Origin of the sequence: Micromonospora sp. NBC_00898, from assembly GCF_045207895.1 — a bacterium.
GTDB lineage: Bacteria > Actinomycetota > Actinomycetes > Mycobacteriales > Micromonosporaceae > Micromonospora.
In genome coordinates this window covers 3,239,681-3,297,351 of the sequence record NZ_CP108775.1, presented here as the reverse complement: position 1 = coordinate 3,297,351, position 57,671 = coordinate 3,239,681, and the positions used below count along the sequence as shown (strand labels likewise).

The 57,671-nt window shown below is 70.7% G+C and carries 47 protein-coding genes and 2 pseudogenes (2 of these 49 running past the window's edge); 20 read left to right on the top strand and 29 right to left on the bottom strand.

Features of this window, described 5'->3' with window-relative positions; all coding sequences use genetic code 11:
- Window positions 1–991, bottom strand: partial view of a VOC family protein gene (locus OG799_RS16085; RefSeq protein WP_406045839.1) — the 5' portion only. 143 nt of this gene lie to the left of the window's left edge; the window shows 991 of its 1,134 coding nt (coding positions 1–991); it begins with the start codon at window positions 989–991; its stop codon lies off the left edge, out of view.
- A gap of 142 nt (window positions 992–1,133) precedes the next feature.
- On the opposite strand from OG799_RS16085, the gene OG799_RS16080 reads away from it, so the two are divergent.
- Window positions 1,134–1,781: a TetR/AcrR family transcriptional regulator gene (locus OG799_RS16080; RefSeq protein ID WP_406045838.1), complete on the top strand. Its 648-nt coding sequence runs from the start codon at window positions 1,134–1,136 to the stop codon at window positions 1,779–1,781.
- Window positions 1,782–1,812: 31 nt separating this feature from the next.
- Here OG799_RS16080 and OG799_RS16075 read toward each other — a convergent pair whose 3' ends face one another.
- From OG799_RS16075 to OG799_RS16065, 3 genes are all read right to left on the bottom strand, one after another.
- Window positions 1,813–2,976, bottom strand: a complete 1,164-nt coding sequence (locus OG799_RS16075) for an FUSC family protein (protein WP_406045837.1) — start codon at window positions 2,974–2,976, stop codon at window positions 1,813–1,815.
- Between the two features lie 227 nt (window positions 2,977–3,203).
- Window positions 3,204–4,373 (bottom strand): low temperature requirement protein A, encoded by a 1,170-nt coding sequence (locus OG799_RS16070; RefSeq protein ID WP_406045836.1) that lies wholly within the window; start codon window positions 4,371–4,373, stop codon window positions 3,204–3,206.
- A gap of 552 nt (window positions 4,374–4,925) precedes the next feature.
- Window positions 4,926–6,134 (bottom strand): low temperature requirement protein A, encoded by a 1,209-nt coding sequence (locus OG799_RS16065; RefSeq protein ID WP_406046301.1) that lies wholly within the window; start codon window positions 6,132–6,134, stop codon window positions 4,926–4,928.
- A 129-nt stretch (window positions 6,135–6,263) separates the two neighbouring features.
- Here OG799_RS16065 and OG799_RS16060 point away from each other — a divergent pair, with 129 nt between their 5' ends.
- Window positions 6,264–6,437 carry a hypothetical protein gene (locus OG799_RS16060; RefSeq protein WP_406045835.1) on the top strand — a complete coding sequence of 58 codons (174 nt, stop codon included), beginning with the start codon at window positions 6,264–6,266 and terminating at the stop codon, window positions 6,435–6,437.
- A gap of 138 nt (window positions 6,438–6,575) precedes the next feature.
- Here OG799_RS16060 and OG799_RS16055 read toward each other — a convergent pair whose 3' ends face one another.
- The 3 genes from OG799_RS16055 to OG799_RS16045 all read right to left on the bottom strand — a co-directional run bounded on the left by OG799_RS16055 (window position 6,576) and on the right by OG799_RS16045 (window position 10,197).
- Entirely contained in the window at window positions 6,576–7,700 is a 1,125-nt protein-coding gene (locus OG799_RS16055) for an FUSC family protein (RefSeq protein WP_406045834.1), read from the bottom strand.
- 184 nt (window positions 7,701–7,884) lie between these two features.
- The gene (locus tag OG799_RS16050) at window positions 7,885–9,066 is read right to left on the bottom strand and encodes an AI-2E family transporter (RefSeq protein ID WP_406045833.1); all 1,182 of its coding nucleotides are present in this window, start codon (window positions 9,064–9,066) and stop codon (window positions 7,885–7,887) included.
- Between the two features lie 66 nt (window positions 9,067–9,132).
- Complete coding sequence (locus OG799_RS16045; RefSeq protein ID WP_406045832.1) at window positions 9,133–10,197, bottom strand: patatin-like phospholipase family protein; 1,065 nt, start codon at window positions 10,195–10,197, stop codon at window positions 9,133–9,135.
- A gap of 231 nt (window positions 10,198–10,428) precedes the next feature.
- On the opposite strand from OG799_RS16045, the gene OG799_RS16040 reads away from it, so the two are divergent.
- Window positions 10,429–11,070, top strand: coding sequence for a hypothetical protein (locus OG799_RS16040; RefSeq protein ID WP_406045831.1), 642 nt, complete (start codon window positions 10,429–10,431; stop codon window positions 11,068–11,070).
- Here the strand turns inward: OG799_RS16040 and OG799_RS16035 are convergent.
- The 4 genes from OG799_RS16035 to OG799_RS16020 form a co-directional block, all read right to left on the bottom strand.
- A complete protein-coding gene (locus tag OG799_RS16035; RefSeq protein ID WP_406045830.1) occupies window positions 10,977–12,524 on the bottom strand; it encodes a long-chain-fatty-acid--CoA ligase in 1,548 nt (515 codons plus the stop codon). The two genes, OG799_RS16040 and OG799_RS16035, sit on opposite strands and share 94 nt — an antisense overlap.
- Before the next feature lie 66 nt (window positions 12,525–12,590).
- Window positions 12,591–14,201 (bottom strand): bifunctional 3-(3-hydroxy-phenyl)propionate/3-hydroxycinnamic acid hydroxylase, encoded by a 1,611-nt coding sequence (locus tag OG799_RS16030; RefSeq protein WP_406045829.1) that lies wholly within the window; start codon window positions 14,199–14,201, stop codon window positions 12,591–12,593.
- Window positions 14,198–15,184 (bottom strand): VOC family protein, encoded by a 987-nt coding sequence (locus OG799_RS16025; protein WP_406045828.1) that lies wholly within the window; start codon window positions 15,182–15,184, stop codon window positions 14,198–14,200. Before OG799_RS16025 ends, OG799_RS16030 begins: the two co-directional genes overlap by 4 nt.
- A complete protein-coding gene (locus OG799_RS16020) occupies window positions 15,181–16,041 on the bottom strand; it encodes an alpha/beta fold hydrolase (RefSeq protein WP_406045827.1) in 861 nt (286 codons plus the stop codon). Before OG799_RS16020 ends, OG799_RS16025 begins: the two co-directional genes overlap by 4 nt.
- 133 nt (window positions 16,042–16,174) lie before the next feature.
- On the opposite strand from OG799_RS16020, the gene OG799_RS16015 reads away from it, so the two are divergent.
- From OG799_RS16015 to dmpG, 5 genes and pseudogenes are all read left to right on the top strand, one after another.
- Entirely contained in the window at window positions 16,175–16,819 is a 645-nt protein-coding gene (locus tag OG799_RS16015) for a TetR/AcrR family transcriptional regulator (protein WP_406045826.1), read from the top strand.
- Window positions 16,816–17,637, top strand: a complete 822-nt coding sequence (locus tag OG799_RS16010) for a 2-keto-4-pentenoate hydratase (protein ID WP_406045825.1) — start codon at window positions 16,816–16,818, stop codon at window positions 17,635–17,637. Before OG799_RS16015 ends, OG799_RS16010 begins: the two co-directional genes overlap by 4 nt.
- A pseudogene (locus OG799_RS16005) lies at window positions 17,637–17,759 on the top strand (acetaldehyde dehydrogenase (acetylating)); the annotation flags it as partial. The gene OG799_RS16010 and the pseudogene OG799_RS16005, both read left to right, overlap by 1 nt.
- 76 nt (window positions 17,760–17,835) lie before the next feature.
- Window positions 17,836–17,970, top strand: a pseudogene (locus OG799_RS16000) (acetaldehyde dehydrogenase (acetylating)); the annotation flags it as partial.
- Entirely contained in the window at window positions 17,967–18,989 is a 1,023-nt protein-coding gene (gene dmpG, locus OG799_RS15995) for a 4-hydroxy-2-oxovalerate aldolase (RefSeq protein ID WP_406046300.1), read from the top strand. The pseudogene OG799_RS16000 and the gene dmpG, both read left to right, overlap by 4 nt.
- 87 nt (window positions 18,990–19,076) lie before the next feature.
- Here the strand turns inward: dmpG and OG799_RS15990 are convergent, their stop codons facing one another.
- Together OG799_RS15990 and OG799_RS15985 are read right to left on the bottom strand one after the other, a co-directional pair.
- Complete coding sequence (locus tag OG799_RS15990; RefSeq protein WP_406045824.1) at window positions 19,077–20,252, bottom strand: low temperature requirement protein A; 1,176 nt, start codon at window positions 20,250–20,252, stop codon at window positions 19,077–19,079.
- Between the two features lie 283 nt (window positions 20,253–20,535).
- Window positions 20,536–21,174: a TetR/AcrR family transcriptional regulator gene (locus OG799_RS15985; RefSeq protein WP_406045823.1), complete on the bottom strand. Its 639-nt coding sequence runs from the start codon at window positions 21,172–21,174 to the stop codon at window positions 20,536–20,538.
- 101 nt (window positions 21,175–21,275) lie between these two features.
- Here OG799_RS15985 and OG799_RS15980 point away from each other — a divergent pair, with 101 nt between their 5' ends.
- From OG799_RS15980 to OG799_RS15945, 8 genes are all read left to right on the top strand, one after another.
- The gene (locus tag OG799_RS15980) at window positions 21,276–24,479 is read left to right on the top strand and encodes a cytochrome P450 (RefSeq protein ID WP_406045822.1); all 3,204 of its coding nucleotides are present in this window, start codon (window positions 21,276–21,278) and stop codon (window positions 24,477–24,479) included.
- 95 nt (window positions 24,480–24,574) lie between these two features.
- Window positions 24,575–25,624 carry a zinc-binding dehydrogenase gene (locus tag OG799_RS15975; RefSeq protein ID WP_406045821.1) on the top strand — a complete coding sequence of 350 codons (1,050 nt, stop codon included), beginning with the start codon at window positions 24,575–24,577 and terminating at the stop codon, window positions 25,622–25,624.
- Window positions 25,625–26,111: 487 nt separating this feature from the next.
- The gene (locus OG799_RS15970) at window positions 26,112–26,570 is read left to right on the top strand and encodes a hypothetical protein (RefSeq protein WP_406045820.1); all 459 of its coding nucleotides are present in this window, start codon (window positions 26,112–26,114) and stop codon (window positions 26,568–26,570) included.
- Between the two features lie 11 nt (window positions 26,571–26,581).
- Window positions 26,582–27,607: a tyrosine-type recombinase/integrase gene (locus OG799_RS15965; RefSeq protein WP_406045819.1), complete on the top strand. Its 1,026-nt coding sequence runs from the start codon at window positions 26,582–26,584 to the stop codon at window positions 27,605–27,607.
- Between the two features lie 135 nt (window positions 27,608–27,742).
- Window positions 27,743–29,290, top strand: a complete 1,548-nt coding sequence (locus OG799_RS15960; RefSeq protein ID WP_406045818.1) for a DUF2397 domain-containing protein — start codon at window positions 27,743–27,745, stop codon at window positions 29,288–29,290.
- The gene (locus OG799_RS15955; RefSeq protein ID WP_406045817.1) at window positions 29,287–30,489 is read left to right on the top strand and encodes a TIGR02678 family protein; all 1,203 of its coding nucleotides are present in this window, start codon (window positions 29,287–29,289) and stop codon (window positions 30,487–30,489) included. Before OG799_RS15960 ends, OG799_RS15955 begins: the two co-directional genes overlap by 4 nt.
- Window positions 30,486–34,646 (top strand): TIGR02680 family protein, encoded by a 4,161-nt coding sequence (locus tag OG799_RS15950; protein ID WP_406045816.1) that lies wholly within the window; start codon window positions 30,486–30,488, stop codon window positions 34,644–34,646. Before OG799_RS15955 ends, OG799_RS15950 begins: the two co-directional genes overlap by 4 nt.
- A 62-nt stretch (window positions 34,647–34,708) precedes the next feature.
- The gene (locus OG799_RS15945; RefSeq protein WP_406045815.1) at window positions 34,709–35,920 is read left to right on the top strand and encodes a TIGR02679 family protein; all 1,212 of its coding nucleotides are present in this window, start codon (window positions 34,709–34,711) and stop codon (window positions 35,918–35,920) included.
- A gap of 227 nt (window positions 35,921–36,147) precedes the next feature.
- Here the strand turns inward: OG799_RS15945 and OG799_RS15940 are convergent, their stop codons facing one another.
- From OG799_RS15940 to OG799_RS15920, 5 genes are all read right to left on the bottom strand, one after another.
- On the bottom strand, window positions 36,148–36,801 hold the full coding sequence (locus tag OG799_RS15940) for a nucleotidyl transferase AbiEii/AbiGii toxin family protein (RefSeq protein ID WP_406045814.1): 654 nt from the start codon (window positions 36,799–36,801) through the stop codon (window positions 36,148–36,150).
- Between the two features lie 2 nt (window positions 36,802–36,803).
- Window positions 36,804–37,265: a hypothetical protein gene (locus OG799_RS15935; RefSeq protein ID WP_406045813.1), complete on the bottom strand. Its 462-nt coding sequence runs from the start codon at window positions 37,263–37,265 to the stop codon at window positions 36,804–36,806.
- Between the two features lie 307 nt (window positions 37,266–37,572).
- Entirely contained in the window at window positions 37,573–38,880 is a 1,308-nt protein-coding gene (locus tag OG799_RS15930; protein WP_406045812.1) for a hypothetical protein, read from the bottom strand.
- On the bottom strand, window positions 38,873–40,021 hold the full coding sequence (locus OG799_RS15925; RefSeq protein ID WP_406045811.1) for a hypothetical protein: 1,149 nt from the start codon (window positions 40,019–40,021) through the stop codon (window positions 38,873–38,875). The genes OG799_RS15930 and OG799_RS15925 overlap by 8 nt, the downstream gene beginning before the upstream one ends.
- A 5-nt stretch (window positions 40,022–40,026) precedes the next feature.
- Window positions 40,027–40,338, bottom strand: coding sequence for a hypothetical protein (locus OG799_RS15920; protein WP_406045810.1), 312 nt, complete (start codon window positions 40,336–40,338; stop codon window positions 40,027–40,029).
- Window positions 40,339–40,398: 60 nt separating this feature from the next.
- On the opposite strand from OG799_RS15920, the gene OG799_RS15915 reads away from it, so the two are divergent.
- Together OG799_RS15915 and OG799_RS15910 are read left to right on the top strand one after the other, a co-directional pair.
- Complete coding sequence (locus tag OG799_RS15915; RefSeq protein WP_406045809.1) at window positions 40,399–42,747, top strand: TOTE conflict system archaeo-eukaryotic primase domain-containing protein; 2,349 nt, start codon at window positions 40,399–40,401, stop codon at window positions 42,745–42,747.
- A 1,139-nt stretch (window positions 42,748–43,886) separates the two neighbouring features.
- The gene (locus OG799_RS15910; protein WP_406045808.1) at window positions 43,887–44,420 is read left to right on the top strand and encodes a hypothetical protein; all 534 of its coding nucleotides are present in this window, start codon (window positions 43,887–43,889) and stop codon (window positions 44,418–44,420) included.
- Window positions 44,421–45,271: 851 nt separating this feature from the next.
- Here OG799_RS15910 and OG799_RS15905 read toward each other — a convergent pair.
- The 9 genes from OG799_RS15905 to OG799_RS15865 all read right to left on the bottom strand — a co-directional run bounded on the left by OG799_RS15905 (window position 45,272) and on the right by OG799_RS15865 (window position 54,399).
- Complete coding sequence (locus OG799_RS15905) at window positions 45,272–45,646, bottom strand: YciI family protein (RefSeq protein WP_406045807.1); 375 nt, start codon at window positions 45,644–45,646, stop codon at window positions 45,272–45,274.
- Window positions 45,647–45,818: 172 nt separating this feature from the next.
- Window positions 45,819–46,718 carry an IS3 family transposase gene (locus OG799_RS15900; RefSeq protein ID WP_406045806.1) on the bottom strand — a complete coding sequence of 300 codons (900 nt, stop codon included), beginning with the start codon at window positions 46,716–46,718 and terminating at the stop codon, window positions 45,819–45,821.
- A 104-nt stretch (window positions 46,719–46,822) separates the two neighbouring features.
- A complete protein-coding gene (locus tag OG799_RS15895) occupies window positions 46,823–47,377 on the bottom strand; it encodes a hypothetical protein (protein WP_406045805.1) in 555 nt (184 codons plus the stop codon).
- Window positions 47,378–47,398: 21 nt separating this feature from the next.
- Window positions 47,399–48,595, bottom strand: a complete 1,197-nt coding sequence (locus tag OG799_RS15890) for an ABC transporter permease (protein WP_406045804.1) — start codon at window positions 48,593–48,595, stop codon at window positions 47,399–47,401.
- Window positions 48,592–49,332 (bottom strand): ABC transporter ATP-binding protein, encoded by a 741-nt coding sequence (locus tag OG799_RS15885; RefSeq protein ID WP_406045803.1) that lies wholly within the window; start codon window positions 49,330–49,332, stop codon window positions 48,592–48,594. The genes OG799_RS15890 and OG799_RS15885 overlap by 4 nt, the downstream gene beginning before the upstream one ends.
- Window positions 49,332–50,549: an efflux RND transporter periplasmic adaptor subunit gene (locus OG799_RS15880; RefSeq protein ID WP_406045802.1), complete on the bottom strand. Its 1,218-nt coding sequence runs from the start codon at window positions 50,547–50,549 to the stop codon at window positions 49,332–49,334. Before OG799_RS15880 ends, OG799_RS15885 begins: the two co-directional genes overlap by 1 nt.
- A 46-nt stretch (window positions 50,550–50,595) precedes the next feature.
- Window positions 50,596–52,293, bottom strand: coding sequence for a sensor histidine kinase (locus OG799_RS15875; RefSeq protein WP_406045801.1), 1,698 nt, complete (start codon window positions 52,291–52,293; stop codon window positions 50,596–50,598).
- Window positions 52,290–53,042, bottom strand: a complete 753-nt coding sequence (locus OG799_RS15870; protein ID WP_406046299.1) for a response regulator transcription factor — start codon at window positions 53,040–53,042, stop codon at window positions 52,290–52,292. Before OG799_RS15870 ends, OG799_RS15875 begins: the two co-directional genes overlap by 4 nt.
- Window positions 53,043–53,112: 70 nt before the next feature.
- Complete coding sequence (locus OG799_RS15865) at window positions 53,113–54,399, bottom strand: efflux RND transporter periplasmic adaptor subunit (protein WP_406045800.1); 1,287 nt, start codon at window positions 54,397–54,399, stop codon at window positions 53,113–53,115.
- 195 nt (window positions 54,400–54,594) lie between these two features.
- Between OG799_RS15865 and OG799_RS15860 the strand changes: the two genes are divergently transcribed.
- On the top strand, window positions 54,595–55,188 hold the full coding sequence (locus OG799_RS15860; RefSeq protein WP_406045799.1) for a hypothetical protein: 594 nt from the start codon (window positions 54,595–54,597) through the stop codon (window positions 55,186–55,188).
- A 200-nt stretch (window positions 55,189–55,388) separates the two neighbouring features.
- Here the strand turns inward: OG799_RS15860 and OG799_RS15855 are convergent, their stop codons facing one another.
- Entirely contained in the window at window positions 55,389–55,703 is a 315-nt protein-coding gene (locus OG799_RS15855) for a hypothetical protein (protein WP_406045798.1), read from the bottom strand.
- 309 nt (window positions 55,704–56,012) lie between these two features.
- Window positions 56,013–56,954 carry a LysR family transcriptional regulator gene (locus OG799_RS15850; RefSeq protein ID WP_406045797.1) on the bottom strand — a complete coding sequence of 314 codons (942 nt, stop codon included), beginning with the start codon at window positions 56,952–56,954 and terminating at the stop codon, window positions 56,013–56,015.
- A 70-nt stretch (window positions 56,955–57,024) separates the two neighbouring features.
- Here OG799_RS15850 and OG799_RS15845 point away from each other — a divergent pair, with 70 nt between their 5' ends.
- Window positions 57,025–57,671 carry the 5' portion of a TDT family transporter gene (locus OG799_RS15845; RefSeq protein WP_406045796.1) on the top strand. Its footprint extends 535 nt past the window's final position, so 647 of the gene's 1,182 nt are visible here — the first part of the coding sequence; the start codon lies at window positions 57,025–57,027; the stop codon falls past the right edge of the window.

Genomic DNA, 57,671 nt, shown 5'->3' with positions numbered 1-57,671 from the left:
GACCCCACTGGGCGAGCCCCGAGGCGGCCATCGGTGCCCAGCCCGGCTCGAGCGTGCAGTCGAACAGGTCGCCATCGGTGAAGTGCTCGACCAGGAAGTCGTCCGGGTCGCGCCAGTAGTCGAAGATCTGGCTGCCCTGGATGTGCCGGCCGATCCCCCAGGACCGCTGGTAGCCCCGGTCGAGCAGGTGCTCGCCTCCGGCGGCGAGCGAGTCGAGGTCGGGGACCTGGTATGCCGAGTGCACGTACCGGTTGGCCGGGCCGAGCGTCATCGCGAGCGTGTGGTGGTCGGTGGCCGTGCTGCCGCGGTCGCAGCGGATGAAGCTCATGACGGGGCCGCGCTCGCGCTGTCCCTGGTGGTAGAGGAAGTCGCTGACGATCAGGCCCAGGTGCTCGAGATACCAGTTGAGCGTCTCCAGGTACCTGGTCGTCTGCAGCACGACGTGACCGAGCCGCTGCACCTTGACCGGCTCCCGCGGCGGCCGCTGGGTGGCGTTCACTCGCGCCACGTCGTGTCCGACGTTGAACGTCAAGGGCTGCTGCGAGGGCAGCGCGGGAAGCTCATGCGTGTCCGCGACCACGCGGACCTGCGCCCCGCTCGGGTCGACCAGATCCACCGTCACCCCGCCGAGGCTCTCCGGCAGGCGCGCCATGGTTCGCCCGGTCGCCTCCGCGAGCCGCAGCACGTCGTTCGGCTCGGCGGCCTTGAAGGCGGGGCCGATGAACCGCGAACGGGCCCCCCGGCGGATGAGCACGCAGGGCGAACCCGGGTCGGTGCCGCGCAGGTGCAGCTCGTCCTGGGTGCGCAGCGACGTCGTGAAGCCGAAGGCCCGGGCGAAGACCTCGGCCCGCTCCAGATCGGGCTTCTGGAACTCCAGCCAGGCCAGGTCGTGCACCTTGACGACCGGGTTGCGCGCCCGCCCCGGGTGCTCGCCCCGCAAGGCACCCTGCTCGCTGTGCAGGCCGGTGTGCGGGTCGTGCCCATCGGTCATGTCCCGCTCCTTTCCAGGTGATGACGAAATCGTCACTTACGAGAGTAGCGTCAGTCAAGGCCTGATGACGATTCCGTCAACTCTGAAGCTCGCCGGGGTTAAAGTGGGTGCAGACCGACCTGGGAGAGGTGATCGAGCAGGCATGGAGCAGAAGATCAGGCACGCCCCGAACCGCCTGGAACGGCGCAAAGCCCGCACCCGCTCGGCGCTCCTCCGCGCTGCCCAGACCTTCCTCGCCGCCGGAAAGCTGAACGTCCCGATTCTCGAACTCACCCAGGCCGCGGACGTGGGTATGGGCTCGTTCTACAACCACTTCGACAGCAGGGAACAGCTCTTCGAGGCCGCGGTGGAAGACGCACTCGACCGCTACGGCGCCCTGCTCGACGAGCTGACCGTCGGCCTGGACGATCCGGCTCACGTCTTCGCGCAGAGCTTCCGGCTGACCGGACGCCTCCACCGCCGGAGTCCCGAACTGAGCAAGGTCCTGCTCAACAACGGCCTGGCCCTGGCCGGCTCAGGCAGGGGGCTCGCGCCGCGGGCCCGGCGCGACATCGAAGACGGGGTCCGCGCCGGCCGGTTCCAGGTGCGCGAGCCCGAATTGGCGATGGTGATCGTGGCCGGAGCCGCGCTGTGCCTCGGCCAACTGCTGCACGACCACCCCGAGCGTGACGACGGCGCAGCCACCGACCAGGTCACGGAGGACGTGCTGCGCATGCTCGGCCTCGCGCCCGACGAGGCCCACGAGATCTGCCAACGCCCGCTGCCCGACCTGAATGGCCGTCGCCCGTAGGCCGATGTTCATCCGCCCGAGCGGGCCGCTCCTAGGAAGTGGCCGCCTCGCGCACCATCCGGTTGGCCGTCTCCGGCTCATACCCGGTCGCCCGGAGCAGGTCACTCGCCATGGTGCGCAGCTGGATCACCACGGCGTCCGAGAAGGGCTTGAGGCCCCTGTGGTACGCCTGGCCGGCCAGGCGCGCCCCGTCCAACACCGCGTTGCGGGTCTGGTCGAACGGCCCACCCGCCCGCGCCTCCCGCCTCAGCAACTGGATCGCCTCGGCGAGCCTATCCACGGCGCCGGGGAGTTCCTCCGGGACCGGCTCGTCGTATTGCAACGTGGTCGCGGCCCAGCGGGCCAGCGCCCGGCACCCGAGGATCACCCGATCGATGTGCTGGACGCCGCGCCGGTAGTGCTTGACATCGATTCGGCGTTGCCAGCGTAGCGGCGCGATCGTCGTTACCTCCTCGGCGCCAGCCACGGCCTCGTGCAGCCGGGCGAGGTCGGGTTCCATCCCGCTCAGCTGGTCCAGCGCCCGTATCGCGCGGTCCGGGTCACGCCGGGCGAGCGCGTGTGCAACCTCTCGAAGCTGCGTGTGGAGGGTCGCGGCGACCGGTGCAACAGCCCGCTCGAGAATGCGCATCGGGTTGATCGGTAGCAGCAACGCCACTACCGCCAGCCCGACGGCGCCGCCCACTCCCGCGTCGACGATCCGCGCCCATTCGAGGCCCTGCTGCACGTGGGAGAACGTGGCGATCAGCACAGCGGTACTGCCCGCCTGAGCGACCAGCGCACCGCTGCGCCCGGTCATCAACAGGGCGACGGCGATGGCCAGCATTACCACCAGGCCGATCTGCCAGGGCCCGAACCCGAAGTAGCGGATGAGAAGATCACTAACGATCAGACCGAGCCCGACGCCGAGCATCATCTCGGCGGTACGTAAGGCGCGCTGCCCGAGGGCGGCGACGATCGTGCCGACGGCCGCGCTGGGCGCGAAGATCGGTGCGGGGCGACCCAGGATGTCGTGCGCCAGCCCCCAGGACAACGTGGCGGCAAGCCCACATTGAGCTGCTACGAACAGAATGATCGTGAACAGGCGCAGCCTCAGCCGGCCTGCTTCGCCACCGTGACGCCGGGCCTTCGCCGCCAGGTCCTTGGCGTGCCCGGCAGCGGCGTTGGGGCGAGACAGGTCTCCCCGCTCAGCAGCCATGGCGGGGGTTACCCCGCCCGGCCCTCACAAACCCGGCGATCCGTTCTCCCTGTCGAGCTTCCTGTCGAGGCGATTCGGTTGCCCCCGCTCCCATGGCTACCCGCTCGGCGAAGCCGGGCAGCTTATGGGCGTTGCGACCCCGCTCAGACCACCCACGATGCCGGCCGCGAGCCGTTGCGGCAGCACCAGGACAGTTGACCGCTGGATCTCTGCCCGCTCGCGATCGTTCAACCGGGTGGTGACGGCTGCTCGGATGGGAATCGTCGGGCACGGACCGCGTCGGCTACGGCGACGCCGGCGAGGATGAGGGCGGCGGTGGTGGCTACCGCGAGCGGCGGCACCGGCCGCATTGCTGGGGTGAGGGCGACCAGGGCGAGTGCGCCGATCACGCGGGGGCGGGACACGCGGCCGAACACCGCGTACTCGAAGGTGGCTCGTCCGGCGAGGAACAGGGCGGGTCCGGCGAGGATGACGGCGATCCAGGCCGGGTCCGGGTGTCCGAGCGGGTGGGTGATGACGAGTTCGTCGCCGACGGCGATGGTGACGATGCCGGCGGCCATGATCACGTGGGCGTAGATCGTCGCGATAGCAACGCGGTTTAGGTTGGTGGTCGCTGCGATGGCGTCGGCCAGCAGTGCTCCGGCGCGGTGGATGTAGATGCGCCACAGCAGTGCCGTGGTGGCGAACGCCACCAGGGCCGCGGCGCTGCGGTCAGCTCCGAACTCGCCTTCGCCGAATGTCACTCCGGTCACCAGGATCGGCTCGCCCAGCGCGACGATGAAAAACTGCTGGAACCGCTCGGCCACGTGCTCTGCGGAGGCCACGACCTCGAATCGACGCGCGCCGCCGCGGCCCAGCCTCGGCGTGGGGAAGCCGAGTGCGATCCCCGCGTACTCCACGCCCGCCGCCGTCAGCCACAGCGCTCCACGCACCCAGCCGGTTAGGAACGCACCCGCGATCCATGGCACCGCAGCCACGCCGACCCAGAACAGTATTCGCACCGCGCTGGGCTGCACCTCGTGGCCACGCAAAAAGAAGATGGCGATAACGAGGCCACCAAGGCGGACGGTGAGGTACGCCCCTATGAAGACCAGGCCCCGCCGACCGAACGCCTCAGGCGTCGCAGCCGCCATCACGAGGGTGCCGAAAATGATCGGCATGGTGAACAGCTGTACCAGCGGATGCTGCGGGTCGAACAGGTCCGTAAACCTCGCCGTAGAGACCCAGACATGCATCATGGCGAACAGCAACACCAGTGTCTGGAACGCGCCAGTCCAGCTCAGATGCTCCAGCAGGTGCTGCGAGAGCCGGACGAAGGCGAGGACGAACACCAGGTCGGAGAAGAGTTCCAGGAATGTCGCCCGCGGCTGCTCGGGTCTTCTCAGCAGTACGGCCAACCTACCCGTCGTCATCAACCGCCAATCTCTGCCGTTTCTGTCCGCCTTAACCGTATTCGTACCACGCGTTGGGCCTCGAACGTTGCGGACATAGACGCCGAGCACAACGACTACCGATCCGGACAGCCCGGCCGAGGCCAAGGGATTAGGTGGTCGGCCGCCTGACCCAGCCACCTGCTAGTAGCCGGTGCCCGAACGGGCACGAGCGCACACGAGCTGTGGCCCACCCCGTGTCACGAGCAGGCGTTTCGGGCATCTCGTGGCGGTGATCCTCGTCCGTCCAAACTGACGCTCCGCGCGCCGCCCAACCCCGAGCAGACCGCATCTAGTCCGCAAGAGGTCGACGGACTGCGGGGGAGTGGTGTGAGATGTCAGGAGGTATTTCCGCTGCTAGACCGCCATGTGCCCAGGTCGGCGGGACGGGCAATTTGATCTCAGAGATCCGCTAGCAGGCTTCGGATGTGTGGCGGAAACGCGATCCGTCATCACGATCACAGCGACCCAAGGCGATCAGAACAGCGGGAAGCCGATCGTCTGCCCGCCCGTGATCGTCTAACCGGGTGGTGACGGCGGCTCGGATGGGCGTCTTCGAGTGCGGGCCACGTCGGATGCGGCGACACCGAACAGAATGAGGGTGGCGACAACGGCCAGGATGAAGACAGCGGTGGTGGCTACCGCCAGCGGCGGCACCAGCGCCATCGCTGGGGTGATGACGAGGAGGGCGAGTGCGCCGATCACGCGGGGGCGGGACACGCGGCCGAACACCGCGTATTCGAAGATGGCTCGTCCGGCGAGGAACAGGGCGGGTCCGCCGAGGATGACGGGTAGCCAGGCCAGGTTCGGGTGTCCGAGCGGGTGGGTGATGACGAGTTCGTCGCCGACGGCGATGGTGATGATGCCGGCGATCATGATCACGTGGGCGTAGACCGTCAGGACACCAACGCGGAGTCGGTTGGGGGCCGCTGTGATGGCGTCGGCTATCAGTGCTCCGGCGCGGTGGATGTAGATGCGCCACAGCAGTGCTGTGGTGGCGAACGCGAGGAGGGTCGCGGCGCTGCGGGCAGCGCCGAACGCGCCGTTCGCGAATGCCAGTCCGGTTACCAGGATCGGCTCGCCGAGGGCGATGATGAAGAACTGCCGGAACCGCTCGGCCACGTGTTCTTCGGAGACCACGACCTCGAGTCGGTGCTCGCCGCTGCGGCCCAGCCGCGGCGTGGGGAAGCCGAGTGCGATCCCCACCAACTCCACGGCCGCCGCCGTTATCCACAATGCTCCCCGCACCCAGCCGGGCAGGAAAGCCCCCGCGATCCAGAGCACCGCGGACACGCCGACCCAGAACAGTAGCCGCACCGCGTTGCGCTGCCCCTCGTGGCCCCGCAACAGAAGGATCGCGACAGCGAAGATACCAAGCCGGACGACGACGTACACACCTGCGAAGACCAGGCCCCGCCGGCCGAACGCATCCGGCGCCGCAGCCGCCAGCACGAGCGTGCCGAACATGATCGACATGACCACCAGCTGGATCAGCGGATGCTGCGGGTCGAACGTGTCCGTAAACCTCGTCGCAGCGATCCAGACAAACAACACGGCGAACAGCAACACCAGTGTCTGGAACGCGCCAGTCCAGCTCAGATGCTTCAGCAGCTCCTGCGAGAGCCGGAAGAACGCCAGGACGAACACCAGGTCCAAGAACAGTTCCAGGAATCCCGCCCGCCCCTGCCCGGGCCTTCGCAGCAGCTTGCTCGCCCTACCCGTGGTCATCGGCCGCCCGTTTCTGCCGTTTCTGCCCGTCTTGACCGTAGTCGTGCCATGCCGTAGGGCCTTGAACGTTGCCGACATGGGCACTGCCCGCAACGACTGCTGTGTGGCCCCAAGTTGCGCCGGCGTGCGGTGCGGCTGTATCGAGAGGCCGACCCCGGGCCGCGGGAGGTCGAAGACCGCGGGCTGCTGTCGGAGATCGTCGACCTCCACGACCGGTCCGGGCAGACGCACGGCAGCGGCGCCCACGCGATGCTGCGTCGGCGCGGCATCCTGCTGTACCACCCCGAGCGTGACGACGCCTAAGCCACCGACCGGGTCACCGAGGACCCGCGTGCTCGGCCTTCCGCCCGACCAGGCCCACGAGATCTGCCAGCGGCCACTGCCCGCCTCGATGGCCGTCCGTAACCGACGTCCACCCAGCCAGGAGGGCCCTCGATCGATCTAGGCGTTGACCGCCTCGCGCACCATACGGTTCGCCGTGTCCGTCTCGTACCCGCTCGCCCGGAGCAGGTCACTCGACGCCGTGCGGAGCTGGATCACCATGGCACTTCCGTACGCTCTCAGGCCTTTTCGGCAGGCCTGGCCGACCAGTCGCGCGACGTCCAGAACCCCGTGGCGGGTCTGCTCCAAGGGCGCAGCCTTTCGTGCCTCCCGCTGCAGCACCTGGACCGTCTCGGCGAGCCTCTCCACGGCGGCGATGAGTTCCTCCGGCACCGGCTCGTCGTACTGCAGCGAGGTTGCCGCCCAGCGGGCTATCTCCCGGCACTCGAGGGCCACCCGATCCATGTACGGGATCGCGCGCCGGTAGCGTTCGACATCGCGGCGCCGCCGCCACCGGACCGGCGAGATCATCGTCACCTCTTCGGCGCCACCCAGGGCCTCGTGCAGCCGGTTGAGGTCGCCGTCCATACCGCGAAGCTGGTCGAGTGCCCGCACCGCGCGGTCCGGGTCCCGCTGTCTCAGCGCGTGTGCGACCTCCCGAAGCTGCGATGTGAGTGTCTCGGTCAGCGGTGCGGCGGCGCGCTGGAGAGTGCGCATCGGGTCGATCGGCACCAGTAACGCGACCACCACCAGCCCGACGACAGCGCCCGACCCGGCTTCGATGAGCCGCTCCCATTCGAGATTGTGCTGGACCGGTGACAGCGTGGCGAGCAGCACGGCGGTACTGCCAGCCTGGGCGACCAGCGCGCCGCTGTGCCCGGTCATCAGCAGGGCGACGGCGATGGCCAGCGCCACCACCACGCCGACCTGCCAGGCCCCGAAGCCGAGGTAACGCAGTAAAAGGTCGCTGATGAGCAGGCCCAGCCCGACGCCCAGCATCAGTTCGGCCGTACGTCGGGCGCGCTGTCCGAGTGCGGCGACGATCGTGCCGACGGCCGCGCTGGGCGCGAAGACCGGCGCGGGACGCCCCGCCACCTCGTGCGCGAGCCCCCAGGCCAGGGTGGCGGCGAGCCCGCACTGGGCCGCGATGACCAGGATGATCTCAACCTGACGCAGCCGCAGTCGGCCGGCCTTACCACCACGGCGTGCAGCCTGCGCCACCATGTCTCTGGCCTGCTCGACCACCTCCTCAGGGCGGGGCAGGGGGCTCCGGTCAGGTGCCATGGCGGGGGTTACCCCGCCCGGCCCGCACAAACCTGCGACCCGTTCTCCTGTCGAGGAGATTCGATTGCACCCGCTCCCGTGGCCATGCGCTCGGCGACGCCGGGCAGGTGAGGGCGACGAGGGCGCACGCCGCCTGTCAGCCCGGTCAGTCGGCGGCCGGTGGCCGGTCCCGCTGACCGGAGTGCCGGCTGTCGGCTGTTCCGCCGTCCCCCGGGTGGTCGCCCGCCGGCTGGTCCGGGCCGCCGCCCCCCTCGCGGTCTGCGGGGCCGGCCTCTGCTGGTACGGAGCCGGCTTGCCGGTTGGCGGGGACGAACTCACGCAGCAGGATCTGCGCGATGCCGGCGACCGGGATGGCCAGCAGGGCTCCCAGGAGGCCGCCCAGCTCCGCGGCGAGCAGCACGCTGACCAGCACGGTCAGTGGGTTCAGTCGGACCGCGTGGGACATGATGACCGGTTGCAGCAGGTGGTTCTCGACCTGCTGGTAGACCACGAAGAAGACCAGCACGACCACCCCGGCGGTGGGCGAGTGCAGGAAGCCCGCGCCGCCCGCGACGATGGCGCCGAGGGTCGCCCCCACCAGCGGGATCAGGTCGGCGATGGCGACCAACAGCGCGATCGCGGCGGCGAACGGCACGCCGGTGAGCGCGAGCACCAGGAAGGTCGCCAGACCACAGATCAGGCTGATCAGGAGGTTTCCGCTCAGGTAGCCGGTGATGGTGCGCGCCGACTCCCGCCCGATGCGGCGCAGCCGCTGCGCCCGGGCGCCACCGGCCAGGGCCAGCGTCCCGGCGGTGATCCGCGGGGCCTGCACCACCATCAGGTACGCCAGCACCACCACCGTCAGCACTCCGGCGACGCCCTGGACCGTCCCACGGACCAGCCCGACCGTCGACCGGCCGAGCTTGCCGCCGAAGCGCTGAAACTGGTCGGCGTGGGCCTCGGCGTACTGCCGCAGGTGGAACCGCTCCAGCAGTTCGCCGACCGGTCCTCGCCCGGCCCGGGCCTCGCGCAACAGGTCCGGCGCCCGGTCGGTGAACCGGGCCAGTTCGTCCAGCAGGGGCACCACGATGAGCACGCCGAGCGCGGCGAGAGCCACGAAGCTGGCCAGGAACACGACCAGCGTGGCCGCCGCCCGACGCCGAACGAGCCGTCGCTGCACCCGATCCACCAGCGGATTCAGGGCCACCGCGAAGAACGCGGCGACCACCACCCACATCAGCACCCGCCGGGTCTCCCACACCAACGCCAGCCCGACCGCAGTGGCGAGGACCAGACCGATGACGATCAGCGTTCGGCGGGCCGTGGACCGGTCGTTGGCGTCGCTCACCGGGCGCGGCTACCCGCTGCGAAGCAAACGAAAACCAGCGGAGTAGTCTCGATCTCTGGGGGCGCGTCAGGCGAACGGGTTTGACGCGAGGGCGTCGAGCGCTGCCCGCCGGCCGACTTCGATCATGTCGGTCGCCCGGTGGAAGTCGTACGTCCGGACGGCGTTCGTCGGTATCTCGATCAGCAGGTCCGGCGGGTAGCCGGCCAACTGGTAGCGGATGAGAAGATCCCGTACGGCCTCCAATGACAGGCTCATGACGTCGGATACGCGAAGGTCGGCGGGGAGTTGGCCATGTGGCCCGTCGTCGGTGGTGATGGTTTCCGCGGAGGCGTCCGCCGCCGGGCTGCCGTCACCAGATGCGCCGCCGCGGGAGATCACCCGGTCGACGAATCCGGCGGGGTCCCGCGGGTGGTCCCGTCCCCCTTGTCCCGGCGGGTCGGCCGATTCCCGGACAGCTGCCCCCGGTTGGGAGTCGGCGCGGGCAGCCTTGAGGGACACGGCGACGACCGCGTCGGCTGGCATGAAGGTGGCGGGCGCCATCGGCAGCGGCTCTATCAGGCCACCGTCGGCGAGGAGCCGGCCGTTGATCATGACCGGCGTGATGGCGGGTGGCAATGCGATGGAGGCGCGCACCGCGACGTCCACCGGGCCGTGCTGAAACCACACGGCTCGGCCGGCCCACAGGTCGGTCGCTACCGCCGTGAAGGGCATGGGCAGTTGTTCGATGCGTACGCCGTCGAGCAGTTCCCTGACCCGGGCCATGAGCTTCTCGGCCCGGAACGCGCCGGGCGCGCCGACGGCCGGATCGAGCAGGCGCAGCACGTCGCGTTGGCCGATCGTGCGCACCCACTCGGCGTAGGCGTCGAGCTTGCCCGCTGCGTACAGCCCCCCGACGAGGGCGCCCATGGAAGAGCCAGCGATCGCAACGATGTCGAACCCACGCTCCTCAAGGACCTGGATCGCCCCGATGTGCGCATAGCCGCGCGCCCCGCCTGCGCCGAGTGCCACCGCGATCCGCACGTCACCACCGTCCACTGCTCCGACCCAGGTTGGGCACGAGGCTTCGATGTCGAGGAGGTCGAGCCGCAGTCCGCTTGGCATTTCGGGCAGGCTCAAGAACACACCCGTCACTGCTGACACTCAATCACGAAATGGAGGTCCGGATATCCGGTCTCGGGACTTCGCTCTCTGTGCGGGCAGCCCTACTGGCCGGCTCCGGCCAGTCGGCCCCTCCCCGGAGGCGCGGTCAGCCGGAGCCAGCCGCAATGGTGCGGGGCGACACGGACGGTCGATGCAGCGGCGGAACATCATCCGGCACGGGTGATGCCAGCTCACCTCGGCGCTTTCGAAGGTGAGGCAGTGGTGACCGGCAATGACGGAAAACAGGGAGGAACCATGGACTTCTCCGACCGACTCGACGCACTGCAACAGCGTGCCGCGGCGGCCAAGACCGAGGTGCAGGCAGCCGCCGCCGAGTCCCGTGAGCAGCTGCGGCAGCGAATCGATCAGACCCAGAGCGAGCTCAACCGGTCCGCGGCCGAGGCACAGCAGGGTGCGAAGAAGGCCGCCACCGAGAGGCGGAGCGAGTGGGCGCAGATGAAGGCCGACGCCGCCGCAAAGACCGAGGACATCAAGGCCAAGATTGACAGGCGGACTCGGCAGTTGGACGCGAAGGCCGCCGCCAGCGACGCGGACTGGGCCGAAAGCGGCGCGGCCGACGCCCTCGACTTCGCCGAGCGGCCTACAACGCTCAACTGGCCGTGCTGGACGCCATCGACGCCCGCGCCTACGCCGACGAACTCGCCAGCACCGCACGCTCCTGAGCCCTGCTCGACTATCGGAGGCTGTGCCCACGGTGCGTGCAGACCCGCGTCCCGCTGGACCCAGCCCCCGACATCCGTGGCTTCAGTTCACGCCTCGTCGCGAAGCTTGCGCTTCAAGATCTTGCCCGTGGAGGTCATGGGCAGTTCGTCGCGAAACTCGACGAGGCGGGGGTACTTGTAGCTCGCCATCCGGTCCCTGCACCAGTTCACCAGCTCGCCCTCGGTCAGCGGGGACCCCGGCTTGCGGATCACGAAGGCCTTCACCTCTTCGCCGTGCGACTCGTGCGGCACGCCGACCACGGCCACCAGGCTCACGTCAGGGTGCGTCAGGATGAGCTCCTCGATCTCGCGGGGGTACACGTTGAAACCACCGCGGACGATCATGTCCTTGGCCCGGTCGACGATGAAGTAGTAGCCGTCCTCGTCGCGGCGGGCTATGTCACCCGTGCGGAACCACCCGTCCCGGAGCACCTCGGTGGTTGCGTCGGGGCGGCCGTGGTAGCCCTTCATGATGTTGTGACCCCGGATCGCGATCTCGCCCTGCTCGCCCTCCGGGACCTCGTTCCAGTCGGCGTCGACGAGCCTCATCTGCACGCCCCAGATCGGCTGCCCGATCGAACCGGGCTTGGACTCCCGGCCGGGGTGGTTGAAAGATGCGACGGGGCTGGTCTCCGAGAGGCCGTAGCCCTCCCGGATCCGAACGCCGTAGACCTTCTCCACCTGCTCGAGGATCTCCACCGGCAGGGCGGCACCGCCGGAGACCGCCATGCGCAGGTTGGCCGCGACCGCCGGAGTGACCTTCGCCCGGTCGACGTTGAGCAGGCCCCAGTACATCGTGGGCACTCCGGCGAAGAAGGTGACCCGCTCGCGCTCCATCAGCGCGAGTGCCGTGCCGGCGTCGAACCGGGGCAGGAGAACCAGCGTGGCGCCACCGCCCAGGCCCGCGTTCATCTGCACCGTCTGCCCGAACGAGTGGAAGAGCGGGAGCGTCACCAGGTGGACGTCGTGGTCGACGGTGCCGAAGAGGCGCCAGCACGTGAGGGCGTTCATGACCATGTTGGCGTGGCTGAGCTCGGCACCCTTGGGCTGCCCGGTCGTCCCGCTGGTGTAGAGGATCACCGCGGTGTCCGTGGCCTGCGTGGCCACCGTCTCGAAGCGAGGGGCCTTGCCGGCGAGCGCGGATCCCAGCGCGGTGGCGCCCTCGATCGGGTTCGGCGCCTGGGGGTCGGCGGTGATGAGAAAGAAGTTGTCGCACCCGGTGGCTCGGCTGTACCCCTGCCAGCCCTCAGCGCCTAGGGGCAGATCTGCGGTGCCCTCGAAGCAGAAGTACGCCTTGGCGCCCGAGTCCCGCAGGTGATAGGCGATCTCATCGGCCTTGAGCAGCACGTTCAGCGGGACGACGACGGCGCCCGCCTTGAGGATGCCGTAGTAGACGATCGGGAAGTACGGAAGGTTCGGGCACGACAGCGCGACCCGGTCGCCGGGGCGGACGCCGCTCTCGACGAGAAGGTTCGCGACCTGGCTCGCCGCATCGTTGAGTTCGGCGTACGACAAGCGAGTGTTACCGAGGACGACGGCCACCCTGCTCGGCAGCCGTTCGGCGCTGCCTTCGAGCATGAGCGCGAGGTTGAGCATGGCCAGCTCTCCTTGATGGCGTGGGCGACGTGGTGGTGGGCGTCGATGCGATGGGGGCGGGTCAGGTCAGGGCGTCGTCGTCGCGGTGGGCGGGGGCGTCTGTTCGGCGACGGGGCTCTGTGGCGGGTGGACGAACGGCGGGCAAGGCAGGTCGGCGTCGCCGGCGGCAGCGGCGTAGACGACGGCATCGGGGCGGAGTGCCAGCACGGTGGCACGGTGCCGGCGCATCCAGGGGATGAGCACGTCCTCGGCGTCCACGATCGTGCCGGGCGCGGGCGCCGAGCCCGCCGGCGTGACCTGCAGGCACGCGATGTCGCCGGCCGCCCAGGCCGGCCAGGGCCGCGCCGGGCCGGTGTGCAGCAGTGTCCACCGACCGGCGAGCGCGTCGTCGAGGCGGACGCGGTCACGGCCGTCGGTGCGGACCCAGGGCTGCGGGAGCTGCTCGCCGACCGCCGGGTTGCCACCGCGGTGGTTCAGCAGCCCCTGCCGGTAGGTGGTGTCCGGGAACCACCTGGCCTCCTGCATGTAGGCGCGGATGGCGGGGATCCGCATGACCACCCGGAACGCGATGTTGCGCAAAGCCGTGAGGCCGGGGCGCCGCTCGGTGATGATGCGCCCGAAGCGCACCGCCTGAGCGGTCACCGCCCGCACGTGCGGATTGCGCTCGGCCTCGAAACTGTCCAACACGTCGGCGGGTAGCTCGCCGCGCAGGACCGCGGCCAGCTTCCAGCACAGGTTGCCCACGTCGCGTACGCCGGAGGACATGCCCTCGCCGATCCACGGCGGCATCGCGTGTGCGGCGTCGCCGGCGAAGAAGGTCCGGCCGACGCGCCAGCGTTCGGCGAAGCGGACGTGGTGGTTGTAGACGACCGCGCGGAGGATTTCGACGTCGTCGGACGTCCGGCCGTAGCGGCGCAGCAGCCGCCAGATGTAGTCGTGGCTGACCAGAGCCTGCTCGTCCTCGCCGGGCAGGACGGGAAACTCCCAGCGGTGGTGGCCGAGCGGGGTCGGGCAGTCCACGGCGGGCCGGGCGGGGTCGCAGTGGAAGCGCAGGCGGTCGACGGTGTCCCAGTTCCGCTTGACCTTGGCGTCGATGACGACCCACCGGTCGTGGTAGGTGCGGCCGTCGAAGCCGACGCCCAGTTGGGTCCGGATCGGGCTGGAGCCGCCGTCGGCGGCGATCAGGTACGCCCCGCGCAGGGTACGTAGCGTGTCGTCGGTCAGGTCCCGCGCGGTGACGGTGACGGTGACGCTGTCGCTGTCCTGCTCGACGGCCTCACATTCGTGGCCGAGGAGGACCTCGACGTTCGGGTAGCGGTCCACACCGTCGCGGAGGACCTGCTCCATGGCCGGCTGGTAGATGAACAGCTGCGGCGGGTGCCCGTTGCCCCGAGGAGCCGGCGCGAGGCTCAGGAACGACCGGCCGCGCGCGTCGACGAAGTCGATCGGCCGGCCGGCGAGCATGTCCTCCTTGAGCCGCTCCGCGAGGCCGGTCCCCTGCCAGATCCGGATCGTCTCCTCGTCGGTGGAGATCGCCCGCGCGCGGGGGTAGATCGCGGAGTCGCGCTCGACCACGGCCACCCGTACGCCCATGCCGCCGAGCAGATTGGCGGCGGTGACGCCGACCGGGCCGTATCCGACGATGATCACGTCGTAGTCGTGCTGTTCGGTGTTCATGTGTTGGCTCCGCTCAGTGCCGGGACGGTGATCTCCCCGCGGCGCAGCGAGGCCGCGCCGTGGCGGAACTGGTTGAGCTTGTCGATGACGGTCTGGCCCTCGGGGGTGTGCCCCCAGATGCTGATCCCGCGGTGGGTGGTGGGTTCCCAGGTGGCCTCGTCCACGATGATCGGATTCCATCCGACCTCCCACTCGAATCCGGACGGCGTCCGGACGTAGTAGGAGAGCTCCTTGTCGTTGGTGTGCTGCCCGATGCCCAGGGCCATGGTGAAGCCGAGTTGCTTGAGGCGCTGGTAGGAGGTGGTCATGTCGTCCAACGTGGCCGCCTGGATGTTGAGGTGCTGGATCGCGGTGCGGATCGGATCGATGCGCAGGCCCTCGGTGTTGGCCACGGCGACGGAGTGGTGGCGGCCGTTGACCCGCAGGAACCGGATCCGGAAGCGCACCCTGCTGATCGTCTCGACGATGAAGTCGCTGAGCCGGGCGTCGAGCAGGTTGTCGTAGTAGCGGTGGATGGCGTCCGGGCGCCGTGAGGTGATGGCGATGTGTCCCATGCCGGCGGCGCCGGTAACGAAGCCGCTGGCCTGCATGTGCAGCGGCGTGGTGGTGGTTACCGGGGTGGTGTACAGCTCCTGGGCCAGCCCCTTCGGGCCCGGGAAGCGCACCAGCCGTTGCACGCCGCGCAGCGCCGCCTCCTCGTCGTGGCCGTGCTCGACGGTGACGCCGCGGGCGGTGATGCGGGCGACGATGTCGTCGAATGCCTCGTGGTCGTCGACGTGCCAGCCGACCGTGGTCACGTCCTCGGTGGGGCCCCGTTGCAGCAGAAGCCGGCACTCGTGGTCGTCCAGCCGGAAGCGCATCCGGTCGCGGTCGAGTTCGGCGACGTGCAGGCCGATGCCGTCGGCGCCGAACCGGCGCCAGTCACCGAACCGTCTGGTCTGGATACACAGGTAGCCCAGGTGGACCTTGCCGAAGACATTCATTTCGACTCCTCGGACAGGAAGGCAACGGCGAGGGTGTTGAACAGGTTCGGGCGTTCCCACTGCACCCAGTGGCCGGTTCGGGCGACCAGGTACAGGTCGCAGTGGGGCATCCGCTCGGCGAGCAGCCGGCCGCCGGAGGGCCGGTTGACCCTGTCCTCGGCGCCCCACAGCACCAGCGTCGGCGTGGCGACCCGGGGCAGCCGCTTGTCCCGGGTCAGATCCATCCGCAGCAGGGTGCGCAGCCCGGCGGGGCGCCGCAGCGGCGGGTTGGCGACTACCTCAGGGTCGATACTGGCCTGGTATCGCTCCTCGATCATCTGTCCGGGGACCGCGCTGCCGTCGTAGACCAGGTCGTCGCGGATGAACCGTTCGAGCTTGGCCCCGGTCGGGCCTCCGCCGCCGTAGTAGGCGAGCAGCCGCTTCAAGCCGGGCGTCGGCGCACGTCGGGTCGTGCCGATCCCGCCCGGGCCCATGAGGATCAAGCGCCCGACGCGGTCGGGCCGGTCCAGCGTCAGTCGCAGCGCGGCAGCACCACCGTAGGAGTTGCCGACCAGGTGGGCCCGGTCGATGCCGAGCGCGTCGAGCAGTCCACGAACGGCGGCGGCGAGGTCACCGAACGGGTCGGCCTGGTCCAGTGCCTTGCTGGACCGGCCGTAGCCTGGTAGGTCCGGCACGATCACGCGGAACCGCTGCGCGAGGGCGTCCACGTTGCGGGCGTAGTTCGACATCCCCGAGGCCCCCGGCCCACCGCCGTGCAGCAGCAGCACCGCCTCACCGGCTCCCCGCTCGGTGACGGCGATGTTCCGGGCACCGACCCGCATCAGCCGCTGCTCCGCGGTGCTCTCCCCGACGCTCACTTGACCTCCCGCGACCCCGTGCCGTTAATGTAGTGATCGCTCCAGTTGTAGTGGCCGTTACGGTAAGCTTCACGTTCGGCATCGTCAAGACATCAGCCGGAAACCCATCGGCGGGAAACACAGGGAGCGTGCGATGACGGAATCTCGCGGCGAACGTAAGCGTCGGGCCAACGGCGAGGAGTCGCGCCGGCGAATCCTCGACGCCGCCGCCGAGGTTGCTGGCGAGCGCGGCTACGAGGGCACCAGCATCGCGCTGGTCAGCGAGAAGTGCGGCCTGCCCGCCAGCTCGATCTACTGGCACTTCAAGAACAAGGACGACCTCATCGCCGCCGTCATCGAGCGCAGCTTCGACATCTGGGTCGACGTACTCGCCCTCCCCGGCGACGACAGCGAGCCGATGCCGGAACGCCTCGCCGCGATGGCGGTGAAGGTCGCCAAGACCCTGCTGGACTCGCCCGACTTCCTTCGCCTCGGGCTCATGCTCACCCTCGAGCGCCGCCCGGAGGAGCCCAGCGCCCGGCGCGTGTTCCTGCAGGTCCGGGAAACCGCCCGCGCGCGGCTCGCCGCCGTGCTCGCCAGGGTCGCCCCGGACGCCGACCGGGACACGATCGAAACGATCACCACGTACGCCATCGCCGCCACCGACGGGCTGTTCATCGCCAGGGAGATCGGCGGCGACAGCGTCGACCTCCTGCGGCTGTTCGAACTGCTCTGCCGCACTCTGTACGACAGCCTCACCCGCCTGACCGGCGGCAGTCCCGCCACGAAGACCCCATGACCACCGGCACCACCGATCCCGTTGCCGCGGCCTTCCGTCGGTTGCGCACCGCCGCGCGGACCCGCACGCCGTGTCCGCCGGTCCGCGACCTCATCGGCCCCGACGATGAGACCCTCGCCTACGCCGTTCAGCGCCGGTTGACCGAGGCCGGGGTCCGGGACGGCAGGCGGCCGGTCGGGCGCAAGGTCGGGCTCACCTCCCCCGCCGTGCAACGTCAGCTCGGCGTCGACCGGCCCGACTTCGGCATGCTCTTCGACGACATGGCCTGCGCGGAGTCCGCGGTGATCAGCCTCGACCGGCTGCTGCAACCCCGCGTCGAAGCCGAGGTCGCCTTCGTCCTCGCCGACGACGTCACCGACCCGGGCGTCGCCGCCGTCACCGTGCGCCAGCAGGTCGCCTACGCGGTGGCCGCGTTGGAGATCGTGGACAGCCGCATCGCCTTCTGGGACATCAGCTTCGCCGACACCGTCGCCGACAACGGCTCCAGCGGCCTGTTCGTCCTCGGCACCGACCAGGTCCCCCTCGACGCGGTCGAACCGGCGGCGGTTCAGATGACCATGATCGTGGACGGTGTGCCCGCCTCGACCGGCTCCGGCGCGGCGTGCCTCGGCGACCCGCTGGAGGCCCTCGCCTGGCTCGCGCGGACCGCCCTGGCCCACGGCGACCCGCTCCGCGCCGGCGACGTCGTGCTCTCCGGCGCACTCGGGCCGATGGTTCCGGTCACCCCCGGCATGCAGGTCCGCGCACACCTCACCGGCCTCGGCAGCGTCGGGGCCACCTTCACCACCCGTGGTGCCGTCACGAAAGGCGTCAGTTGATGTCGCGTACGAAGGTCGCCGTCATCGGATCCGGCAACATCGGCACGGACCTGATGATCAAAGTCCTGCGCCTGTCGCAGAACCTCGAGATGGCCGCCATGGTCGGCATCGAGCCGGCCGCCCGTGCAGTTCACCCCGCTGGCCCCGGACGAGCCGGTCCACACCCTGCTGCCGGACGACACGACAGCGGTCACCACCAAGGTGAGCGTCCTGCTCGAGGTCGAAGGTGCCGCCCACTACCTCCCCGCCTACGCCGGCAACCTCGACATCATGACGTCCGCGGCACTCCGTGTCGCCGAACGCCTCACCGCAGCCCAGGGAGCCATCCGATGACCGCCACCGCACCCGCCCGCCGCCTGTTTATCCAGGACGTCACCCTGCGCGACGGCATGCACGCCACCCGGCACCGCATCACCCCGGCCGACGTCACCCGGATCGTCACCGCCCTCGACGCCGCCGGTGTCGACGGCATCGAGGTCGCCCACGGCGACGGACTCGCGGGCGGCAGCCTCACCTACGGCCCCGGCAGCCACACCGACCGGCAGTGGATCGAAGCCGCCGCAGCCGCCGTCACCCGCGCCCGCCTCACCACCCTGCTCCTGCCCGGCATCGGCACCATCCACGACCTCAAACAGGCCCACGCCCTCGGCGTACGGTCCGTCCGCGTCGCCACCCACTGCACCGAGGCGGACATCGCCGCGCAGCACATCGCCACGGCCTGCGAGCTGGGCATGGACGTCTCCGGCTTCCTCATGATGAGTCACCTCGCCGAGCCCAAGGAGCTCGCCGCTCAGGCGAAGCTCATGGAGTCCTACGGCGCCCACTGCGTCTACGTCACCGACTCCGGCGGGCGGCTCACCATGGACGGCGTCCGCGACCGGGTGCGGGCCTACCGGGACGTCCTCGACCCGGGCACCGAGATCGGCATCCACGCCCACGAGAACCTGTCGCTCTCCGTGGCCAACAGCGTCGTCGCCGTGGAGGAGGGCACCACCCGCGTCGACGCGTCACTCGCCGGCCACGGCGCCGGCGCCGGCAACTGTCCGATCGAACCCTTCATCGCCGTGGCCACCCTGCAAGGCTGGCAGCACGGCTGCGACCTGTTCGCCCTCCAGGACGCCGCCGACGACCTCGTCCGCCCGCTGCAGGATCGACCCGTCCGCGTCGACCGGGAAACTCTCACCCTCGGCTACGCCGGCGTCTACTCCAGCTTCCTGCGCCACGCCGAAACCGCCGCCCGACACTACGGTCTCGACGCCCGGGACATCCTGCTGGAAGTCGGCCGGCGCAAACTCGTCGGCGGGCAGGAAGACATGATCCTGGACATCGCCCTCGACCTGAGCCGGAATTGATCGTCCGACGAGGCGAAGGTCAACCAGCCTGTACGCGCGGCTGACGCGTCCGCCAGCGGCGGGTGAGGCTCATGCTGCGCGAGGAGATCACATCAGCGGGGCGGGTGGCTCGGGCTCTCGCCCGCGAGCGCGCCACGCGTCCGCGACGACGATTCCGACCAGCACAGCCGTTGCGGCGGCACCGGCGACCAGCGGAGGAGCGTGCCACACGGCCGGGATCAGCAGGCCGAGGGCGAGGAGCCCGATCAGCCGTGACGGGGAGATCCGGCCGAAGACCTGCAGTTCGAAGGGAGCCCGCCCGACCAGGAACAGCGCAGGACCGCCGAGGATGGCCACGAGCCAGTTCGGTTCCGGCCGGCCGGTGGGATTGATGATGTACAGCTCGAAGCCGGCACCAGAAAGAACAACACCGGAGATCATGACCAGGTGATTCAATGCGGCCGCCACGGATTGCCGGGCCGGATCCCGGGCGGCGGTGATGGCCAGCGGCAGGACCAGGCCGGCCCGGTAGAAGTAGATGCGCCACAGCTGCACGATGCCGACGAAGGCCAGCGCGAACCCCATCCCGTGCGGGAAAGCGAGGTCGCTGTCGGAGAAGGCCCCGCCGGACACGAAGACTGCCTCACCCAAGCTGATCAAGAAAATCTGCTGCAACCGCTCGGCCAGGTGCTCGCCCGCGACCTGTCTGCCGGCCCATTGGCGAAAGCCGACCACGAACCCGGGGAACTCGATGGCCAGCGCAAGTGTCCAGAGCCCACCACGCAGAAGCGGGTCGTGCACCAACGCCCCCGCGATCCACGGAACTGTGCTTCCGCCGAGCGACAGTAACCCCGGTAGTGCGGACCCCTCGGTCCGCACTTGCCTGGCCAAGAAATAGACCAACAGACGGCTGATCCGCACCGCAGCCCAGGCACCGGCGAAGACCAGAGCCCGCTCCTCGAACCCCTGCGGCACCGAAACCGCCATGACGGTGGCACCGGCCATCGAGGAGAACACGAAGAACTGACCCGGCCGCGAATCCGGATGCACTCGGCTGGTCAACGCGGCAGTGGTCTGCCACATGAACCAGAGCCCCAGAAACAGCAGCAGGGTCTCAGCGAACTCACTGAACCCGAGCCCCCCGGAGTGGAATTCGTCCAACAGCCGCAAGCTGATCCGGTTGAGCGCGAAGACGAAGACGAGATCGAAGAACAGCTCCAGGATGGTCGCCCGCTGCCAGCTGGCCTCCTCCCGTACGCGCCGCTCGCGGCCCGGCTCATCCATCCGTCATCAGTCTGGTTCGCCGCCGCAGGCGCGCACGGCGTTCGCCTTGCGCGGCAAACCCTCTCGCGCCAGGAAGCACGAGGCGGAATATCCGGAGCGCAAGGCGATAAACCTGCCATATCCGACGTCCGCCGCGCCTGCTGACGGCTAAGCCCGAAAACCGACCCCGCCCGGGGATCGCCCGGTTGGTGGCTTCGGCTGGCCGCGCGCGGATCATCACCTCGGGCGTCACCTGCCCGCCGGGACGTTGGCGGGGATGAGACCTTGGCACGCGCGGTCCAGCTCAGCGGGAGGTCATCGGGGGAAGGTGAGCCTCGATGCCCGCGATGAGGGTCTGGACTGCGAACGCGAAGCTGCTGTCGCCGCCTCCGCCCGCGCTCGATGCAGTGGCCGGACCTGCTGTGGGCGTGGGTTGCAGGGCAGCGAGGCGACCCAGGGTCCCGTTGCCCTCGGCGAGAAGGAAGCCTGAGAAGAGGCTGGTGAGGACCGCTCCAACGGGGGCGACCTCCGTGGCAGGCACGCCTGCGCTGTTGAGGATGCCGGTCAGTCCGGTCCAGAACGGGTCCTCCGGCTCGATGAAGTCCGGGCTGGCCAGGCTGTGCACGATGAGGTTGGGATGCCGGTGCGCCAGCGCTCGGAAGTCTCTCGCGAACCGGTACAGCTGTTCCTGCCAGGTACCGCCGTCGACCCGCGGCTGGAACTGCGCGGCGACGAGGTTCTTGACGCCGCGTAGCAGCGCGGCCTTGTTCGGCACGTGGTGGTAGAGCGACATCGGGTTGACGCCCAGCGCCGCGGCCAGCTTCCGCATGCTCAGCGCGCCCACCCCGTCGGCGTCGATGAGCCGCAGCGCCGCGGTGTAGATGCCCTTTTCGGTGAGACGCGCGTCTCCTCGGCCCCCTGAGGCCTGTCCGGTCGTAGCCATACACCGTATGGTAGCAGCAGCCATACAGCGTATGGCTGACGTCCGGCACCCGGATCCATTGGCCGGTCACCGCCGGCAACCTCAGGAAAGGAGTCCACCTGTTGAGCAACCTCAAGACCATTCCCGCCCCGCGCGGGATTCCGATCGTCGGGAATGCGCTGCAGATCCCGTCCGACGGACCGGCGGCGTTCTTCGAGGAGATGGCCGGTCAGTTCCCCGAGGGCATCTACCGGCTCGCGCTGCCCGGCCGCGAGCTCGTCCTGGTATCGGACCCGGACCTGGTGGCGGAGCTCTGCGACGAGTCGCGCTTCTACAAGCCGATCGACAAGCCGCACAGTGACGTGCGGGCGATTGCCGGGGACGGCCTGTTCACCGCGAGGGGGGACGAGCCGAACTGGGGCAAGGCCCACCGGATCCTCATGCCCGCGTTCAGCCAGCGGTCGATGAAGTCGTACTTCCCCGAGATGCTCGAGGTTGCCGACGCGCTGGTCGGCAGGTGGCGGCGCGACGAAGGCAAGGACCTCGACGTCGTCGCCGACATGACCCGGCTGACCCTCGACACGATCGGGATCACCGGCTTCGACTACCGGTTCGACTCTTTCGGCAGCGAGGAGGTGCATCCGTTCCTGCAGGCCCTGGCGGACTCTCTGCACGAGGCCATGGGGCGGCTGAAGCAGCCGCCGTTCGTCACCGCGATGCGGCGCCGGCAGATTCGGACCTTCGAGGAGAACGTGCGCGTCATGCACTCGCTCGTCGAGGAGGTCATCCGCGAACGTCGCGCGGGTGGTGGCGACGATCGCCGCGACCTGCTCAGCCTGATGCTCGGCGCGGTCGACCCCGAGACCGGCGAGCCGCTGTCCGACGAGAACATCCGCAACAACGTGGTGACGTTCCTCATCGCCGGGCACGAGACCACCAGCGGTCTGCTCTCCTACGCGCTGTACCAGCTGCTGCGCAACCCGCACGTGCTGGCCCAGGCGTATGCGGAGGTCGACCGGCTGCTGCCCGGTGACACGGTGCCCACCTACGAGACGATCATGAAGCTCAACGTGATCCCGCGGGTCCTTGATGAGACCCTGCGCCTGTGGGGGCCCATCCCCGCGATCGCCCTGGCGCCGTTCGAGGACACCGTGATCGGCGGCAGGTACGCACTGCCGAAGGACCAGCAGGTCATGGTCCTGATCCCCGCGCTGCACAAGCACCCCAAGGCGTGGGACCGGCCGACGGAGTTCGACATCGACCGGTGGCGGCCGGAGAACATTTCCCAGCACCACCCGCACGCCTACAAGCCATTCGGCAACGGCGAGCGGGCCTGCATCGGCCGGCAGTTCGCCCTCACCGAGGCCCGGCTCGCCCTTGCCCTGGTCCTGCAGAACTTCGCGATCACCGACCCGAACGACTACCAGATCAAGGTCAAGGAGACGCTCACCCGCAAGCCGGAAAACTTCATGGTGCGGGTGCGCTCTCGCCAGCCGTACGAGCGATTCGACACCGAGGCGCAGGCGGTGCAGGAGCCGCAGGCGCCGGTGGTTGCGGTGAACGCTGTCGGCGTCACGCTGCGCGTCGCGTACGGCTCGAATCTGGGCGCCTCGGAGGATCTCGCGCGGCAGCTGGCCGGCCGGGCCGAGCAGTCCGGCTTCGACACCACCGTGCTCACGCTGGATGAACTGGCCGACAACCCGCCCACCGACGGAATCCTCGTCGTGGTCACGCCGAGCTACAACGGCAAGGCCCCGGACAACGCGCAGCGCTTCGACGCCCTCGCCGCCGCCGGCGGTCTGACGGCGGGATCGATGTCGCAGGTGCGGTTCGCGGTGCTGGGCAACGGCAACACGCACTGGATCACCTACCAGGCATTCCCCAAGCGGGTGGAGGCGGCGCTGCTGGCGGCCGGTGCCACGCCGATCGTGCCGCGTGGTGAGGTGGACGCGAACGGCGACTTCGATGGCATGGCGACCACGTGGATTGCCGCACTGTGGGCGGCGCTGGCCGAGCAGTACGGCGCGGACACCAGCGCCACCGCCGGCCCGCGACTGCAGCTGGAGGTCCTCACCGAGGCGCAGGTGCGACCGGCAGTGGTCTCCAACAAGGCGTACCCGATCACCGTGGTGACCAGCGAGGAGCTGGTCGGCGACCCGACCGGGCTGTGGGACTTCAGCGTGGAGGCGCCCCGCCCGCAGGCGTTGTCGATCACCGTCGAGTTGCCCGACGGGGTCGGCTACGAGACCGGCAACCACCTGGCCGTCTTCGGTAAGAACGACCCAGAGCTGGTGACGCGGGCGCTGCGGCTGGTGCGGGTACCCCGCGACCAGGTGGTCCGGCTGCGCCGCGAGGACGCCAGCACCGGCACCCACCTGCCGATCGATGTGCCCGTGACCGCAGAGCTGCTGCTGACGGAGTTCGTCGAGCTGCAGGAGGTGGCCAGCCGCACGCACCTGCGGGCGCTGGCCGAGCACACCCAGTGCCCGTGGACCACCGGGCAGCTCCAGAGGTACCTCGACGACTCCGACGAGGCGTGCCAGCGCTACCAGAACGAGATCCTCGCCAAGCGGGTCTCGGTCCTGGCCCTGCTGGAGCGGTTCCCCGCCGTCGAGTTGCCGCTGGCTGCCTTCCTGGAGCTGGCCGGGCCGATCCGGCCCCGGTTCTACTCCATCTCCTCGGCCGCCATGGTCGAGCCGAACCGGCCGCGACTGACCGTCGGCCTGGTGGAGGGTCCGGCACTGTCCGGCGACGGTGAATACCGCGGCCTGACCTCGCAATACCTGGCCCGGCTCCGGCCCGGCGACGTGTTCTTCGGGTACGTCCGCGTCCCGGCCCCGCCGTTCCACCCGCCGGCCGACCCGACCACGCCGATGATCCTCGTCGGTCCCGGCACCGGCTTTGCCCCGCTGCGCGGCTTCCTGCAGGAGCGCGCCGCTCAGCAGGCAAGCGGTGTCGAGGTCGGTCTGTCGAAGGTGTTCTACGGCTGCCGGCACCCGGAGCACGACTGGTTCTACCGCGACGAGATGCAGGCCTGGGAGCAGGCCGGCGTCGCCGAGGTGCACTTGGCGTTCTCCACCGTGCCCGATCACCCGCACAAGTACGTCCAGGACGCCATCACCGTCGACGGCGACGCCATCTGGGACGCGATCCGGGACGGCGCCCACATCTACGTCTGCGGCGACGGTCGGCGGATGGCCCCGTCGGTACGCCAGGCGCTGGCCGGCATCTACCGCAACTGGACGGGCGGCAGTGCCGACGACGCCGAGAAGTGGCTCGACCAGCTCGACGCCGACGGGCGCTACCAGCAGGACGTCTTCGCCTGATCCGCAATCCCCGGCAATACGGCGCGAGAGCGCCGGATCACCCATGCCCCGCGCGGTGGGGGCGACCGTACGCACCGCGAGACAAGGAGAATGTCATGTCCACCATGCTTGCCGGCCGACTCGACTACAAGACAGGCACGTTCGCGATGGGGGAGGTGGCCATCCCGCAGCCGGGACCGGGCCAGGTACGGATCAAGGTCGCCGCGGCCGGCATCTGCCTGTCCGACGTCCACCTCATCGACGGCAGCCTGCGACTGGACACCGCCGTGGAGAAGGTGACCCTCGGGCACGAGGTCGCCGGCGTCATCGACGCCGTCGGCGCGCAGGTACCCGCCGAATGGCAGGTCGGGCGGCGCGTGCTGCTGCAGGCCGGTCAGCCCTGCGGCGCCTGCCCGCCCTGCCTCCTCGGGCGGGTCGGCCAGTGCCAGCACCCGCTGACCCGCGGGGTCGACTACGACGGTGGCTGGGCCGAGTACGCCATCGCCGACCACTTCACCCTCGTCGCCGTACCCGACAATCTCCCGCTGGAGCAGGCCGCGATCATCCCCGACGCGGTCTCCACCCCCTGGGGTGCCATCGTCGGCACCGGTGACGTACGCCCCACCCAGGCCGTCGGCGTGTGGGGGCTGGGCGGTCTGGGCGCCCACGCGGTGCAGTTGCTGCGTCTCGTCGGGGCGGCCCCGATCGTCGCCGTGGATCCGATCCCGGATGCCCGGACCCGGGCCCTCGCCCTGGGCGCCGATTACGTCCTCGATCCCCGCGCCGACGACTTCGCTGAGCAGGTACGCCGGATCACCCACGGGCGTGGCCTCGACGTCGCCTTCGACCTGGCCGGTGCCCCGCCGGTCTGGACCCAGGCCCAGGACGTCCTGGCCAACGAGGGCCGGCTGGTCCTGGTCGGACTGGCGCCCCAACCGCTGACCATTCACCAGACGACCCTGTTCAGCTACCTGAAGCAGCAGGTCCGCGGCCACTATGGCAGCGCACCCGAGCACGTCGAGCAGCTCGTCTCCCTGGTGGGCCACCACCGCCTCGACCTCTCCGGGTCGGTCAGCGATGTGCTCCCGCTGTCCGACGCGCCCTGCGGCGTCGAACGGCTCGTGAAGAAAGAAGGCAGCCCGATTCGGCTGATCCTCAAGCCCTGACACCTACTGCGGGTCGTGAGGTTCTCGCCTCCTGCCCCGCGGTCCACGCTGGCGTGCCGGCAGGGTGGGTGACCCTGCCGGCACAGCCTGAACAAGGAGACCGGGTTGTGGGTTGAACCTGACCTGCTCCACGTCGGGAGGCAGACATTGCGAGTTACCCGGCCGATGGAGGAGCCAGCGCAGGGCGTCGGACGGCGAAGCCGCCGTCGCGCCACAGTCGGTAGACGGCGACGGCGGCATCAGGAGTCGACTGCTGCGGTTATCCGGGTGCCAGTTGTAGTTCGTTATGAACGACGATCATGGATTTGTGGTCGACGTCGCCCCTCGGACACCAATATTGGTGGAGTTTCACCGAAGACGAATCCGGTTTGGCGTTCGCGGGGCTGATCTCCCTCCGTTGCATCTGGTGCGCCGCTGACTGCCGCGAGTGTCGTCAACCTATGGCCATGCCCGCACGGCCGGCGGCTCGATGGCGGTTGTCACCGCCATGACACCAACTCACCGATCCGGTGGCGAGCGGCTCATCGGCGCGCTCGTCCTCACCGCGCTGCCCGGCCGACCACGGCCCCGCCCCGCGCCGATGTCGGCCCTGCCCGCCCCTCACCTCCCGGCTGGCGTCTCACCGGTCGACCTGCTGCTCGGCATGGCCCGTCCCGACCCCTCCGGCCGGCTGACGGAACGCCACCTTCTGCGGGCGCTGCGCTGGGGACCTGGTCACCGCCTCGACCTCGACGTGCAGGCGGGTGGACTGCTCCTCACCTCAGCGGCCGCCGGCTCGCATCGTGTCGGTCCACGGGGCGAGCTGCACCTACCCGGCGGCGCCCGCCGGATGTGCGGGATCGACCCTGGCCAGCCGTTACTGCTCGCCGCCATGGTCGCCCATGACCTCCTCATGATCCATCCGGCCAGCTGGCACGACTGCTCACCGAACTCCACCAGCAGTTGAGGGAGGCAACCATGCCAGCTGATCCCGCCCGACTCGCCGCAGCCCGGCAGCTGCTGGACCACCTCGGCGTCACTATCGCCGTTCTCCAAGCCGACCCGGGTCCCGGCTTGCCGGCCTTCGCCGAGTACATGCCCCGTGTGCTCGCCGCTGCCGGGCCCGGGGCCCGCCGTACCTACGGCACGTACTGGAACCGCATGGCCGCCGCCTGGGGCAACCTGCCGTTGAATGCCGTCGCGGCCAGTGACATCGAGGCCATGCAACGACAGATCGCCGCGACCGCTCGGTCGCGGCGTAACAGCCGCAGCGGCCGTCATGCTGGCGAGCACGTCATCGCCGCCGCCCGCGCCATCTACAACCGCGCCATCGCCGACGGGCTCCTCCCCGCCGCCGCCAGCCCGGCGCACCGAGTGGTCAAACCCCGCCGGCTGCCCAGCACCCGCCACGCCCTCACCCCACCCGAACTGGAGCAGATCAACCTCGCCGCCCGCAGCAGCGGCAAGGACGTCATCCTCGACGCCCTGCTGCTCCGTCTAGACACCGAAACCGCATGCCGCCGCGGCGGCGCCCTCGCGCTGCGCCTCGACGACCTGGACACCATCCGCGGGCTCGTGCGGCTCACCGAGAAAGGCGCCACCCTGCGCTGGCAGCCGATCACCCTCGACCTCGCCGCCCACCTCGACGAACACGCCCGCACCCGGGGCGCGGTGCTGCCGACCGATCGACTGTTGCGCTACCGCAACGGGCAGGCCATCACGAGCCGCCGCTACGACCACCTCTGGGCCCGCCTCGGGAAACGCCTGCCCTGGGTCGCCACGCAGGGCGTCAGCACCCACTGGCTTCGCCACACCACGCTCACCTGGGTCGAGCGGCACTTCGGTTACGGCATCGCCCGCGCCTACGCCGGACACACCGACTCCACCGGACCGGCCACCACTTCATATATCAAGGCTGACCTGCAAGCCGTCGCTACGGCGCTGGCTGCCATGACCGGCCAACCACACCCGCTCGCCACCACCGAAGACCGCGCTGGTCCGTGACGCCTGCTGGACCGCCCAGCCAGTACCGCCACCGAATATTCAGGGCTGCTCGATCGACTGGTTCGGCATACGAGGATGTCAGAACCCTCCGTTACCGTCGGGGCAAAGTGCAGTCACTCCGTACTGGGGAGGACGATGACCGATCAGGAGACCGGCGAGCCGGTGGCCTCGGACCATCGGGTCGCGCGCGACACGTCGACTCAACGCGCCCTATTTGCGTACCTGACTGCCGAGGTGGCAGACGACTACATCGCCATCATGCGGGTCATCACCGGAACCCTGCTCGCCGACCTCTCCGCCGTCGAGATCGCTTCGCAGCTGGCGGAGCAGGGCACCGTCCTCGAGCCCGACACGGTGGAGGGCCGGTGCCGGCAGCTGGTGGAGTGGGGCAACCTGGTCCGCTCGGTTCGCGAGACCCGCGTGCCCACCGTCGCTGCCTATCACCGGTCTCGGTCGCGATACCAGGTCTCGAAGCTGGGTGGGCGCCTTCACCGCGAGGCCGAGGAGATTTTGCGAGCTGTCGACGGCGCGCGTGAGGTGGCGCGTGAACTGCTCGCGCGCATTGTCGACAGCCTGCAACAGATCTTGGACCAGGTGGCGAACACCCGCCGAGCCGTCGACAGCGAGGCCCTCGCCGGCGCGGTGACCAGCGTCTTCACCGACCATCGAGTCTTTACCGAGTCGGTCACCGACTTCTACGCCTACCTGGCGGGCGTGCTCACCCGCTACGACCTTGCCGATCAAGAATATGCCCAGTTCAAATGCCTGCTGCTCGACTACGTCGATCTCATCGGCGCCGACGTCAACCGTAACGCCCCGCTCATCCGGCAGCGGCTCCTGTGGGTGGTCGAGCTGATCGACAGCGTGCTGGACAACCTGCCGGTGCTGGTCATCGAAGGCATGGGCACGGACGTTGAGCGCCTGCCCGGTCGTACGCGCGACGAGTGGGAGCAGCTCGCGTCTTGGTACGGCGCCGGCGATACCGGCTCCGGGCCTGACCAGCTGCGCGCCGCCGCGCGGCAAGCCCTGGGGCAACTCATCACCAACGCCCGCCGGATGTTGACCGCCTCCGGCACCGGCCTGTCCCGGCGCGCCGATTTGCTCAAGCTCGCCGGCTGGTTCCACACCGCGGACAGTGAGACCGGGCACCGCCTGTACGATGCCGCGTTCGGCGCCTATCCGGCGCGTCATCTACTGATTGGGCCGGAGGAATCGGATGTGGCCGCCGGGCCGACCGTGTCGTGGTGGGACGCCGTGCCGGTGGACGTACCGGTGTCGCTGCGCGAGCGAGGTGACCGGTCGGCCCGGGGCCGCAGCTCCCGAGTCCCGGATCCGGGAGCCGACGCCCAGCACCTGCTGGAACAGGCGCGGCGACGCAACGAAGCCCGGCGGGCTGCTGCGGCCGAGCTGATCGCCGTGGGCGCCCTGCATCGCAGCCGGCTGAGCCGTGCCGCCCGGGACCTGCTGCTCGACAAGCTGTCGCGCTTGATCGCCGCCGTGGTCGCGGGCGGCATGGCAGCCGAGGACAGCGATGCCGATCTCGACCTACTGCTTCGGATGACGCCGGCCCGTGGGCAGGTCACCGTGGTGACGGGCGACGATGGCACCGTCACCATCCATGACGTCGCCCTGGTCGCTCAACGCCTGCACGCCGCCGGCGGCGGCCTGGCGGTCCCGGCATGAGCGGCGCCACCGGCACGGCTTCGCAGTCGGCCCGGGAACGGCAGGATGCGGCCAGGGCTCTGCTGGCTCGCCCTCTGCTGACCGCCGCTCACGCCGAGGAGCTTTCCCTCGTACGCCTGCACGCCCCGGCTCTGCGCAGCGTGTTCAAGACCACCCTGGGCTACCACCTCGTTGTCGAGTCGACGTTTGCGCGTCTCACCAAAAGGCCCATCAGCGCGGACGGACCCGCACGTCCCGCACGCCGCGCCGACGGCAGCGCCTTCACCCCCGTTACGTACACCCATTTGGCGTTGTTGTGCGCCGCCTTGCTGGCACCGGGCACAGGGGAGCAGATCCTCATCTCGGCCCTGATCGAGCAGGTGCGGTCCGACGCCGCCACCATCGGCGTCCGGATCGGGGACACGCTGCCGGAACGCCGGGCGTTGGTGACCGCGATCGGTCATCTGATCGGCTGGGGCGTGCTGTCGGAAACCGACGGGACGGCCGGTGGCTGGGGCGAGCGCCGCGACGAGGCCCTGCTGACGCTGCACCGGGCGGCACTGCCGCACCTTCTCGCGCGGCCGCTGTCGGGCATGGAGCATACCGACGACCTGCTGGCCGAGGACCCGCAGACCGCCGACCAGCCGCGCCGGTCCCTGCGACGCAAGTTGGTCGAGAACCCTCTCGTACGCCGTGAGGACCTCACCGACGCCGAACGAGATGTGTTGTCGCGCGAACGCACCGAACTGACCCGGGTGCTGGCGGACAACTTCGGCCTGACGCTCGAGGTCCGGGCCGAGGGCGCCCTTGCCTACGACACGGCCGGCAGCCTGACCGACGTCACGTTCCCCGGCAGCGGCCGGGTCAAGCAGGCCGCGTTGCTGCTCCTCGGGGAGCTCATCGACGCTTGTACGCCGACAGCCGGCGCGAGCGCGACCCTCGACGACGGACGGGCGGTTCCGGGGTTGGCGGTGAAGTGGTCCGAGGTCGAAGCGACCCTTGCGTCGCTGACGAACCGACACGCCAAAGCCTGGGGCGAGGCGATCGGACTGCGCGATGAAGCCCTCGCGGTCCTCACCGGCATGGGGCTTGCCCGGCCGACTCCCGAGGGAATCGTCGTCCATCCCGCTGCTGCCCGTTACCGGCCGCGCCCTCAATCCGCACCGCCGACCCGCGCTGCGCGCCGCCTCGCCGACCAGCTCGAACTGGAGATGCCGTGACCGACCTGTTCGACCGGACCCCTCTGCGGCAGTATCCGTACCGATGGCGGTTGTCGCGTGCCGGCTTCGTCAACGTGTGGCATTACTACGAGAACACCTTCGACATCTCCGGCGGCCGGTTGATCCTGCGCGGCTCGAACGGATCCGGCAAGTCCCGTGCCTTGGAGATGCTGCTGCCGTTCCTGCTGGACGCGGATCGGCGCAACATGGGTACGGGCTCGTCGGTCAAGATGGAGGACCTGATGAGTGCGGGCGCCGGCGAGCAGACCAACCGCCTTGGCTACATGTGGCTGGAGCTGCGCTGCGATGAAGAATCCGCGGAGTCCGGCGATCCGGTCACACGGTTCCTCACCCTGGGGGCGCTGGTCCGTTTCGCAGTCAGCACCAAGGAAGCGAAGGTCTGGTACTTCACCACGCCGCTGCGCGTCGGGGCGGGGCTGCCCTTGCTGGGCGCCGATCGTCAGCCGCTGTCGCGACGGGACCTTGCCGACCTCGTCACCGAGGAACGCATCACCGACGTCGCCGACAAACACCGCGAACGGGTACGCGCCGAAGTGTTCGGGCTTACTGGGCAGCTCGGCCGTGAGCGGTTCGATGGCCTGACCAAGTTGCTGCACACCTTGCGTTCCCCGGATGTCGGCAACCGCATCGAGGAGGGGCGCCTGCCGGCGATCTTGGCCGACGCGTTGCCGCCGCTGTCCGAGGAGGCCTTGACCGACGCGGGTCAGCAGCTCGACGGGCTCACCAGCACCCGGGAGGACCAGCAACGGCTAGAGGCCGCCCGCGATCAGGTGCGGACGTTCCTCGACGCGTACCGAAAATACGTCACCGGAGTGCTCGCCACCTCCCTGCGGGACCTGCGCTTCGACGCCGAGCAAGCGCGGCGGGCCGCGGACGACGCGCGCGAGCGCGCGAACCGCGCCGCTCAGCTCGAGGAGCAGCTCGCCGCTGACACGCTGCGCCTGGAGGAACGAAACCAGCAGGCCGAAGGCCTCGAAGCACGCCTGGACGGGTTGCGCGACTCCGACGACTACCGCAGCGGACAAGAACTGGGGCAACTCGGCGCGGTGGTGAACGCCCGCGCCGGCGAAGCCGACACAGCGCTGAAGGCCGCAGACGGAGCGCGCCGCGAGGAGGAGCGGCGCGTTGCCGACACGGCCATCCTGGCCGGCGATGTCGAGCGGGCCGCCGGCCGGATCTCCGCCACGCTCCGGGACACCCGAAAACGGTTGGCCACGGCCGGCATCACCGATCACGAGCTGCCCACCGAGGTGCGTGCCGACCGGCGGCCGGGACCAGGCACCCCTCGTACGGTACGGACCTCGCGCCTTGCCGAGCCGGACATCCTCGACACGCCGGTTCCCGACGTTCTCGCACTGGAACCGGCGAACTTGGATTTTTTGACGGACGCCGCACAGCGGACTGGACAGCTCGCGCGCACCCGTGCCGCGCAGGCGGGCAACCGTGCGATCGAAGCACGCTCCCTGAAGGAGCAGCGGCGAGAGGCGGACCAGGCTGCCGACAAGGCATCCGAAGTTGAGGAGCGGGCCACGGAGGCCACCTCCGACGCCGAGCAGGCCGCCGAGGATCGTGACGATGCGGCTCTCGCCCTCGTCGACCGGTGGCGGAATTGGATCGAGAGCCACACCACAGCTGAACTCCTCGGGCCCGTCAACTGGGCATCGGTTCCGGCCCTTCGCCGAATCATCACCGATCGGACGGCGCTCTGCGGTGAGGGAACGGACGTGGCCGACCTGCAAGAGCTGGACGGCGCGGCTGACGACGCCGTCTCCGACGCCACCGCGCACGTGGACCGAGCACTGGAGCGCCTCCGCGACGCCGACCATCTGGCACAGCAGCAGGCTGAGGCACTCACGGTCGAGCAGGCCAGGCTCCTGGCCGAGCACGACCCGGAACCCGAGGCACCCGGCTGGGTCACCGGCACCGACGGCGTGCCGTTGTGGCGATGCCTGGACTTCGCCGAGGCAGCCGATGCGGACCTGCGCGCCGGTCTCGAGGCAGGCCTCCTGGCCTCGGGGCTGCTTACCGCGACCGTGGACAGCACCGGCCGGCTCGTCGCCACCACCGGCCACCTGCTCCTGACACCGGTACGGGAGCGGGTGCCCGTACCGCTGTCCACCGTGCTCGTCGTCGACCCGGCCAGCCCACTGCCCGCCGCGGCGGTTCAAGCTGTCCTGGACCGGATCGGGCTGGACGACCCCACCGTCACCACCTGGATCGGCGGCGACGGCAGCTGGGGAAACGGTGCCCTTCGCGGCCGGCACACCGTACCCGCGGCGCGGCACATCGGGGCCGCGGCACGGGCAGCAGCGCGCGCAGCACGGCTGTTCGACATCGAGCGCGACCTGAAACGGCTCGCCGACGAAGCCGAGCTTCGGCAGGCCGAACGCATCGACCTGCAATCCCGCCGGACCGCTCTCCGTGATCACCACCGCACCGCCCCCCGGTCCGCGGCGCTGACGCAGGCGCGTACCCTGGCCCAGGAAAGGGCTCGACAGGCCGCTCGGACCGCAGCTGACGCCGTACGGTTGCGAGCAACGGCCGACCAGCTCTCCCGAGCCTGGGCCGAGAAGGACCGCGAACACCGCCTCGCCTGTGCAGAGTTCGGCCTTCCGGCCGACGAAGACTCGTTGCGCGCGCTGCAGGAGGCCGCACGGTCCGCCGCGGACAATTGCGCCACGGTCACCGAGGAAGCGAAAGACGTCGCGCAATTCATGCAGCGGTACGCGGACTCGGTCACGGCCGTCACCAAGTTGGCCGGCAGGCGGGTCGAAGCCGAGAAACACGCGGCCGCAGCTTGGCAGAGCTGGCAGAACGACGAGACGCGGTTGCGCGCTCTGACCGAGGCGGTCGGTACCGCCGCTGCCGAGGTGCAGCGCCAGGTCATGGACGCGGAAACCCAGCTCAGGAAGATCAGGAACGCCATTCGGGAAGGCACGGTCGCCCTGCAGAACCTCAGCCGCGACGCGGGAACCGCCGGATCGGAAGCCGAGACAGCGGCGACGCGAGCCGGCGAACGCCGTACCGGATTGGGACGGCGCGTGACCGCGGTGCTGGATCAACTCAACCAGCCCGGCATCGTCGACACGGCGTTCACTGCCGCCCCCGGTGACGTCTTCACCGACCTCGCGCCGGAAGCGGTCGCGGCTGAGTCCGCCGCCGTCGCTGCGGCGCTGCGCGCGGGCCGATCCGACGAGAACGCCCTGTTCCGCGCCCAGCAGGCCTTCGAACGCGAGATCTCCGGCAGCTACGACGTTGCCGCGACCGTGGTGGCTGGCATCCGGCTGTTCGAGCTGATCGACGCCGACGGCCGCCGACCGCTGGCCCTCGCCGCGATGGAGATCGAGCGGCAGTGCGAGGTCGGTCGCGCCGCCCTCACCGAACGCGAGCACCAGGTCTTCCACCGGTTCGTCCTCGGCGAAGTAGGGGAGGAACTGCGTCGCCGACTCGGCCAGGCGACCACTCTCATCACCGCGATGAACGCCAGCCTCAAGTCCATCCGAACTAGCCACGGTATCGGCGTCCGCCTCACCTGGAAATCGGCTGAGGAGGCGGGCAGCGACATCGTGCAGATCAAAACCCTCGTCAGCACCGCCGCCGCTGTGCGTACCGCCGCGCAGGACACCGAACTCACGGATCTGCTGTCCAGCAGGGTCGCGGCCGAGGCGACCAAAGACCCGACCGCCGGGTACGCGGTCCACCTGCGCGCCGCCTTGGACTACCGCGCCTGGCACACCGTCGAGGTCATCATCACCGGTCCCGAAGAGGGCAGGGAACGACGGATCAGTCGGCGGGCGAAACTCTCCCAAGGCGAAACCCGTTTCGTGTCGTACGTGACCCTGTTCGCGGCGGTCGACGCCTACTTGTCCGGCCTCGAGAACACCGACACGGCGCTGCGGCTCATCCTGCTCGACGACGCGTTCGCCAAGGTGGACGAGCAAACCATCGCGGAGCTGCTAGGCCTGCTCGTCCGCCTCGACGTCGACTTCGCCATGACAGGGCACGCGCTCTGGGGCTGCGTTCCCCAAGTGCCCTCGCTCGACATTTACGAGATTTGCCGCGAAGAGGGAACACCAGCCGCCACCGCGCACGTGCACTGGGACGGGCGTACCCGACACTTCCTACGCGCCGCATGAACGGCCCTGGTGCGCTCCCGCCTGAGCTGCGCGAGTACCTGGCAACGCCCCACTTGGCGCCGATGTGGCAGGCCGTCCGCGCCCGCTTGGAACGCAACCGTCTGCAGCCGACCGGTACCGTCTCCGTCAACCTCGACCAGGTCGGTGCGGATCGACTCTCCGGGCTGCTCGGACGTACCGTCGCCGCGGGAGCCCGGCGTCGGATCAGTCTGGCCGACCTGGATGCGGCGCTGCGTGGCTCCGACGGTGGCCGAGGCTTGGTCTCCGTGATCGAGATCCTCGACGGTCGCCCGGTCCTCGACCGCGCTGGCGCTCGCGACAGCATCCAGGCGGAATGGGCTGAAGTGTGGCGGCGGCTGGATTCGTCCCTGGCCGAGGCCGGGCTGGCTGATGCGCCGTGGGTCGCGGACTGGATCGACAGTCTGCGTCGCTCGGGCGTTCTCACCCGAGCCGGGACCGATGCCGCCGACCGCGCCCTCTCCCACGCCGTGGCGGGACTCGGGATCCTGCTGAAGGGAGCCGAGGGACCGCAGTCCATCCGCGAGCTCGGCGCTTTGGCCAGTGAGGTTACCGGCACCGCGCACGGCTTCGACGAGACCACGTTGGCCGCTGGCGTGCTGTTGCGAGCCGCGGCCCATGCTCTTGAGCGGCCGGCCCCGGAGACCGCGGCCGACCGCAGGGAGCTGTGGAAAGCGCTGCGGGTTGCTACCGACTCGCTGTCTGGAACAGTTCTTGCTTGGCAGATCCGTCCACCGGGTACGGACGGTTGGTCGCGTATGATGCGAGACCGGGCGGACCTGGGACTCGTGACTCACCTGACACTGCATGAACTCGATGTAGCGGGTTCCGCATCGCTGGCGCCGCAGGGACAGGCCATCTCCGTCTGTGAGAATCCGCAGGTATTGCAGGCTGCGGCCCGTACGCGTTCCGAGATGCCGCTACTGTGCTTGTCTGGCAATCCTGCGATCGTCGGAACCCGACTGATACGAACAATGGTTCACCAGGGCAATACCCTCCGGTACCACGGCGACTTCGACTGGCCTGGGGTTGCCATCGCCGCCCGCGTTATGGGCCTCGGGGCTGAACCGTGGCAGATGTTCGCCGTTGACTACCTGGCAGCCGTTGAAAGGCTCGATGACGATCATGTCCTCGCTCTCACGGGCAATCCGTCGCTGACCCCCTGGGATCCTCGGCTGGGGCCTGTCATGGCGGAGCAGGGCGTGGCAGTCCACGAAGAATTCGTCCTGCCCAACCTCCTGGCTGACCTCCGATGAAACGAAGAACGCCCTGAACACCGATCACCGCAGGGAGAGTGGCAGGTTCATTCGGCTGCCGTCGGTGTCGGGGCCGCCCCTCGCTCAGGAGGTGATGCGACCGCCTACGGCAGCTTGTCGTCGTCATGAGCGGGGCCAGTCGTGCCGCGATTCGCCCTATCGCAGGTGTGCTCGTTCGTCGACGTGGATGTCCGGCTGACCGGTTGGGGGTGTGCTCTCGGCAAGCGCTAGGACAGATTGGCGATGAGTTCTTCCCGCCATTGCGCGAAGCGCTTGCGCATCTCGCTGATATGGGCGGGGCCGGCACCGTAGGCGGCGAAACGGCGGTCCGGGTAGCGCTCCAGCATTCCGAACAGGTCTGCCAGGATGCGCCGGTCGAACCCCGCGTCGGATTGTTCGGCCAGCTCGCACAGCTGCGCCCGGGTGTAGCGGCCGGTCATGAGCGCCGCGTCGATGTCCAGGAAGTCTCGGGGCTCGGCGCGCGTGTACAGGGCGGACATCTTGCCCGCGATGACGTCGTCGGCGTGCAGCACCGGCCCGACGTCCATCATCACCGGCGGCAACGCGCGCCAGTTGGCCGCCAGCTCGACCTTGTACGGATGCTCAGGGTGAGCGGGATCGATGACCGCGAGTCGGGCGAAGGTGTCGAACTGCTGCGTCACCTCGACGGAATACCCGCCGCCCCGGTAGCCGTCGACCACGGCGTCCACTGCTGCGGCGAACTCGCCACGTCGATCCCACGCCGTGAACAGGTCGACGTCCTCGCTCGGGCGGTCCAGGATGCCGTGGACCTGTACGGCGTAGCCGCCGGCCAGCGCGAACCCGTAGCGGGCAGCGACCCGCAGTCCGATCTCCGCCAGGCGGAAGTGAACCTCATCCACTTCTATCCGGCCAGCGTTTGGGGTGGCGTGGTCAGTTCGGGAAAGCGTGCCTGCCACAACGCCCGCAGGCGGGCCGGGAGCCACAAGTTGGGCCACAAGCGGCGCAGCGTCGGGCCGTGCAACCACCGGCACAGGTCCGCGACCGAATTGGCCTGGTTCAGCACGGTCTGGTACATCAGCTGCAGATCGCCGGCGTCGTCCAGGTCGTAGGTACTGTCGCCGGACCAGTCCAGCGACCGGTCGAGTGTCACCACACCGCGAACCGGACCGTGCAGGTCGGACAGGGCGGCGGCGACCACGAAGTGCCGCTGGTCCACGTACCGTGAACCAGGCGGTGCGCCATTGCCGCTGGACATGTCTACCTCCTGATCCAGATCGTACGTCTGAGCGGCGTCGCCGGCTGGCATGACATCGACCTGCCGGCCATAAAATCTCCTGCGATGGGCCTGCGGCCCGATGGTCATCGCTGGAAGGGCGAACACTCGCCTGCCGATCCCGCACTACAGGCGGGGTCACGCGGTGGGTTCGGCTTCGAGCGCGCGGCTTTCGGCGTGGGCGGTCTCGCGAACCTCCCGGCGGCGTTCCCGGGTCAGGTGCAGCTGAACCAGCAGCAGGGGTGCCCAGAGCGGCGAGCAGGCCGAGGACCGCCAGTGCGGGCAACCCGCAGCAGCGCGGGGATGGTCGCGGCGAGGACGGGCTCGGCATGATCGGGCCCCCAGCCGACGCGGTCTGCCCTGCGAGGAAGTGGCTGTTGAGCTGTCGCGGTCTGGTTCATCCTCCTGCCGGGGTGGTGGTGTATCCGAGGGCGCGCAGTGCGCGGCGGAACTGTGTTTCGTGTTCGACGGGGACGGTGAGGTGGCGGTCTCCGACGAGGGTGCACAGGGTGCGCAGTTTCGGGTCGCGGGCGACGAGGGTCGCGAGGGGCGCATCGGCGCATTCGACGAGGCGGACGAGGCCGCGGTCGCTGATCCTCGTCGCCCGGGTGGTCACGTCGTCGACGAGGACGGCGAGCGCTGCTGGCAGGTCGTGCATTGCACGATCCGTCAGGAAGGTGACGAACTGCCCGAGCGGCCGTCCGGTTTCGGCTGCGGCGAGCAGCGTGTCGGCGCGTACGGTCCAGACCCGGTCGCTGGTGTGTTCGGTGTGGGCGTCGAGGACGAGCCGGTCGGCGGCGGTGGGGTCGCCGACGGCGACGATGTCCAGGGTTGGCAGGACCTTCAAGGTCCGCTCCGGCTCCGTGGTGCTGGCGGGTGACTGGTAGTCGCCGGTCACCCCGAGTGCGTAGGCGCCGAGCGGGTTGAGTCGGATGGCGAGCAGGCCGTCGTAGCGGCTGAGGTAGTCGAGGTCGTCGGCACCCCAGTTGCCGTGGTAGTCGGTGCGGGCGCCGACCGGGTCGGTGTACTCGATGTCGATGAGGCCGAGGGTCGCGGCGTACTCGAACAGCACGGCGAGGGTGTACCGGCCTTCGAGGATCGGCCAGTCCGCGAATCCGCTGTAGCCGAGGCTGCCGTACTGGGGGTCGACAAGGTACAGCTTCCACAGCCCACGTTCGCTACGGGCGACGGTCGGGGAGGTCTCCCGGCGGCGGCGCATGGCGGCGAACAGGTCATCGACGGCGATCCACTCGTCGCATCGGCAGGCGGCGAGGGCGGTGGCGACGGCCTTGCGGCGGGTCTTGACCGACGTGAGGACGTTCGCGGCACGCTGGCCCTTGATCCGGTCGATCCGGTTGAACTCGTCGAGCAAGGTGGTGGTGACCCAGGACCGCCAGAGCTGCCGGATCGTCGCGGCGGTCGGTTTACCGAGGGCGGCGCGTCCGCGATCGGTGAGCTGGAGTCGGCCGCCGGCGAGTTCGGCCAGTCCGCCGGCCTGAAGCAGCAGCGGCCACGCGAACGCCGCGATCGGCTCGGCGGGGTAGTAGTCCCCGCCGTCGAGCACCTCGGCGACGGCGGCGACGGTCGCGGCGGCGGGTCGACGGGTCGTTTCGCTGCACCGTAACCGACCGGCTGCCACGAGGTGCAGGACGGCGTGAAGGTTGGCCTCGGCCTGTGCGGCGGTCGACCGGAGGGTGTCAGGCATCGAGTCCTGCCAGGTCGAGGCGTTCCAGCAGGCTGGGCTTACGTGCGTGCACCGCCCGAAGATCGGCCAGCCGTTGCTGGAAGAGTGTGGTGTTGCCGTCGCGTTCGCCGAGGTCGCGCAGGTCGACGAGGAGTTGGACGGCCGTGTCGTAGTCGCGGGGTTTCTTCGTGGCGATGAGTTCGTTGACCCGCTGCCACGCGGCGGGCTGATCGACGGCGAGGGCGTCGAGGTGCCGTTGCCGGGCGGCCGCCGCGGACCGTTCCTGGCGGATCCGGTCCCGCTCACGCTGCTCGGCGACCTGGCGTTCCCGTTCGGCGCGGAGATCCGCGGCGGCGGCGAGCAGCTCCCCAGCGGTGCGTGGGGCCGTCGTGGTGGACGCGGTCGTGGGCTGCGCGTCGCGGTACCGGCGCAGCAGCCGGCTGCGCAGGTGACCGTCGCCGCCGGTGATCAGGTCGGCGAGGATGGCGTCCTTCTCCCGGACCGGGAGTCTGGCGATCCACGAGCGCAGTTGCGCGGGGGGCGGCTCGACGGCAGTCTGCGCCGAACCGGCCGCCGCGGCCGCGAGCAGATCAGGGTCGATGCAGAGGAACTCGGCGACCGCGGTGAGCGAGGCGTCGAGCGTGCCCAGCCCGGCCGGGACCGGCGGCTCGGGCTCCTCGTCGGCGAGTTCCAGCGACTGCGCACAGCGCAGCCAGCCCATGTACAGCAGGCGCCTGTCGCCGGCGGCGAGGCCGGTCCGCACCGGGATGATCGAGGCGAGCAGGCCGTGACCGTCGAGGTCCCACGCGTCGGTGCCGTCCTCGTCCTCCCGGTGGAGACGGACGATGAGGTGCTTACCTGCGGTCCACGCGGAGGCACTGTCACCGACGCAGTAGCGGGCGACGGTGGCGGGGTCGAGCACGTGCTTCGGCAACCGCAGCGTGAGCTGGCGGGTGCCCCAGTTCGCCAGGTACAGGTGCGCGTCGAAGTACCGCTCCATCAGCTTGCGCGGGTCACCCTTGAAGTCGCCCCAGTGGTAGGTGTTGACGAAGCTGGTGGCGGTGATGTCGGCCCGGGTGGACAGCGACCGCAGTTCGGCCTGTTCGCGAGTCGTGAGGGGCCGGTCGACGGCGGTGAACTCGTAGTACTGATACTCGCTCACCGTGGCTACCGCCCCGCCCAGTGCCGGTAGGCGTCGATCCAGTCGGCGCCGTCCGGTGCAGGCGTGGGCAGCGGCAGGTCGAGCAGGTCGATCTTCTGCCGGTGGCGGCCCCGGGTGCAGACCGCGACGATGCTGTCGGCGGTGAGGTCGACTTTCCGCACGGTCACCTCCATGCCGAGGACGGTGGTGGTGAACGGCAGCGCCAGATGCTCTTCGAGCATGGTGAACAGGCCGGTGAGCTGTTCGTCGTCGCCGTAGGCGTCGACGGTGGCCTCTTCGATCATCGCCTCGAGCGCCGCATTCCGCTTCGATGCCATCGGCGCAGGATAGCGGACCCGTGCCGAGGTGTTCGGAGCCCGATACCCGAGGATGGTCCGGTGGGTTCTGTGGACGAGTTCGAGGGTCTTCGCCGCGAGCTGCAGCGGTTACGGGCGGAGAACGCCCGGCTGTCGCGGCTGCTCGACCTGCGTGGTCAGGACACGGCTCCTGCGCCGGAGCAGCTGTCCGCGCCGGTCGCTGCGCCGGGTTTGGTCACGATGGCCTCACCGGTGGCGGACAAGCTGGCGCTGTTCGCCGACCGGTTCCGGGCCCGCGTCGACGTGTATGCCGTGCGGTGGGAGAACACCCGCACCGGCGCTGCCGGGTGGATGCCGGCCGTTGCCGGCGGGTGGCGTAAGGGCATGGACCGGCGCGGCGCTACTTACCTGCCCCGTACGGGGGAGGTCGTCGCCGCTCATCTCGTCGGCGACGTGTTCATGGGGCTGTACCCGCTGCTGCCTGGCAATACCTGCCAGTTCGTGGTGGCGGACTTCGACGGCCCGACGGCGATGCTCGATGCCCTGGCCTACGTCAAGGCGGCGCGGGCCAGTGCTGTGCCGGCGGCATTGGAGATCTCCCAGTCCGGTCGCGGCGCCCACGTGTGGATCTTCTTCGCCAGCGTGGTCCCGGCGGCGGTGGCCCGTGCCGTCGGCACCGGGCTGCTGCACGAGGCGATGGTGCTGCGCGGGTCGATGGACCTGCGGTCGTACGACCGGCTGTTCCCCAACCAGGACGTCCTACCCGAGGGTGACTTCGGCAACCTCATCGCCGCGCCGCCGCAGGGCCGGCGCCGCAAGGACGGGCTAACCACGTTCCTCGATCTAGGCACGCTCGAGCCGTACGCCGACCAGTGGGCGTTCCTGTCGACGCTGGACCGGCTCAGCCCCGGCGACGCGGATCGTATCGCCCGGCAGGCGAAGCTTGCCACCACCGGCGCGGACGTCGCCGCGATGAGCCGGTCCGCCGCGACCCGGGTACATCCCGCGCTGCCCCCGGTGGTGCACGCGGAAGCCGGTGCCGGGCTGAGCCTCGACGCCGCGCAACTCACCCCGGCCGCGATGGCGACGTTCAAGCACGCCGCCGCCATGACCAACCCGAAGTTCTACGAACTGCAACGCCTACGCAAGTCCACCTGGGACACCCCACGATTCATCCGCGGCTACGACCTCACCCTCGACGACCGTCTGGTACTACCGCGCGGCCTGCGCCACACGATCGCCGCGATCGTCGAACACGCCGGATCGAGGCTGGCCGTCACCGACGGACGAAACCCGGGCCGCGAAATCGACACCGCGTTCACCGCCGAACTCACCGACAAGCAGAGCATCGCAGTCGGTGCACTCCTCGCCCACGACGACGGTGTGCTCGTCGCCCCACCCGGATCCGGCAAGACCGTCATGGCCTGCGCCGTGATCGCCGAGCGCGGCACCTCCACCCTGGTGCTCGTCGACCGCAAAGCATTGGCCGACCAGTGGCGGGCCCGCATCGAACAGTTCCTCGGCATCCGGCCCGGCCAACTCGGCGGCGGCCGGCGCAAGCTCACCGGCGCAGTGGACATCGCGCTGTTGCCCTCCCTGGCCAGACGCGACGACATCACCACACTCACCCAGGGGTACGGGCACGTCATCGTCGACGAGTGCCACCACCTCGCGGCCGCGGCGTACGAGCACTCGGTCAAACGGATCGCCGCGCAGTTCTGGCTCGGGCTCACCGCCACGCCCGTCCGGCGTGACGGGCTCGGCCAGCTCGTCACCTGGCAGCTCGGCCCGATCCGGCACACCATGACCGACGAGGAGCAGGGCACCATCGCGGCCGCGATGGCGGTCGATGCCGGACCACAGCGGCTGCTGCACGTCCACGACACCACGTTTCGTGCCGGCGACGTGGACCTGAACGAACCGGGAGCACTCGCCGAGATCCACCGATGCCTGGCCCTCGACCAGACGCGCAACACCCAGATCGCCGACGATGTCACCGCAGCCCTCACGCGCGGGCGCAACTGTCTCGTCCTCACCCGGCGGATCGCCCACGTCGACGCCCTCACCGCGATGCTCGCGGCGCGCGGACACCAGGCGCTCGTACTCCAAGGAGCGATGAGCACTACCGACCGGCGAACCGCCGTCGACCGACTCGGCGAAGCCAAAGCCGGTGATGGCCTCCTCGTCATCGGCACCACACCGTTCATCGGCGAAGGCTTCGACGCCCCAGCGCTCGACACCCTCTTCCTCGCCGGCCCGATCTCTTACGACGGGCTGCTCATCCAGTGCGCCGGGCGCGTGATCCGGACGGCACCAGGCAAGGACGCCGCCGAGGTCCACGACTACCACGACCCGGCCACCCCAATCCTCGCCGCCTCACTCCAACGCCGCATGCCCGGATACCGGGCACTCGGCTTCTCCAAGGCGTGAGCGCACCGGACCCCCTCGACCTCGCCATCACCCTCCGCCGCGCGCCCGTACTGCACGACGTAGGCCCGGGCGCCGACAGGCCGGCCTGCAACCGCCACGCTGTCCGTTACCGCAGCCAAGGCATGTAGTATCAGCGCATGCGCACTCAAAGTGCGCATAGCTGCGGACCGTGGGGGTTCAATCCCCCTCGGACACCAGTCTTCGTGGAGATTCGCGCAAGATCGACCGGTAACGGCGGCGCAGCGGCTCACCACCGGCGGCACCCGTGCTCATGACAAACCTCGGGGGAAGATCCCGCCCGCGCTCACACTGGTGCGGCCCTGGCGGGGACCGCCGTGAGCCGTCGGCGGCCCTCTCCTCGCTGGCACGACGAGCAGCTCGTCGAGGCGCTCGTGCCCACCCCACTGCCGGCCACGCCGCCGCAGCCGGCGCCCCGCGAGGGATGCCCGGCGCATCACTGCCCCTGCCCTCTTCCACGTCCAGTGGCACGACGAGATCTTCCCCGGGGATGGTCAGCTGGCGCTGTTCGACGTGCTGGGGTCAAAGGACAAGCAACTCGCTGGCTACGTCGGCACGCACGCGGAGACCGAACCCACGGCCATCGCTCTCTGGCGTGAATTCATCTCCCGCCATCTGAAATCGACAGTCGAGCCGTCGAGCCGGCCCTAAAACAAGATCGGGTATCCGGATCTGCCGCGCTCCGCGCGGTTGCAGCTAGACGGTTGGGCCCGGCTGGGCCGTTTTCGGGAGCCCGCTCATCATGAGCGGGCTCCCCGGAGCCTGGCCCGGCTCGAACGGTGCTGCCACCCCTGGGTTCAGTGACGCGCGGTACCGGCGCCGCGCGTTGGGCAGGCCGGCCTCCAAGCGTAGTACGTTCGGGTCCAACGCAGGGGTGTCCGCACATGGCCGCGATCCGCGCGGGCGGTGCTCAGCGCCCGGACCGACTAGCAGGTCGGGATGAAACGAAGCTGATTGGCAGGGACACGGCTGGCATGATCATGCGACCCGGACGGCGACCGGCCCGGACGCCGCGGTTACCGAAGGTGATGCCAGTGGGACTCTTCAAACGGCGACCGTCGACTCCCGTCGGGCGGCTCATGGTCGCCGCTGGGCTGCCCACCGCGGGTGGCGAGATCCCGGTGCGGGACGTCGTCATGGACGTGGTGCGACGTAGGAGCGGGCGGGTCACGGCAACCCTTGCCGTCGTCGAGGAGTTGCTGGTTGAGGAGGGCGACGCCTCGCGTATTGCGTTGGAGTTTCTCGAGGATCTTCAGAACGCGGCGTCGCACGGGACGGAGGGACTGTTCACCACGGAGGAGCTGCTGCCGTTGCGCGGACCCCGGACCGTCGAGGGCTGGGAGACGGTGGACCGCTTCTGGGCCGCTGTCGTCGCCTGGTGCGACGAGCGCGGGGTGGAGCTGGAGTCGAGTGAGTCGCTCCGCGTTGTCGAGCATCCGGAACTGCGGTCGATCCTGTGGCCATCGTGCCGGAGCCTCGCTGACGGGCGACGGGTAGGTCTCAGCGAGGTGGTGCTGTACGAGAAGGCGGTTGGCATGCCGATGGCCGCCTTCCGTCGCCACCGAGGACATGACCAGCACCCGGCGGCCGGAACCGGTGCCCCAGCGTGGGGCAGGAAATCGGGGGAGCACGCTGGGAGCAGCCGGGTGCACTGAACGGCGTTGAACTGCATCCAACGGCACCGAACGGCGCCCAACGGCATACGCCCCGACCTGCGGTCTTGCGTTTCCGCAGATCATCAGAGTCAGTGCAGCGTCCTGCTTCACACGGAGTGCTCTGGCCTATCGAGCAGCAGTCGATGGCACTCGATGTCGCCTGCCAGGGGCGTATCCGCAGGTCAAAGCGGTAAGGAGCCGCTGGATGGCTTGGCCTTGCATGTGGGTGCAGATTGGGTGCAGCTTGGCGAAGTGGTCACGGCGTCCGAAGTGGTCACTGGTGCCAGGCGGCTAAGGGCCAGTTGACCTGCGACGATGCGGGGGAGCGGGCTGGCGTGACCTCCCAGAGAACACCGAAGTGGTCAGGGTTCGCTGCTCCCCACCTGGCTGGTGCCGGCTGTCGTCTGGAGCCCGGAGGCACACAGCCAGGAGGGCCTTGCTGTATCGACGTATGGCTATGAGCTCTGCCATGCTCGCGCCGCCATCGGTCCTGAGAGGTGAGACTCGAATCCCACCAGCAACCCTCTGGCTAGGGCTTGCTGCTCGGTGACCTCTTCGGTGGCCCCGAAGGCATCAGACTCAAGCGCGGCATGGTCCGTCGGGTGACGCCCTCATTTGCCGATGAGCGGGCACGCTCGCCGCGATGGGCGTGGCTGTCGCTGCACTGGGCGATCAGTGGTTGCGGGGATCCGGCCAGGTCCGGGGACCGGGCTCCGTCGCACGCCCGATCCCCGGGGTCACCGCCCCGCGCTACAAGTTCAGGTCGATCCGCAGACCCGCGTCGTCAACCGCTGCCAAGCAAGTCTTGCTCTAACGCGGCAGGTCTTCCTCGATCAGACGCCGTCGGGATGTCATCCTCGCCTGTCAGCCTGGCGGAGCATCGCGTCGGTTTCGGGGTCAGGCATGAGCTGCCGGACCTCTTGCGCGCAGCGGCAAGCGACGGCGAACTTGGCAGCCCATGCCAGCGCCTCTTCGCGTGAGGCCACGTCGACGATCGAGAACCCGCCAATGACCTCCTTGGTCTCCGGGTAAGGGCGGTCGGTGACCATCCCGTCCGTGGCGACGACGCTCGCCCTCTGCCTTTGCAGTCCGGCGCCGAACACCCACACGCCGGCGTTCACGGCCTCCTGGACCACCGCGTGCGAGGCCTTGCCCACGTCGGGCATCTCCTCGTCGGGGATGTGGTCCATCGCGCCGTCATTGAACGAGATCAAGTACCGGGTCATCCCATGACTCCCTTGTCCCGGCGGCCTCCTCCGGCCGCCTGTCACCTGTTCTACGAACGACTCGCCCCGTATCCGACGCTATGCCAAAAGATCTTTCCACGGGACTTCCGCCGCTCGGCGCCTGCGGGCGTCATGTCGCCCCCATCTGCCCGCCACGGCCGCCGCGGTTTGATCAGTTCGGTCTTGTACAAGCCGATCGTGGATTCCATGAGCGCGTTGTCGAGGGCGTCACCAACGGTGCCGATGGAGGCGTCGATGCCGGCGGCGACGAGGTGGGCGGTGAACCGGAACGACGTATATTGGGCGACCCGGCGTCGCTGTGGTGGATCAAGCCCCGCGTCACGGTCCGGCCGGCGCGGTCACGGCGCCACAGACCCATGTCGAGGGCGTCGAGGACCAGAGGTGTGCGCTTGTTGGTCGCCGCTGACCAGCCCACGATCGCCCGGGAGTACACGTCGACGACGAACGCGACGTAGACGACGCCGGCGAAGGTGGCCACGTGCGTGAAGTCGGCGACCCAGCAGCGGTTCGGTGTTGCTGCGGTGAAGTCGCGCGCGACGAGGTCACCAGCGCGTTCATGGCCGGGATCGGTGACCGTCGTGCGGATCTTGCGGCCGCGCACGACTCCGCGCAGGCCCGCGTCGCGCATCAGGCGTTCCACGGTGCAGCGGGCCACGTCGACGCCGTCGCGGCGCAGCTGCCGCCATACCTTGCGGGCGCCGTAGACGCCGTAGTTGGCCGCGTGGACCCGGCGGATCTGCTCGCTGAGCCGGGCGTCGGAGACGGCCCGCGCCGACGGCGGCATCGCCTTGGCCTTGTAGTACGTGGAGGCCGCGATCTTCAACCCGTGCCCGGTCAGGGCACGGCAGATCGGCTCGACTCCGTAGAAGGCGCGATGGGGTTCGCCGACGACGACGGCGGAGAACCCGCGCCGGGGGTCGCGCAGCGCCGCGAGAAGCAGGCTGGCCTGCGTCCGGCGTTGCCACGGGAGGGAGCGACTCTGGCCCACGTCGAAGTAGTCCGTGACGCGGGGGTGATCCCCAGGCCAGCACCCGCTGCGCCGTCGCCGCAACCTGCTTCCCGCGCACGCGGGGGTGATCCGTCGTCGGCAACGTGACGGCGTGCCGGGCATCGGCGCCGGGGCGACGGTGGAGGACGGGGTGGGCTGCCGACGGCTCAGCCGGCCGCGGTGACCGTGGTGGCGGTGACCGTGCCGTCGTCCGCCCGGTCGCCCTGCACGCTGACGCTCTGCCCGGCCTTGAGCTTGCTCAGGTCGCTCGCCTTGCTGGTCTGCACGGCGGTGCGGTCGGTGGTCCGTACAGTCACCACGGTGCCGTCGGAGGTCTCCAGGTAGAGGACACCCCCGTCGACGAGCTTCACCCTCCCCGTCGTGGCCGGCGCGGCGGCCGGCGCGGACCCGGTCGTGGCCTGCCCGCGAGCCGAGCCGCCGGGGAACGCGCTTGGAAAGCCGCCCGGGAAGTTACCCGTGCGCCCGGACCGGGCCGCCGCGGGCGTGTCCCCCCAGTGCTGCTGCACCTGCACCCCACCGAGGAAGCCGACCAGCACCAGCAGCAGGCCGCCGAGCAGCACCGTGCCCCGGTTCCACCAGCGCCGGGGCGCGGAGGCGGCGAGCGCGGCGGTGAGGCCCCGGTCGGGCTCCGCCGGCCGGCTGAGCGGCTCCGACGGCTCGTCCCCGATCCGGTCGAAGATGACGGTGTCGGTGTTGTCCATGTCCTCGTCTCTCCGGGTGGGCTACTCGTACCGCAGGGCGTCGATGGGGCGCAGCCGGGCCGCCCGGGCGGCCGGCAGGCCGCCGAAGAAGAGTCCGATCGCGACGGACACGCCGAGGGCCAGCACGACGGAGCTGGGCACGATCACCGGTCGGACGCCCACGATGGTGAACCGGGCCCCGACCAGCGCGGCGACCACCCCCAGCGCCCCGCCGATCAGGCTCAGCAGGGTCGCCTCGGTCAGGAACTGGGTCAGCACGGTCCGGCGCCGGGCGCCCAGCGCCTTGCGGATGCCGATCTCCCGGGTCCGCTCGGTAACCGTGACCAGCATGATGTTGGTGATGCCGATGCCGCCGACGAGCAAGCTGATCGCGGCGACTGCGCCGAGCAGCACGGTGAAGGTGTCGGCGGTCTCGGTCTGCGTCTGCAGCAGCTGCGCGGCGTTCTGGATCCGGTACGGCGCGGTTCCCGAGCCGGTGGTCGGCAGGCGCTGGGCGAGCACCGTGCCGGTCTCCGCCTGGACCGTGTCCACCTGGTCGGGGTTCTTCGCCTCGACCAGGATCGAGCTGAGTGTCCCGTAGCCGGTCAGCACCTCGCGTACCGCGCGCAGCGGCGCGACCGCGATGTCGTTGGCGTCCTGGAAGCCCGTCGAGGACTTCGGCGCCAGCACGCCGACCACGGTGAACAGTGCGCCGCCGACGGTCACCTGCTGCCCGACCGGGTCGGTGCCGGGAAACAGCTCGTCGGCCACGGTCTGCCCGATGACCAGCACCCGACGGCCCTGCGCCTCATCGTCCGCGCTGAACACGGCACCGCCGGCGACCGGCGAGTTCGACGCGTCGAACCAGCTCGGCCGGGTCCCGACGAACTGGCTGACCTCGTGCTCCGCGCCCTGGTAGGTGATCGTGGTCGAGGTGCTGACCAGCGGGGAGACCGACCGCACGTCCGGGGCGAGCACCGGGTCGGCCAGCGCGTCGGCCACGTCCAGGGTGAGCCCGCCGGTGCCCGCGCCGCCCCGGTTGGTGCCGGTCACCGTGAGCGTGTTGGTGCCCAGCGCCTCGATCCGGCTCGTGATCGCCTGCGCGGACCCGTTGCCCACGGCGACCAGCAGGATCACCGCGGCGACGCCGATCAGGATGCCGAGCATCGTGAGCGCCGAGCGCAGCTTGTTGGCGGCCACTCCGCGCAGGGCGAAGCGGAGGGTCTCGGCGAGCGTCACCGGAGCACCCCCGCCGCGTGCCGGCCCACCGCGTCCTGCCGGAGATCGGAGCGGACCTGGCCGTCGAGGAGCCGGACCAGCCGGCGCGCCCGGGCCCCGACCTCCGGTTCGTGAGTGATCAGCACGATGGTCCGCCCGGCGGCGTTGAGCTGGTCGAAGATGGCCAGGATGTCCTCCGTGGAACGGCTGTCCAGGTTGCCGGTGGGCTCGTCGGCCAGCACCAGGGCCGGTTCGGTGACCAGGGCCCGCGCGACCGCGACCCGCTGCTGCTGCCCGCCGGAGAGCTGATTGGGGTGGTGGTCCGCCCGGTCGGCCAGCCCCACCGCGTCCAGCGCGGCCAGCGCCCGGCGCCGTCGCTGCGCCGCCCGCACGCCCGCGTACGCCAGCGGCAGCTCCACGTTGGCCAGCGCGCTGGTCCGGGGGATGAGGTTGAACGCCTGGAACACGAAGCCGATCAGCCGGTTGCGGACCAGCGCGAGCTGCCGGTCGGCGAGGCTGCCCGCGTCGACCCCGTCGAGCAGGTACCGCCCGCCCGACGGCACGTCGAGGCAGCCGAGGATGTTCATCAGGGTGGACTTGCCGGAACCCGACGAACCCATGATCGCCACGTAGTCGCCCGGGTCGACCGAGAGGTCGACGCCGCGTAGCGCGTGTACCGTCGCGGCGCCCTCGCCGTACACCTTGGTCAGCCCGCGGACGTCCAGCACCGGACGGCGCGGCGCGCCCGGGTGGTCCATCAGCTGCCCCCGTTTCCGGCCCGCCGTCCGCCCTGACCGCCACCCGGGAATCCGCCGCCACCGGGGAGCCCGCCGCCGGAGAAGCCTCCGCCGCCCCGGAAGCCGCCGCCACCGCTGCTGGTCCCGGTGCTGGTCTCGGGCAGCACGACCCGGTCGCCCTCGGTCAGCCCGGAGGTGATCTCGTCCGCCTGGTCTCCGGCGAGGCCGATCTCCACCCGCCGGACCTCCTGGCCGGTCTCGGTGAGCACGGTGACGGTGTGCCGGTCACCGGTGCCGCTGACCGCGGCCGAGTTGACCATCAGCACGTTCTCGGCGGCGCCGGTGACCACGCTGACCTTGACCGTCTGCCCCGGCTTGGCGCCGGTCGGCGGCGCGTCCACGCTCACCGTCACCCCGTAGGTGACCACGTTGTTGCTGGTGGTGGCCTGGGGATCGATCGCCACCACCTTGCCGGTGGCCCGGGCGCCCGACAGGGCGTTCCAGGTGACGGTGGCGGCCTGCCCGCTCTTGAGCCGGGTGGCGTCCGCCTCCGCGACCGCCGCGCTGACCTGGAGACGGGACAGGTCGGCGAGGTCCACGAAGCCCGACGAGGTGCTCTCTGTGCCGCCGCTCCGCCCGGTGCCGCCGCCCTGCTGGCCGCCGCCGGACGAAGTGCCGCCGGAGCCCCCGGACGAGCTGCCCACCGTGCCGTTGACGGCGACCACGGTGCCGGCCATCGGCGCGGTGAGTTTCGTGCCGGCGACCCCGGCCTCGGCCTCGTCAACCGCGAGCTCCGCCTGGGTCACCGCGTTCTCGGCGGACGAGGTGTCGGTCTCCGCGTCCCTGGCCCGGTCCAGCGCGTCCTCGGCGGCGTCCAGGTTCGCCCGGGCCACCTTCAGCGCCCGCTCGGCCGCGGCCGGATCCACCGTCGCCAGCAGCTGGCCCATCTTGACCTGCTGGCCGACCTTTACCCGGATGTCGGTGACCGTGCCCGTGGTGGCGAAGCTGGCGCTCGCCGTGGTGGCGCTCTGCACCGAGCCGTCCGCCGTGACCGTGGCGGTCACCGTGCCCCGGGACACCAGCGCGGTCCGGGTTCCCCGGGCCGGGTCCGCCTGCGCGGTGGAGTCCCCGCGTACCGACACCCAGGCCCAGTAGCCGCCGGCGACCAGCAGCAGGGCCAGGGCGGCGTTCACCGCTACGGGAGGTCGGTGCAGGACGGCCGGCGGGCGCACACGCATGGCCGACAGCCTCGCCCGGCCGGCTGGGAGGAGGTTCCAGGCAAGCTCAGAGCTGGCTCGGAATCGCCGCCCGCACCCCGGACCGGTCCGCCGGGTCGTCGGTGCCCCTGGCGGCCCGCTCGGGCGCGGCGGGCAGCAGCACCCGGAAGGTGGTTCCCGCACCCGGCGCGGTGTCCAGCTCGATGCAGCCGCCGTGCGCGTGCACGATCGAGGCGGCGATGGAGAGTCCCAGCCCTGAGCCGCCGCCGTTGCCCCGACCGCGGCTCGGATCCACCCGGTAGAGCCGCTCGAACACCCGCCCGGCGTGCTCCGCCGGGATCCCCGGCCCGTCGTCGTGCACCTCCAGCACGGCGAGCCCGCCGGCGTTCGGCGCCGGTGGCGGGGCCGACCGGACGGCCGGGGCGGTGGGTGGTGCGGGCAGCCGCCCGACCCGCACGGTGACCGGCGCGTCCGGCCCGGTGTGCTGGAGCGCGTTGCCCACCAGGTTCGCCGCGACCTGCCGGAGCCGGTGCTCGTCGCCCAACACGCTCGGCGGCTCGAACGTGTCGTCGCGGTCGGCCAGGGTGGTCAGCCGGACCGGGCGGTCCGGTGTCCGGGCGTGCGCGTCGCGGATGGTGTCGGCGGCGATCTCCAGCAGGTCCACGGGACGCAGCGTCGGGATCCGGTGCTGGTCCAGCCGGGCGAGCAGGAGCAGATCCTCGACCAGCACGCCCATCCGGGCCGCCTCGCCCTCGATCCGGCTCATCGTCTCGTCGAGCAACGGCCCGGGTGGGGCGCCGCCCCGCCGGTACAGCTCGGCGAAGCCCCGGATGGAGGTCAATGGGGTACGCAGCTCGTGTGAGGCGTCCGCGACGAACTGGCGCAGCCGCCGCTCGGAGGCGGCCCGGGCCGTCATCTCGGCGCCGATCCGGTCCAGCATCAGGTTCACCGCGGCGCCCAGCCGGCCCGGTTCGGTGTGCGGGTCGGCCACGTCGACCCGGTGGCTGAGGTCGCCCCCGGTGATGCCCGCGACGACGCCCTCCATCCGGGTCAGCGGGCGCAGCCCCAGCCGGACCACCGAGGCGGCGAGCAGACCCAGCCCGAGCAGCACGGTCGCGGTGACCGCCACGTCGACGAGGAGTAGCCGGTCGGCGGTCCGGTCCGCCTCGCCCAGCGACACCCCGAGGACCACGACCGCGCCGTCCCGCCCCACCGGTACGGCCAGCAACCGCCACTCGGCCGCGCCGTCCCCGCCCGGGACCGCGTACGGCCGTCCGGTCGCGGCCCGCGCCGTCACCTCGGCGAGGGTGTCCGGGTCCGGGGCCGCCGCGGTCGGCGTGCTGCTCCGGTCGGTGTCCCGGGTGCCGTCGGAGCGGTAGAGCACGACCATCTGGTCCTGCCCCAGGCGGGCGAAGCGGCCGGTCAGACCCCGACCGGTGCCGGCTGCCGATCCCGCCTCCGCGGTCGGGCCGACAGCGGGGGCGGTGGCCCGCGGGCCGGGGGACGGCTCGACGGCTCGTGAACCGGCCGACGGGGTGCGACCGCTGGGCGCCGGTGGCGGCGCGGCGCGGGGACCGGCGCGCAGCGGCCGGGCCTGGGCGGTCAACTGGTCGTCGACCCGCTGCAGCAGGTAGCCACGGAGCAGGAAGAAGCCGGCCGTGTTGGCGCCGAGCAGGGCCAGCGTGCTGAGCGCGGCGACCACGAGCACCAGCCGGGAGCGCAGCGTGCAGTGGGCCCACGGGCGTACCCGGGGCAGGCGGCTCACTCGTCCCCGCGCGGCAGCCGGAGCGTGTATCCGACGCCGCGGACCGTGTGGATGAGCGGGGGACCGAGCCGGTCGACCTTGCGCCGCAGGTAGTACACGTACGACTCGACGATCCGCCCGTCGCCGCCGAAGTCGTAGTTCCACACCCGGTCGAGGATCTGCGCCTTGCTCACCACCCGGCCGGCGTTGACCAGCAGGTAGCGCAACAGCCGGAACTCGGTCGGCGACAGGTCGACCGGCTGGCCGGCCCGGCGTACCTGGTGCGCGTCGTCGTCGAGCTCCAGGTCGGCGTAGCGCAGCGTCGGACTCTCCGGCGCGGTCGGGGTCTCCGGTCGACTGCGCCGCAGGATGGCCCGGATCCGCAGCACCACCTCTTCCAGGCTGAACGGCTTGGCGACGTAGTCGTCCGCGCCGACGACCAGCCCGGTCACCCGGTCCTCCACGGTGTCCCGGGCGGTGAGGAAGAGCACCGGCACCGGCCGGCCGGCCGCCCGGAGCCGCCGGGCCACCTCGAATCCGTCGAGGTCCGGCAGCATCACGTCGAGGACCACCAGGTGGGGATCGAACTCCTCCACGCAGGCCAGCGCCGCCCGGCCGGTGGCGGCCACCCGGGTGTCGTACGCGATCAGGCGCAGCGTGGCGGCCAGCAGCGCGGAGATGTTCGGCTCGTCGTCCACCACCAGCACCCGGGCGGTGCCGGTCGTGCCGTCGAGAGCCGGGACCGGGCCGTCGCCCGGCGGCCGGAGGATGTCGGTTCGCACCGACCCTGCCTACCGGAACCGCCTCGGGGCGAGCTGTGCGGAACCTGTGCCTCAGCTGTCACCACGACAGAAGGACGAGGTCGCCGGCGGTCAGCCCGTCGGTGACCTCGGTGTACTGGTCGCCGCGCAGGCCGACGGTGACCGTGCGCGGCTTCCCGGCGGCGCCGACGCGCACGGTGCCCGTCCCGTCCGTCGCGTCGTGCACCGCGGTGGACGGCACCCGGAGCGCGGCGGCGACCGACCCGGTCCGTACGGTCACCGCGGCGGTCTGCCCGACCAGCAGGTTCTCCGGGGCGTCGGTGAACGAGAGCACCACGCCGAAGCGGATCATCGTGCCGTCGGCGGTGCCGGCCGGGTCCACCTGCACCACGGTCGCCGGGAACGTCTGGCCGGGCCGGTCGGCGAGGCTCGCCGTGGCGTGCTGCCCGACGGCGACGGCCGCGGCGTCGGCCTCCGGGAACTTCGCCTCGACCTGCATGGCGAAGGTGTCCGCCAGGGTGATGAAGGTGCTGCCCCGGCCGACCTTGCTGCCCACATTGCCGGCGATGGCCAGGACGGTGCCGCGGATCGGTGCGGTGATGGTGGCGCCGGCCTGCGCGCTCTCCGCCTCCGCGAGGGTCGCCTCGGCCTGGTTGACCTGGCGCTGCGCGTCGAGGATCGGATCGCCGCCGCCCCGGGAGCCGCCGGAGCAGCTGGTGCCAGCGGGGGCCCGCGTCGTGGCGGCCGGTGCCGGGCGGCCGGTCGACGCGGGGGCGGGGCGGGTCGTGGGGTCGCTGGGGGGTCCGCTCGGCGCGGCGCTCGGGGCTGCCGTCGGCGCGGCGGAGCTGGGTGTCGCCGAGGGCGCCGGGCTCGCCGAGGCCGTCGCGTGCGGCGGCGTCCAGGCGGCGGGTCGGACGACGGCGGCCGGGCCACCGGCGGCCGGGCAGCTCGTCGCGGCGGCGGTCGGCTCGCTGGCCTTGGCCAACGAGTCCCGGGCCTCGGTCAGGTCCTGCTGGGCGCGGTCGACCGCGTCGGCGGCCGCGGCGACGTCCTCGTCCGAGAGGGCGGCGAGCTGCTGCCCGACCTGCACCACGGTGCCGGGCCGGACGGCGATGCTCGCCACGGTGCCCGACACGGTGAAGCTCAGGGCGCGGGTGGTTGCCGGCTGGACCGTGCCGGTGGTGGCCACGTCGACGTCGACCGGGCCGCGGTCGACCGCGACGGTGACCGGCCGGGCCGGTGCCTCGCCGGCGTCGGCGGTGAGCGCCAGGGCGCCGGCGGCGCCGAGTACGAGCACGCCGGCGGCGATGGCGGCACCCCAGCGGACCCGCCGGGTACGCCACAGTCGGGTCAGGCCGTTTCCCATGAGGGGACAGTCTGCGTGCCGCTCCTCTCGGCGGGCTCGATCCCACCTCGGAGTTGCCTCAGAGCGGTGGCCCGATCGGCCGGTCGGCCGCGTGCCGGTGCGGCGGAGCTCCGAGGCAATTCCCAGTCCGGTCCGAGGCGACCCGGAGCTGTGGCCGGTTACCTGAACGGGTCCCGGAGAGGCTGAGGAGTTTCCGTGTCGAAGACTGGAAGGGGTCGTCTGCTGGCGGCCGTCCTGACCGCCGCCACGTCGGTGCTGCTGACCAGCTGTGGCGCGGACAGCGCCCCCGCCGCCGCGACCGATGGCGACAGGAACAACGCCTTCGCCGTGTACCAGGCCTGCCTGCGTGACAACGGCGTCACCCTGCCCTCGGCGGACCCGTCGCGGTTCCCCGGCGGCCGGGCTTCCGGCCGCCCGACGGCCCGACCCTCCGGCTTCCCGACCGCTCGGCCGTCCGGTTTCCCCACGGCCCGGCCCTCCGGCGCGCCATCCGGCGGCCCCGGGCGCCGGTTCCCCGGGGTGGGCCGACCGGACGGTGTCGACGAGGCCACCTGGCAGAAGGCGCAGGAGGCCTGCTCGTCGCTGCGCCCGACCGGGCGGCCCGGCGGGCGCGGTGGCCCCGGCGGCTCGGCCGCGCCGGGCGGCGGGCCGGGTGACGGGCGGCAGACGGCCTACCGGACCTGCCTCAGCGGACGCGGCGTCGACCTGGACCACCTTGACGCGTCGGACGCGAAGACCAGGGAGGCGCTGGCCGCCTGTGCGCCGGTGAGTCCCGCACCGGCGAACTGAAGCGGTCCGGCCCGACGGTGGCGCGGGAGCCTCGACAGGCTCGGTCCTCGGCGCGTCGGTCAGATGCGTACGACGTACGGGAAGGTGGCGGCGCGGGCCTCGATCTGCTCAAGGCGTCGGTGCCAGGCTCTGCCTAACCCAGCCCTTGACCAGCCGGCCCAGCCGCGAGGAGGCCGGCCAGAATCCCCCGGTTTCACTGCTCAGGTGGGTGGTCTGAGTGGTTCCAAACCGCGTCGGTGCCCGCGCCGTGCGTCGAGGGCGGCGACGGCGGCGAGGACGAGCGTCGCGGCCGCCGAGGTGACTTCGGGGCGCACGTGGACCACCGAGAACCCGATGCCGACCAGGACGGCGATTCCGACCAGCCGAGGTAGGGTCACGCGCCCGAAGGCGAGGTATTCGAAGCCGGCCCGGCCGGCCAGGAAGAGCGCCGGGCCGCCGGCGATTCCCGCGATCCAGGTTGGTGGGGGGCCGAGGAGCTCGGTGGCGATCGAGTGGTTGACGTTCATCACGAACACGGGTCGAGGGTGCCGGTTCGGTCCGGGACGGGGTGGCGGCCGGCGGTGCAGTGGTTCGGGTCGTGGCGGGCGTCGGCGCCGAGGTGGCCCTGGTGGCACCACCGCCCGCGGCGTCGGGCGGCGCGCCGTCGTCCGGCGTCAGGCTGCATCCGGTGACCGTTGCCGTCGTGGTCGGAAGCAGCGCTCGTCGCACGCTCATCAGCTCGCCTCCTCTCCAGGCTGTGGCACCTCTCCGTCTCCGTCCTGTCACCACCGGGGGCCCGCCGCCGAGTCGGACGGGCGTCGGCACCGGCTTGGGCCGCGGTCGGGTCAGGGCCGCACCGGGCCGACCGGTTCGGCCGCGGCGAGCCGGGTGGCGATTGCGGCGAGGTCCCGCGCCGGTCCGGTCAGGGCGCGCCCCTTGGGATAGACCAGCCGCAGGGTGCGGTTCAGGTCGAGATCGATGACCGGCACCGGATGCAACGCTCCCGCCGCGATCTCGCCGGCCACCACCAGCGAGCTGAGCACCGCCGGAGCGACGCCTTCCATGACCGCGGCCTTGATGGCGGTGGTGGACGACAGTTGCAGCACCGGGGGCGCGAGAGCGAGGCCGGCCTGCAGGGCCAGGGCGTGTTCGAGGTAGCGCCGGGTACCCGAGCCCTCTTCCCGGCTGACCAGGGAGGCGGCGGCCAGCTCCGGCGGGGTGATGCCCGAGCGGCGGCGCGCCCACGGATGGCGGCCGGCGACGATGACGGTCAGCGTGTCCCGGGCCACCGGGCGGCTGTGCAGCCCACGCGGGACCTCCGGACTCTCGATGAAGCCGAGCTGGACCGCGCCGGCCAGTACCGCCGCGGCGACCTCGTCGGAGTTCTCGGTGGTCAACGCGACCGACACGGCGGGCGCGGTGCCGTGCAGCGCGGCGAGCCACCGGGGCAGCAGATATTCGGCGACGGTGAGGCTGGCGGCTACCGGGAGCAGGCTGTCGCGCGCGGCGCGCAGCGAGGTGATCCCCGCTTCCAGCGCGGCGGCGGCGTCCACCGCGGTACGCGCCCACTCCGCCACCAGCGCCCCCTCGCGGGTGAGCTGCGAGCCCCGCGCGGAGCGCTGTAACAGCGCGACTCCCAGCCGGCGCTCGAGGCTGCGGATGCGGGCGCTGGCGGACGGCTGGCTGATGCGGTGCGCGCGGGCCGCGGCGCCGACGCTGCCCAGCTGCGCCACGGAGAGCAGCAGGTCGAACGCGGCGAGGTCGGCGACTCGGCTGGGCAGAGGCATAGGCCGAGTCTATGGATGTATCAGGAGATGACCCCTGGTTGATCGGGCGTGCCGGGGTGAGCGTGGAGACATGACCGCGATCCTCCCCGCCCCGCCGGCCGCCGGACCGGCCGCCGGCCCCGCCCCGGTACGCCTGATCTGGGGGCTGCTCCGCGACCTGGAGCACCCATCGCAGCTGTTCCGCAATCTGGGCCCGAACTGGTACGCCTCGATCATGGGAACCGGCATCGTGGCGAACGCCGCCGCGACGCTGCCGGTGCAGGTGGCCGGGCTGCGGGCCGCCGCCACCGTGGTGTGGGCGCTGGCCGCGCTCCTGCTCGTCGCGCTGACGGCCGCCTGGGCGGTGCACTGGACCCGCCATCCGGTGGCGGCGCGGGCCCACGCGGAGAACCCGGTGATGGCCCAGTTCTGGGGAGCTCCCGCGATGGCGCTCCTGACGGTCGGCGCGGGCACCCTCATCCTGGGCCGGGACTGGATCGGCCTGCCCGCCGCGCTCGCCGTGGATGCCGTGCTGTGGGCCGGCGGCACCCTGCTGGGCCTGGTCACCAGCGCCTGGATTCCCTACAAGATGATGACCAGCCACCGCATCGCGCCGGACGCCGCGTTCGGCGGTTGGCTGATGCCGGTGGTGCCACCGATGGTGTCGGCCGCGACCGGTGCGCTGCTCGTCCCGTACGCGCCGGCGGGTCAGGTCCGGCTCACCCTGCTGCTCGCCTG

Excerpts from the sequence above, each read along its gene's own strand:
- OG799_RS16080 (WP_406045838.1), top strand. The coding sequence starts at position 1,134 with ATGGAGCAGAAGATCAGGCACGCCCCGAACCGCCTGGAACGGCGCAAA.
- OG799_RS16075 (WP_406045837.1), bottom strand. The coding sequence starts at position 2,976 with ATGGCTGCTGAGCGGGGAGACCTGTCTCGCCCCAACGCCGCTGCCGGG.
- OG799_RS16065 (WP_406046301.1), bottom strand. The coding sequence starts at position 6,134 with ATGACCACGGGTAGGGCGAGCAAGCTGCTGCGAAGGCCCGGGCAGGGG.
- OG799_RS16035 (WP_406045830.1), bottom strand. The coding sequence starts at position 12,524 with ATGCTCAACCTCGCGCTCATGCTCGAAGGCAGCGCCGAACGGCTGCCG.
- OG799_RS16030 (WP_406045829.1), bottom strand. The coding sequence starts at position 14,201 with ATGAACACCGAACAGCACGACTACGACGTGATCATCGTCGGATACGGC.
- OG799_RS16025 (WP_406045828.1), bottom strand. The coding sequence starts at position 15,184 with ATGAATGTCTTCGGCAAGGTCCACCTGGGCTACCTGTGTATCCAGACC.
- OG799_RS16015 (WP_406045826.1), top strand. The coding sequence starts at position 16,175 with ATGACGGAATCTCGCGGCGAACGTAAGCGTCGGGCCAACGGCGAGGAG.
- OG799_RS16010 (WP_406045825.1), top strand. The coding sequence starts at position 16,816 with ATGACCACCGGCACCACCGATCCCGTTGCCGCGGCCTTCCGTCGGTTG.
- dmpG (WP_406046300.1), top strand. The coding sequence starts at position 17,967 with ATGACCGCCACCGCACCCGCCCGCCGCCTGTTTATCCAGGACGTCACC.
- OG799_RS15990 (WP_406045824.1), bottom strand. The coding sequence starts at position 20,252 with ATGGATGAGCCGGGCCGCGAGCGGCGCGTACGGGAGGAGGCCAGCTGG.
- OG799_RS15985 (WP_406045823.1), bottom strand. The coding sequence starts at position 21,174 with ATGGCTACGACCGGACAGGCCTCAGGGGGCCGAGGAGACGCGCGTCTC.
- OG799_RS15975 (WP_406045821.1), top strand. The coding sequence starts at position 24,575 with ATGTCCACCATGCTTGCCGGCCGACTCGACTACAAGACAGGCACGTTC.
- OG799_RS15970 (WP_406045820.1), top strand. The coding sequence starts at position 26,112 with ATGACACCAACTCACCGATCCGGTGGCGAGCGGCTCATCGGCGCGCTC.
- OG799_RS15965 (WP_406045819.1), top strand. The coding sequence starts at position 26,582 with ATGCCAGCTGATCCCGCCCGACTCGCCGCAGCCCGGCAGCTGCTGGAC.
- OG799_RS15960 (WP_406045818.1), top strand. The coding sequence starts at position 27,743 with ATGACCGATCAGGAGACCGGCGAGCCGGTGGCCTCGGACCATCGGGTC.
- OG799_RS15955 (WP_406045817.1), top strand. The coding sequence starts at position 29,287 with ATGAGCGGCGCCACCGGCACGGCTTCGCAGTCGGCCCGGGAACGGCAG.
- OG799_RS15945 (WP_406045815.1), top strand. The coding sequence starts at position 34,709 with ATGTGGCAGGCCGTCCGCGCCCGCTTGGAACGCAACCGTCTGCAGCCG.
- OG799_RS15935 (WP_406045813.1), bottom strand. The coding sequence starts at position 37,265 with ATGACCATCGGGCCGCAGGCCCATCGCAGGAGATTTTATGGCCGGCAG.
- OG799_RS15930 (WP_406045812.1), bottom strand. The coding sequence starts at position 38,880 with ATGCCTGACACCCTCCGGTCGACCGCCGCACAGGCCGAGGCCAACCTT.
- OG799_RS15920 (WP_406045810.1), bottom strand. The coding sequence starts at position 40,338 with ATGGCATCGAAGCGGAATGCGGCGCTCGAGGCGATGATCGAAGAGGCC.
- OG799_RS15905 (WP_406045807.1), bottom strand. The coding sequence starts at position 45,646 with ATGACCCGGTACTTGATCTCGTTCAATGACGGCGCGATGGACCACATC.
- OG799_RS15895 (WP_406045805.1), bottom strand. The coding sequence starts at position 47,377 with ATGGACAACACCGACACCGTCATCTTCGACCGGATCGGGGACGAGCCG.
- OG799_RS15885 (WP_406045803.1), bottom strand. The coding sequence starts at position 49,332 with ATGGACCACCCGGGCGCGCCGCGCCGTCCGGTGCTGGACGTCCGCGGG.
- OG799_RS15880 (WP_406045802.1), bottom strand. The coding sequence starts at position 50,549 with ATGCGTGTGCGCCCGCCGGCCGTCCTGCACCGACCTCCCGTAGCGGTG.
- OG799_RS15865 (WP_406045800.1), bottom strand. The coding sequence starts at position 54,399 with ATGGGAAACGGCCTGACCCGACTGTGGCGTACCCGGCGGGTCCGCTGG.
- OG799_RS15850 (WP_406045797.1), bottom strand. The coding sequence starts at position 56,954 with ATGCCTCTGCCCAGCCGAGTCGCCGACCTCGCCGCGTTCGACCTGCTG.